50 protein-coding genes, 1 pseudogene and 1 CRISPR repeat array (2 of these 52 cut by a window edge) are annotated in these 57,671 nt (G+C 67.4%); of the genes and pseudogenes, 32 read left to right on the top strand and 19 right to left on the bottom strand.

Translation table 11 applies throughout. From position 1 onward, the window contains the following. Together AUCHE_RS12585 and AUCHE_RS12580 are read right to left on the bottom strand one after the other, a co-directional pair. Positions 1-85, bottom strand: partial view of an SDR family NAD(P)-dependent oxidoreductase gene (locus AUCHE_RS12585; protein ID WP_006503703.1) — the start only. It extends 722 nt beyond the left edge of the window; only the first 85 of its 807 coding nucleotides appear in the window; the start codon lies at positions 83-85; its stop codon lies beyond the left edge, outside the window. A 76-nt stretch (positions 86-161) separates the two neighbouring features. Further along, entirely contained in the window at positions 162-1,394 is a 1,233-nt protein-coding gene (locus tag AUCHE_RS12580; RefSeq protein ID WP_006503702.1) for an alpha-hydroxy acid oxidase, read from the bottom strand. Between the two features lie 301 nt (positions 1,395-1,695). Between AUCHE_RS12580 and AUCHE_RS12575 the strand changes: the two genes are divergently transcribed. Further along, entirely contained in the window at positions 1,696-2,487 is a 792-nt protein-coding gene (locus tag AUCHE_RS12575) for an exodeoxyribonuclease III (protein WP_006503701.1), read from the top strand. An 80-nt stretch (positions 2,488-2,567) separates the two neighbouring features. Further along, positions 2,568-4,367, top strand: a complete 1,800-nt coding sequence (locus tag AUCHE_RS12570) for a glycoside hydrolase family 15 protein (RefSeq protein ID WP_006503700.1) — start codon at positions 2,568-2,570, stop codon at positions 4,365-4,367. A gap of 20 nt (positions 4,368-4,387) precedes the next feature. Here the strand turns inward: AUCHE_RS12570 and AUCHE_RS12565 are convergent, their stop codons facing one another. Together AUCHE_RS12565 and AUCHE_RS12560 are read right to left on the bottom strand one after the other, a co-directional pair. Beyond that, complete coding sequence (locus AUCHE_RS12565; protein WP_006503699.1) at positions 4,388-5,761, bottom strand: NAD-dependent succinate-semialdehyde dehydrogenase; 1,374 nt, start codon at positions 5,759-5,761, stop codon at positions 4,388-4,390. Positions 5,762-5,993: 232 nt separating this feature from the next. Further along, entirely contained in the window at positions 5,994-6,263 is a 270-nt protein-coding gene (locus AUCHE_RS12560) for a GlsB/YeaQ/YmgE family stress response membrane protein (RefSeq protein WP_006503698.1), read from the bottom strand. A gap of 200 nt (positions 6,264-6,463) precedes the next feature. Here AUCHE_RS12560 and thiD point away from each other — a divergent pair, with 200 nt between their 5' ends. Then, on the top strand, positions 6,464-7,339 hold the full coding sequence (thiD, locus tag AUCHE_RS12555; protein ID WP_006503697.1) for a bifunctional hydroxymethylpyrimidine kinase/phosphomethylpyrimidine kinase: 876 nt from the start codon (positions 6,464-6,466) through the stop codon (positions 7,337-7,339). 38 nt (positions 7,340-7,377) lie between these two features. Next, the gene (locus AUCHE_RS12550) at positions 7,378-8,904 is read left to right on the top strand and encodes an MFS transporter (protein ID WP_006503696.1); all 1,527 of its coding nucleotides are present in this window, start codon (positions 7,378-7,380) and stop codon (positions 8,902-8,904) included. A 13-nt stretch (positions 8,905-8,917) separates the two neighbouring features. Here the strand turns inward: AUCHE_RS12550 and AUCHE_RS12545 are convergent, their stop codons facing one another. The 5 genes from AUCHE_RS12545 to AUCHE_RS12525 all read right to left on the bottom strand — a co-directional run bounded on the left by AUCHE_RS12545 (position 8,918) and on the right by AUCHE_RS12525 (position 16,547). Further along, the gene (locus tag AUCHE_RS12545) at positions 8,918-10,417 is read right to left on the bottom strand and encodes an amino acid permease (RefSeq protein WP_006503695.1); all 1,500 of its coding nucleotides are present in this window, start codon (positions 10,415-10,417) and stop codon (positions 8,918-8,920) included. Positions 10,418-10,715: 298 nt separating this feature from the next. Then, positions 10,716-13,337 carry an ATP-dependent chaperone ClpB gene (gene clpB, locus AUCHE_RS12540; RefSeq protein ID WP_052024922.1) on the bottom strand — a complete coding sequence of 874 codons (2,622 nt, stop codon included), beginning with the start codon at positions 13,335-13,337 and terminating at the stop codon, positions 10,716-10,718. Positions 13,338-13,588: 251 nt separating this feature from the next. Beyond that, positions 13,589-14,041, bottom strand: coding sequence for a hypothetical protein (locus tag AUCHE_RS12535; protein WP_006503693.1), 453 nt, complete (start codon positions 14,039-14,041; stop codon positions 13,589-13,591). 147 nt (positions 14,042-14,188) lie between these two features. After that, positions 14,189-15,610: a sodium:proton antiporter gene (locus tag AUCHE_RS12530; RefSeq protein WP_040322380.1), complete on the bottom strand. Its 1,422-nt coding sequence runs from the start codon at positions 15,608-15,610 to the stop codon at positions 14,189-14,191. A gap of 160 nt (positions 15,611-15,770) precedes the next feature. Next, positions 15,771-16,547, bottom strand: coding sequence for a L,D-transpeptidase family protein (locus AUCHE_RS12525; protein WP_006503691.1), 777 nt, complete (start codon positions 16,545-16,547; stop codon positions 15,771-15,773). Between the two features lie 179 nt (positions 16,548-16,726). Between AUCHE_RS12525 and gndA the strand changes: the two genes are divergently transcribed. From gndA to AUCHE_RS17300, 7 genes are all read left to right on the top strand, one after another. Further along, positions 16,727-18,190: an NADP-dependent phosphogluconate dehydrogenase gene (gene gndA, locus AUCHE_RS12520; protein WP_006503690.1), complete on the top strand. Its 1,464-nt coding sequence runs from the start codon at positions 16,727-16,729 to the stop codon at positions 18,188-18,190. An 84-nt stretch (positions 18,191-18,274) separates the two neighbouring features. Further along, complete coding sequence (locus tag AUCHE_RS12515; RefSeq protein WP_006503689.1) at positions 18,275-19,051, top strand: carbon-nitrogen hydrolase family protein; 777 nt, start codon at positions 18,275-18,277, stop codon at positions 19,049-19,051. Between the two features lie 58 nt (positions 19,052-19,109). Beyond that, positions 19,110-19,847 (top strand): GntR family transcriptional regulator, encoded by a 738-nt coding sequence (locus AUCHE_RS12510; RefSeq protein WP_006503688.1) that lies wholly within the window; start codon positions 19,110-19,112, stop codon positions 19,845-19,847. A gap of 206 nt (positions 19,848-20,053) precedes the next feature. Continuing rightward, positions 20,054-20,896, top strand: a complete 843-nt coding sequence (locus AUCHE_RS12505) for a CAT RNA binding domain-containing protein (protein WP_006503687.1) — start codon at positions 20,054-20,056, stop codon at positions 20,894-20,896. Positions 20,897-21,172: 276 nt separating this feature from the next. Further along, entirely contained in the window at positions 21,173-22,369 is a 1,197-nt protein-coding gene (locus AUCHE_RS12500; RefSeq protein WP_006503686.1) for a pyridoxal phosphate-dependent aminotransferase, read from the top strand. Further along, positions 22,366-23,340 (top strand): 2-hydroxyacid dehydrogenase, encoded by a 975-nt coding sequence (locus tag AUCHE_RS12495; protein WP_006503685.1) that lies wholly within the window; start codon positions 22,366-22,368, stop codon positions 23,338-23,340. Before AUCHE_RS12500 ends, AUCHE_RS12495 begins: the two co-directional genes overlap by 4 nt. A gap of 171 nt (positions 23,341-23,511) precedes the next feature. Beyond that, positions 23,512-25,167, top strand: a complete 1,656-nt coding sequence (locus tag AUCHE_RS17300) for a methyl-accepting chemotaxis protein (RefSeq protein ID WP_006503684.1) — start codon at positions 23,512-23,514, stop codon at positions 25,165-25,167. Positions 25,168-25,227: 60 nt separating this feature from the next. Here the strand turns inward: AUCHE_RS17300 and AUCHE_RS12485 are convergent, their stop codons facing one another. The 5 genes from AUCHE_RS12485 to dnaK all read right to left on the bottom strand — a co-directional run bounded on the left by AUCHE_RS12485 (position 25,228) and on the right by dnaK (position 31,127). Then, entirely contained in the window at positions 25,228-26,433 is a 1,206-nt protein-coding gene (locus AUCHE_RS12485; protein WP_006503683.1) for a branched-chain amino acid ABC transporter substrate-binding protein, read from the bottom strand. A 130-nt stretch (positions 26,434-26,563) separates the two neighbouring features. Beyond that, on the bottom strand, positions 26,564-27,082 hold the full coding sequence (locus AUCHE_RS12480; RefSeq protein WP_006503682.1) for a heat shock protein transcriptional repressor HspR: 519 nt from the start codon (positions 27,080-27,082) through the stop codon (positions 26,564-26,566). A 10-nt stretch (positions 27,083-27,092) separates the two neighbouring features. After that, positions 27,093-28,169 (bottom strand): DnaJ C-terminal domain-containing protein, encoded by a 1,077-nt coding sequence (locus AUCHE_RS12475; protein ID WP_006503681.1) that lies wholly within the window; start codon positions 28,167-28,169, stop codon positions 27,093-27,095. 66 nt (positions 28,170-28,235) lie between these two features. After that, positions 28,236-29,009 (bottom strand): nucleotide exchange factor GrpE, encoded by a 774-nt coding sequence (locus AUCHE_RS12470; RefSeq protein WP_006503680.1) that lies wholly within the window; start codon positions 29,007-29,009, stop codon positions 28,236-28,238. Between the two features lie 189 nt (positions 29,010-29,198). Next, the gene (gene dnaK / locus AUCHE_RS12465) at positions 29,199-31,127 is read right to left on the bottom strand and encodes a molecular chaperone DnaK (RefSeq protein WP_006503679.1); all 1,929 of its coding nucleotides are present in this window, start codon (positions 31,125-31,127) and stop codon (positions 29,199-29,201) included. 399 nt (positions 31,128-31,526) lie between these two features. Here dnaK and AUCHE_RS12460 point away from each other — a divergent pair, with 399 nt between their 5' ends. Beyond that, entirely contained in the window at positions 31,527-31,880 is a 354-nt protein-coding gene (locus AUCHE_RS12460) for a TnsA-like heteromeric transposase endonuclease subunit (protein WP_006503678.1), read from the top strand. Between the two features lie 244 nt (positions 31,881-32,124). Here AUCHE_RS12460 and AUCHE_RS12455 read toward each other — a convergent pair whose 3' ends face one another. Continuing rightward, the gene (locus AUCHE_RS12455) at positions 32,125-32,805 is read right to left on the bottom strand and encodes an HAD family hydrolase (protein ID WP_040322377.1); all 681 of its coding nucleotides are present in this window, start codon (positions 32,803-32,805) and stop codon (positions 32,125-32,127) included. A 423-nt stretch (positions 32,806-33,228) separates the two neighbouring features. On the opposite strand from AUCHE_RS12455, the gene AUCHE_RS16765 reads away from it, so the two are divergent. Continuing rightward, on the top strand, positions 33,229-33,465 hold the full coding sequence (locus AUCHE_RS16765; RefSeq protein WP_245706770.1) for a hypothetical protein: 237 nt from the start codon (positions 33,229-33,231) through the stop codon (positions 33,463-33,465). 89 nt (positions 33,466-33,554) lie between these two features. Next, positions 33,555-34,013 (top strand): nucleotidyltransferase domain-containing protein, encoded by a 459-nt coding sequence (locus AUCHE_RS12445; RefSeq protein ID WP_006503675.1) that lies wholly within the window; start codon positions 33,555-33,557, stop codon positions 34,011-34,013. A 94-nt stretch (positions 34,014-34,107) separates the two neighbouring features. Here AUCHE_RS12445 and AUCHE_RS12440 read toward each other — a convergent pair whose 3' ends face one another. Then, complete coding sequence (locus tag AUCHE_RS12440) at positions 34,108-34,635, bottom strand: GNAT family N-acetyltransferase (protein WP_040322462.1); 528 nt, start codon at positions 34,633-34,635, stop codon at positions 34,108-34,110. A 232-nt stretch (positions 34,636-34,867) separates the two neighbouring features. Here AUCHE_RS12440 and AUCHE_RS12435 point away from each other — a divergent pair, with 232 nt between their 5' ends. Next, positions 34,868-35,767 carry an Abi family protein gene (locus AUCHE_RS12435; RefSeq protein WP_006503673.1) on the top strand — a complete coding sequence of 300 codons (900 nt, stop codon included), beginning with the start codon at positions 34,868-34,870 and terminating at the stop codon, positions 35,765-35,767. Between the two features lie 156 nt (positions 35,768-35,923). Continuing rightward, positions 35,924-36,241 (top strand): annotated as a pseudogene (locus AUCHE_RS17920) (transposase); the annotation flags it as partial. On the opposite strand, the gene AUCHE_RS16760 reads toward AUCHE_RS17920, so the two are convergent. Next, positions 36,238-36,384, bottom strand: coding sequence for a hypothetical protein (locus AUCHE_RS16760; protein WP_155889069.1), 147 nt, complete (start codon positions 36,382-36,384; stop codon positions 36,238-36,240). The pseudogene AUCHE_RS17920 and the gene AUCHE_RS16760 overlap by 4 nt on opposite strands. 242 nt (positions 36,385-36,626) lie before the next feature. Here AUCHE_RS16760 and AUCHE_RS12425 point away from each other — a divergent pair, with 242 nt between their 5' ends. Then, entirely contained in the window at positions 36,627-37,028 is a 402-nt protein-coding gene (locus AUCHE_RS12425) for a hypothetical protein (protein ID WP_040322460.1), read from the top strand. Between the two features lie 241 nt (positions 37,029-37,269). Here the strand turns inward: AUCHE_RS12425 and AUCHE_RS12420 are convergent, their stop codons facing one another. After that, on the bottom strand, positions 37,270-38,103 hold the full coding sequence (locus AUCHE_RS12420; RefSeq protein WP_006503670.1) for a sulfite exporter TauE/SafE family protein: 834 nt from the start codon (positions 38,101-38,103) through the stop codon (positions 37,270-37,272). 143 nt (positions 38,104-38,246) lie between these two features. On the opposite strand from AUCHE_RS12420, the gene AUCHE_RS12415 reads away from it, so the two are divergent. The 14 genes from AUCHE_RS12415 to AUCHE_RS12350 all read left to right on the top strand — a co-directional run bounded on the left by AUCHE_RS12415 (position 38,247) and on the right by AUCHE_RS12350 (position 55,981). Then, entirely contained in the window at positions 38,247-39,146 is a 900-nt protein-coding gene (locus tag AUCHE_RS12415) for a LysR family transcriptional regulator (RefSeq protein ID WP_006503669.1), read from the top strand. A 423-nt stretch (positions 39,147-39,569) separates the two neighbouring features. Beyond that, positions 39,570-40,553: an ABC transporter ATP-binding protein gene (locus AUCHE_RS12410; protein WP_052024915.1), complete on the top strand. Its 984-nt coding sequence runs from the start codon at positions 39,570-39,572 to the stop codon at positions 40,551-40,553. Beyond that, positions 40,550-41,464, top strand: a complete 915-nt coding sequence (locus AUCHE_RS12405; protein ID WP_006503667.1) for an ABC transporter permease — start codon at positions 40,550-40,552, stop codon at positions 41,462-41,464. The genes AUCHE_RS12410 and AUCHE_RS12405 overlap by 4 nt, the downstream gene beginning before the upstream one ends. A gap of 2 nt (positions 41,465-41,466) precedes the next feature. Next, positions 41,467-41,697 (top strand): helix-turn-helix transcriptional regulator, encoded by a 231-nt coding sequence (locus AUCHE_RS12400; protein ID WP_006503666.1) that lies wholly within the window; start codon positions 41,467-41,469, stop codon positions 41,695-41,697. Between the two features lie 1,092 nt (positions 41,698-42,789). Continuing rightward, a CRISPR array of direct repeats spans positions 42,790-43,731; the repeat unit is 28 nt; unit sequence CCTCGACCCCCGCGTATGCGGGGAGGAC. Between the two features lie 135 nt (positions 43,732-43,866). After that, positions 43,867-46,698 (top strand): type I-G CRISPR-associated helicase/endonuclease Cas3g, encoded by a 2,832-nt coding sequence (gene cas3g / locus AUCHE_RS12395; protein WP_006503665.1) that lies wholly within the window; start codon positions 43,867-43,869, stop codon positions 46,696-46,698. Continuing rightward, complete coding sequence (locus AUCHE_RS12390; RefSeq protein WP_006503664.1) at positions 46,695-47,576, top strand: hypothetical protein; 882 nt, start codon at positions 46,695-46,697, stop codon at positions 47,574-47,576. The genes cas3g and AUCHE_RS12390 overlap by 4 nt, the downstream gene beginning before the upstream one ends. Further along, the gene (locus tag AUCHE_RS12385; RefSeq protein ID WP_006503663.1) at positions 47,573-48,175 is read left to right on the top strand and encodes a type I-E CRISPR-associated protein Cas6/Cse3/CasE; all 603 of its coding nucleotides are present in this window, start codon (positions 47,573-47,575) and stop codon (positions 48,173-48,175) included. The genes AUCHE_RS12390 and AUCHE_RS12385 overlap by 4 nt, the downstream gene beginning before the upstream one ends. A 10-nt stretch (positions 48,176-48,185) precedes the next feature. Further along, positions 48,186-49,388: a type I-G CRISPR-associated RAMP protein Csb1/Cas7g gene (gene cas7g, locus AUCHE_RS12380; protein WP_006503662.1), complete on the top strand. Its 1,203-nt coding sequence runs from the start codon at positions 48,186-48,188 to the stop codon at positions 49,386-49,388. Next, positions 49,388-50,722: a type I-G CRISPR-associated protein Csb2 gene (csb2, locus tag AUCHE_RS12375; RefSeq protein WP_006503661.1), complete on the top strand. Its 1,335-nt coding sequence runs from the start codon at positions 49,388-49,390 to the stop codon at positions 50,720-50,722. Before cas7g ends, csb2 begins: the two co-directional genes overlap by 1 nt. Positions 50,723-51,279: 557 nt before the next feature. Continuing rightward, on the top strand, positions 51,280-52,215 hold the full coding sequence (locus AUCHE_RS12370; RefSeq protein ID WP_006503660.1) for an endo-beta-N-acetylglucosaminidase H: 936 nt from the start codon (positions 51,280-51,282) through the stop codon (positions 52,213-52,215). 295 nt (positions 52,216-52,510) lie between these two features. Further along, complete coding sequence (locus AUCHE_RS12365) at positions 52,511-53,053, top strand: hypothetical protein (RefSeq protein ID WP_006503659.1); 543 nt, start codon at positions 52,511-52,513, stop codon at positions 53,051-53,053. Next, positions 53,050-54,270 carry a PrsW family intramembrane metalloprotease gene (locus AUCHE_RS12360; RefSeq protein ID WP_040322372.1) on the top strand — a complete coding sequence of 407 codons (1,221 nt, stop codon included), beginning with the start codon at positions 53,050-53,052 and terminating at the stop codon, positions 54,268-54,270. Before AUCHE_RS12365 ends, AUCHE_RS12360 begins: the two co-directional genes overlap by 4 nt. Continuing rightward, entirely contained in the window at positions 54,267-54,833 is a 567-nt protein-coding gene (locus tag AUCHE_RS12355; protein WP_006503657.1) for a hypothetical protein, read from the top strand. The genes AUCHE_RS12360 and AUCHE_RS12355 overlap by 4 nt, the downstream gene beginning before the upstream one ends. Continuing rightward, positions 54,830-55,981, top strand: coding sequence for a PrsW family intramembrane metalloprotease (locus tag AUCHE_RS12350; protein ID WP_006503656.1), 1,152 nt, complete (start codon positions 54,830-54,832; stop codon positions 55,979-55,981). Before AUCHE_RS12355 ends, AUCHE_RS12350 begins: the two co-directional genes overlap by 4 nt. 52 nt (positions 55,982-56,033) lie before the next feature. Here the strand turns inward: AUCHE_RS12350 and AUCHE_RS12345 are convergent, their stop codons facing one another. Further along, positions 56,034-56,723 carry an LURP-one-related/scramblase family protein gene (locus tag AUCHE_RS12345; protein WP_052024914.1) on the bottom strand — a complete coding sequence of 230 codons (690 nt, stop codon included), beginning with the start codon at positions 56,721-56,723 and terminating at the stop codon, positions 56,034-56,036. A gap of 208 nt (positions 56,724-56,931) precedes the next feature. Here AUCHE_RS12345 and AUCHE_RS12340 point away from each other — a divergent pair, with 208 nt between their 5' ends. Continuing rightward, positions 56,932-57,671: the 5' end (the start) of a Na+/H+ antiporter subunit A gene (locus AUCHE_RS12340; protein ID WP_006503654.1), read on the top strand. 2,155 nt of this gene lie beyond the right edge of the window; only the first 740 of its 2,895 coding nucleotides appear in the window; it begins with the start codon at positions 56,932-56,934; its stop codon lies beyond the right edge, outside the window.

Below are 57,671 nucleotides of genomic sequence, written 5' to 3'. Positions count from 1 at the left end.
CGAGGTCGTGTCCGGTGGCGGCCAGCCGGTGGGCGAAGGCGCGTCCGATGCCGGCGCTGGCCCCGGTGATCAGTGCGGTGGTCATGGTGAGAAAACTATCCCGCCGGGGCTGCGGCGGGCCGGTTCCGGACGTGGCGACCGGCCCGCCGCGTCACCGGAGGTCAGATCGCCGTGGGCACCAGCCGACGCAACTGGGTGACATGCCTGGGTTCGAGTTCGCCCAGCGAGGCCACGCCGAGGAGCTGCATGGTGCGTTCGATCTCGCTGCGCAGGATCTCGATCGTGCGGTCCACGCCTTCGCGTCCGCCGGCCATCAGACCGTAGAGATAGGCCCGCCCGATCAGGGTGAACTTGGCGCCGAGAGCGACGGAGGCGACGATGTCGGCGCCGTTCATGATGCCGGTGTCGATCATGACGGTGGCGTCCCGGCCGACCTCCCGGACGACCTGCGGGAGCAGGTGGAAGGGGATCGGTGCCCGGTCGAGCTGGCGTCCGCCGTGGTTGGAGAGCACCAGACCGTCGACGCCCAGGTCGACGAGCCGCCGGGAGTCCTCGACGTTCTGCACGCCTTTGATCACGATCTTGCCGGGCCACAGGTCGCGGATGACGGCGAGATCCTCGTAGCTGATGGTCGGGTCCATCGCGGAGTTCAGGAGTTCACCCACGGTGCCGCCGGTGGAGGACAGCGAGGCGAATTCCAGTTTCGGAGTGGTCAGGAAGTCGTACCACCACCACGGCCGCGGGATCGCGTTGGCGACGGTGCCCAGGGTGATCTGCGGGGGGATGGAGAATCCGTTGCGTTTGTCGCGCAGGCGTGCTCCGGCGACGGGGGTGTCGACGGTGAACATGAGGGTGTCGAAACCTGCGGCGGCGGCACGTTTGGCCAGCGCGTAGGAGATCTCCCGTTCGCGCATGACGTACAGCTGGAACCAGTTGCGACCGTTCGGGTTCGCGGCTTTCACCTCTTCGATGGAGGAGGTGCCCAGGGTGGACAGGGTGAAGGGGATGCCGGCGGCCCCGGCAGCGCCTGCCCCGGCGATCTCCCCCTCGGTCTGCATGAGTCGGGTGAAACCGGTCGGGGCGATCCCGAAGGGCATCGCGGAGGGTCCGCCGAGGATCTGGGTGGACAGGTCGACCCGCTCGGCGGGCTTGAGGATGTCGGGGTGGAATTCGACGTCCTCGAAGGCTTGACGGGCTCGGGCGAGGGAGAGTTCGCCCTCGGCGGCGCCGTCGGTGTAGTCGAAAGCAGCCCTGGGGGTGCGTCGCCGGGCGATGCGTTGGAGGTCGTAGATCGTCAGGGCTGCTTCGAGCCTGCGCTTCCTGCCGTTGAATTCCGGCTTCTTGAAGGTCATCAGTTCGAAGAGTTCGACAGGGTTGGGAAGTTGCCGCCTCATGGTCGGTCCCTCTCGTCGGTCTGGAGGTAGATCAACTGTCATGGCGTGCGTCGTCACCGGCGGCGTCCTTGCCTTGTCCTGACAGTTCCGACCCCGCTCAGCGGCGATGCACTGATGAGAGCGGTGGGTACGACGCCCGGCACGCTTCGGGGCTACCGGGCGGCATGACTCGCCGCCGTCCACGCCCGGCGGAAGGGTGGCATCTGCACGAATCATTCTGTACGACAGTCCTGGAAAGCAACTGACTGTCTCCTCCTGCGGTCTGCGTCCCCCGGACGGGGGCACCGTTACGCTGAGGAATGTGCGTATCGCGACGTGGAATATCAACTCGGTTCGGAGCCGGTTCGAGCGGGCGCTGGCGCTGCTGGACCGCCACGAGATCGACGTCCTCGCCCTGCAGGAGACCAAGTGCAAGGACGACCAGTTCCCGCGGCAGCCGTTCGAGGACGCCGGCTATGCGGTGGCCTGTCACGGCCTGAACCACTGGAACGGGGTCGCCTTGATCTCCCGGGCCGGGATCGACGACGTCCAGGTCGGTTTCCCGCAGATGCCGACCTGGGGTGAGCCCGATGCGGTCGCCGAGGCACGCGCCTTGGGTGCGGTCTGCGGCGGGGTGCGGGTGTGGTCCTTGTACGTCCCGAACGGCCGGGGGCTGGATCATCCGCATTACCGGTACAAGCTCGACTGGCTGGCGGCGCTGCGGCGCGCCGGGCAGGGCTGGCTCGCCGAGGACGCCGCGGCCCCGGTCGTCCTGATGGGCGACTGGAATGTGGCGCCCACCGACGAGGACGTCTGGGATCCGGAACTCTTCCGGGACACGACGCACACCAGCGTCCCGGAGAGGGAGGCCTTCGCCGGGATCGTCGAGGCCGGTTTCGTCGACGTGGTGCGGCCGTACTGTCCGGGGCCGGGGGTCTACACCTACTGGGACTACACCCAGTTGCGTTTCCCGAAGAAGCAGGGCATGCGGATCGATTTCGCCCTGGCTTCCCCGGCGGTGTCCGCGCGGGTGACCGGCGCCTTCGTCGATCGTGAGGAGCGTAAGGGCAAGGGTGCCAGCGATCACGCCCCGGTCGTGGTGGACCTGACCTGAGGGGTGTATCCCCCCGTCCCTGAGCCGCCGATGTGTCGTCCACCGGTCGGCTGTCGTACCTGCATCGTGGAGAGGACCCCATGACCACCGCCATCGAGGACTATGCCTTCATCGGGGACCGCCACACCGGCGCGTTGATCTCCCCGGAGGGTTCGCTGGACTGGTTGTGCCTGCCGAATTTCGACAGTCCGGCCTGTTTCGCGTCCCTGCTGGGCACCGAGGAGCACGGCCGGTGGCTGCTCAGCCCCCAGGCCCCGGCCCGGACCTCACGCCGCTATCTGCCGGACAGTCTCGTCCTGGAGACGGTGCACGAGACCGACACCGGCGTGGTGCGGGTGACCGATCTGATGCCCGAGGGCAGCAAGCGGGCCGATGTGCTGCGTCGTATCGAGGGTGTCCGCGGTGAGATGCGGATCCGGCACGAGTGGCGGGTGCGTCCCTGGTACGGGCGGATGATGCCGCTGGTACAGACCCGGGAACTGCACGGCGACACCGCATTGGTGGCGGTGTGCGGCCCCGATCGGTTCACTTTGCGGGGCCCGCGGCTGCCGGTCGTCGACGACGACGGGGTGTGCCGGGACGTCCTGGTCGTCCGGGCCGGGGAGGTGATGGATTTCCATCTGACCTGGCAGGCGTCGCATCGTCCGCCGGGCCGTCCGGTCGATCTGTCCCGGTCCATCGAGGATGAGGTCGCCGAGGATTCGTCCTGGGTGGACCTGTGCCAGTACCAGGGTCCTTATCGGGAGCAGGTGCGGCGCTCCTTGCTGGTGCTGCGTCATCTGACCCATGCCCGTACCGGTGGCATGGTGGCAGCGCTGACGACCTCCTTGCCCGAGGAGATCGGCGGGGAACGGAACTGGGACTACCGGTACTGCTGGTTGCGTGATTCGGCGTTGACCCTGGAGGCCTTGTTGCGGGCGGGTTTCCGGGACAAGGCCGCGCTGTGGCGGGACTGGTTGATCCGGGCCGTGGCGGGCGATCCGACCCGGATGCAGATCATGTACCGCATCGACGCCGGTTTCGACCTGCCGGAACGGGTCCTCGACCATCTCCCCGGCTATGCGGGGTCACGGCCGGTCAGGATCGGCAATGGCGCGGTCGACCAACGGCAGACCGATGTGCTCGGTGAGGTGATGATCGCCCTGGAGCAGGCGCGCCGGGCGGGGGTGCACGAGTCGGCGTTGTCGGCCTGTCTGCAGGTCGAGCTGGTCGACGACCTGGCCCGGCACTGGCGTGAGGCCGACAACGGCATCTGGGAGATCCGGGGGCCGCTGCGGCGGTTCACTCATTCGCAGGTGATGGTGTGGGTGGTGATGGATATCGCGTTGCGGGCGGTCGAGGCCGGTGATCTCCCGGCGACCGGAGACGTGGCGACCTGGCAGCGGGTCCGCGATCAGGTGCGGGCCGAGGTGGATGCGCACGGGGTCAGTCCCACCCGGGGGTGTTTCGTCCAGCACGACGCCACTGAGGAGGTCGACGCCTCGTTGTTGTTGTTGCCGGTGGTGGGTTTCTGTTCGGCGACCGATCCGCGTTTCGTCGCGACGGTGCAGGCGGTGGAAGAGGATCTGCTGCGGGACGGGATGGTGTTGCGTTATCGCACGTCCAGCGGCGTCGACGGCCTGTCCGGCGCGGAGGATCCTTTCCTGATCTGTTGTTTCTGGTTGGTGACGGCGTACGCCCGGATGGGGCGTCTGGCCGACGCGGAGGCGTTGATGGACCGGTTGGTGTCCCTGCCGGGGGACCTGGGGCTCTTCGCCGAGCAGTCGGACGCGAACGGGGTCATGCTGGGCAACTTCCCGCAGGCGTTCAGCCACCTGGGGTTGATCCTGTCGGCGTACGAGCTGGACGATGCCCGGGCGTCCGCCCGGCAGGGAGGGTGAGGCTCAGCTCAGGGTGAGGCTCAGCTCAGGGCGACGCGGACGAGTTTCCGGTTGATGAATTCGTCGATGCCGTACTGGGCGAGCTCACGGCCGAAGCCGGAGCGTTTGACACCGCCGAAGGGTAGGCCGGCCAAGCTGGTGCCGTGCTCGTTGACATAGGCCATGCCGACGTCGAGTCGGCGGGCGGTGGTTTCGGCGAGGTCGAGGTCGTCGGTCCAGACCGACCCTGACAGCCCGAAGTCCGAGGAGTTCGCGAATTCGACGGCTTCGTCGACGTCCGAGACGGGGAAGACCATCGCGACGGGTCCGAAGAGTTCTTCGGTGTAGGCGCGCATCCGGTCGGTGATGCCGGTGAGCACGGTCGGTTGCATGTAGGCGCCTTCGCTGGAGGCCTTGTCGCCGCCGGTGTGCACGGTGGCGCCTTTGTCGACGGCGTCCTGCACCTGTTCCAGCAGGGTGTCCAGGCCTTCCTGGGAGGACAGGGGCCCTACCTGGGTGTTCGGGTCGTGGGGGTCGCCGACGACCTGCGCGGCGACGGCCCGGGTGAGTTCGTCGACGAATTCGTCGTAGTGCCGGTCGAGGACGATCATCCGTTTGGGGCTGTTGCAGGCCTGCCCGGCGTTGCTGAGCCGGGCGCGCGCGGCGGTCTTGGCGGTCGCCCGGATGTCACCGCCGAGGACGATCATGGCGTCGGATCCACCGAGTTCCAGGACGCTCTTCTTCAGGTGTTTCCCGGCGGTCTCCGCCACGGCCTGTCCGGCTCGTTCGCTGCCGGTCAGGGAGACTCCGCGGACGCGGGGGTCGGCGATGATCGTGCTGATCTGGTCGCTGTCGACGAAGACGTTCTGGTAGACCCCGGCGGGGAGCCCGCATTCGGTGAAGATCTCTTCCATGAGTTGGGAGGAGTGCGCGCAGATGGAGGCGTGTTTGAGCAGGATGGTGTTCCCGGCCAGGAGGTTGGGGGCGGCGAAGCGGGCGACCTGGTAGTAGGGGAAGTTCCAGGGCATGACGCCCAGGAGCAGTCCGACTGGTTCTTTCAGCACGATCGAGCTCTGCGATCCCTGGGCGGGCAGGGGTTCTGGCGCGAGGAGTTCTGTGGCGCGTTCGGCGTAGTACCGGTAGATGGAGACCACCAGGCCGATTTCGCCGACTCCCTGGGCGTGTGGTTTGCCCATTTCCGTGGCGATGATGTCGGCGAGTTCGTCGGTGCGTTCGGCGTAGCGGTCGGCGACCCGGGCGAGGAGTGCTGCGCGTTCGGCGAGCGGGGTGTCGCTCCAGCCGCGTCGGGCGTCGTGTCCTCGTTCGACGGCCGCGTCCACGGCGGAGTCGTCGAGGGTGTCCCAGGTGCGGAGCACTTCTCCGGTGGCAGGGTTCTCGGTGCGGTAGTTCGCCATCGTGCTGGCCCTTTCGGTCGGCGGTATCGGCCTGGACGTTCGGTTCAGCTGTCTCACAACGTATTCGATCGTTCCAGGAGAAGCACGGGGGAGCGCTTCGTCTGGGTTGATGAGGCCCGGGGGCCGGTGTCGAAGATCGGGAGGACGACACAGGCACCCGCCCTGGCCGGGATGCTCTGACGGGTCCCGGTCGGGGCAGGCGCCTGCGCGAGGTCCTGCTGGCGTGCGTGGGTCAGCGGCGTCGCCCTGAGATCAGGCCGACGATCCACAGGAGCACGACGGCGCCGAAGATGGCGGTCAGCATGCTGAAGATCAGTCCTCCTCCGGCGACGTCGACCCCGAAGATTCCCAGGAGGAAACCGCCCAGGAGCCCGCCGAGAATACCCACCACGATGTTCAGGCCGATACCCATCTGGGCGTCGGTCTTCATGATCTTGCTGGCGATCCACCCGGCGATACCGCCGAGCACGATCCAACCGAGGATTCCCCAACTGATGGTCATCTACGGTCACCACCTTTCTTTGTGAAGATCAAGAACTCACTCCTGCCGAACTGTATGTCGGTTTATACGAATATTCGCTTCAAACGACCGACTTCTTCAAAAAGTGGGAAATAGGAACTTTAAACTGCGATAAACGCCTTCGCTGAGATCGATATCCCGGAAATCCCTCGCCGGGCAGGTCACCGGGTCAGAATCTCCCCATGCATCCCGCACCGACGACCCCTCCCCCGGTCGCCCTGACCATCGCCGGATCGGATCCCTCCGGCGGCGCCGGGATCCAGGCCGACCTGAAGACCTTCTCCGCCCTGGGCGCCTATGGCACCAGCGTGCTGACCGCCCTGACTGCCCAGGCCACCACCGGGGTCACCGGCGTCCACGAGATCCCGGTCGACTTCGTCCGCGCCCAACTGGACACGCTCCTGGCCGATGTCCGCATCGACACCGTCAAGATCGGGATGCTCGGTTCGGCCGCCCTGGCCCATGCCGTCGGCACCTACCTGACCGGTCCCCTCGCCGACACCGTCCGCGTGCTCGACCCGGTCATGGTCGCCACCAGCGGCAGCCGACTGCTCGCCGAAGACGCCGTCGACGCCGTACGCATGCTCCTCCCCCACGCCGACGTGATCACCCCGAACCTGCCCGAAGCCGCCGTCCTCACCGGCCACCCCCAGGCCACCGACCTCGACGGCATGCGCATCCAGGCCCGGCTCCTGCGCGACGGATACGGCGCCCGGCGGATCCTGCTCAAAGGAGGACATCTCACCGGGTCCGAAGAGGCTCTCGACCTGTGGCTCGACGGGGACCACGAGGAGGTGTACCGCGCACCCCGCGTCCACACCGGGAACACCCACGGAACCGGATGCACCCTGAGCTCCGCCTTGGCCGCCCTGTACCCCCGGCACACCGGCTGGCCCGCGACGGTCGCGGCCGCCAAGACCTGGCTCACCGGCGCTCTCCTGCGGGCCGACGAGCTCCGGGTCGGTTCCGGCTCCGGCCCCGTCCACCACTTCCACGAGGACACCCACCGGTGGCGTCCTGCCAGGACGACAGGGACGGACACCCCGACGTCCTCGTGACCGGGCGACGACCGTGCCGAACGCGTAGCCTTCGCTGAGTGACCGACCCTCGACACCCGGCCCCCGACGCGGAAGAGCATCCACCGACCAACCCGTGGCCGGCGTTATGGGCGATGGTCCTGGGATTCTTCATGATCCTGGTCGACTCGACGATCGTGTCGGTCGCGACCCCTTCCCTCATGCACGCCTTCGACGCCGAGGTCACCGCAGTGATGTGGGTGACCAGTTCCTATCTGCTCGCCTACGCCGTGCCCCTGCTGGTGACCGGCCGGTTGGGCGACCGGGTCGGACCGAAACGGGTCTACCTGGCCGGGCTGGTCGTCTTCACCGCGGCATCGCTGTGGTGCGGGCTGGTGGGCTCGTTGACGATGCTGATCGTGGCCCGCGCCGTACAGGGCCTGGGCGCCTCGATGATGACCCCGCAGACGATGACGGTCATCACCAGGACCTTCCCCGCGGAACGTCGGGGGCAGGCGATGGTGCTGTGGGGCGCGACCGCCGGGGTGGCCACCCTGCTCGGTCCGATCCTGGGTGGGCTGTTGATCGACTCACTGGGATGGGAGTGGATCTTCTTCGTGAACGTGCCGGTGGGCGTCCTGGGTTTCCTGGCGGCGGCGCGCGCGGTGCCTGCCCTGGAGACCCATGCGCACAGTTTCGACTGGGTGGGTGTGGTTCTTTCCGCGACGGGTCTGTTCTGCGGGGTCTTCGCCATCCAGGAGGGGGAGGCCTACCGGTGGGGGACGATCCGCGGTGTGCTCTCGGTGCCTTCGCTGCTGGTGGCGGCGGCGGTTCTCCTGGTGGCCTTCGTGTGGTGGCAGTCCCGGGTGGAACGGGAGCCGTTGGTTCCGCTGTCCTTGTTCACCGACCGGAATTTCTCCTTGGCGAATGTCGCCATTTCGGCGGTGGGTTTTTCGATCACCGCGATGATCTTCCCGTTCATGTTGTACGCGCAGGTGGTGCGGGGGCTGTCGCCGACCCATGCGGCGCTGTTGTTGGCCCCGCAGGCGATCATGTCGATCGTCCTGGCCCCGTTGACGGGGCGGTGGGTCGACCGGAGGCATCCGCGGTTGCTGGCCGGTTTCGGTCTGGCGTTGTGCTCGGCCAGCATGGCGACGATGGGTCTTCTCCTCCGGCCCGGGACGCCGTACTGGCAGATCCTCCTCGCCGCGGTCTTCCTGGGGGTGGCGAGCAGTTTCATGTGGGGTCCGTTGACGACCACCGCGAACCGGAATCTGCCTCCGCGGATGGCCGGTGCCGGTTCCGGGGTGTACAACACGACCCGGCAGATGGGGTCGGTGCTGGGCAGCGCGGCGATCGCCGCTTTGTTGAGCGGCCGGTTGTCGGCGCATCTTCCGGGGGCGACGGTGGGCATGCACGGCGTGCAGGGCGGGGTGATGCCTCCGCAGGTGGCTCAGGCGTTCTCCCAGGCGTTGGTCGAGGCGATGTTCCTTCCGGCCACGGTGGTCCTGATCGGCCTGGTAGCTGCCCTGTTCTTCGAACGGCCGCACCATCTGCACCCGGATGCCGGGCGGGGCCCTGTTCCGTCCGGCACCGGGCAGCGGTGAAGGTGGTCTTCCCTCAGGCCTGTTCGTTTCCGCGATCGGCGACGACGGGCTGGTCGAGGTCCTCGGTGGTGGCGTCGTCGTGCCGTACCCGGTCTTTCACCACGTACCAGGAGCCGCCGAGCAGGAGGAACCACACCGGGGTCACCAGCAGCGCGTTCATCGTGTCCGTTTCCCGGGTGAGCAGCACCAGTACGAAGGCGAAGAAGGCCAGCACCACGTAGCACATGGGCACTCCACCGGGCATCTTGTAGATCGACCGGGAGTGGGCTTCGGGGAGCCTGCGCCGGTACACGATGTAGCTCACCATGATGAGCCCCCAGACGAAGATGAACAGCACCGCGGCGATGGTGGTGACGATGGTGAAGGCTTCCATCACCGTCTCCCCGCTCATCAGCAGGAAGATGCAGCATCCGATGAGCGCGACCGAGATCAGCAGCCCGTTGCGGGGGACGGCCCGCCCGGAGAGCCGTCCGAAGGCGGCGGGGGCCATGTTCTTGTGGGCCAGTCCGTAGAGCATCCGGGAGGTGGAGAAGATCCCGGAGTTGCAGGAGGAGGACGCCGAGGTCAGGACCACGAAGTTCATCAGGGATGCCGCGCTGGCGATACCGACCAGTGAGAACAGGTTCACGAAGGGTGAGACGGCCGGGTTGACCTGGTCCCAGGGGGTCACCGTCATGATGGCCATGAGGGCGAAGACGTAGAAGACCACCACGCGGACGGGGATGGAGTTGATGGCGCGAGGCAGGGTCTTGGTGGGGTCGGCGGTCTCTGCGGCGGTGGTGCCGACGAGCTCGATTCCCACGAAGGCGAAGACGGCGATCTGGAAGCCTGCGAAGAAGCCGCTCATCCCGTGGGGGAAGAACCCGCCGGGGCGGTCCCACAGGTAGCTCAACGACGCGGGGGTGCCGTCGGGTGCGGTGAACCGGGTGGCGACCATGACGATGCCCGCGGCGATCAACGCCACGATGGCGACGACCTTGATCAGCGCGAACCAGAATTCCATCTCTCCGAAGAGTTTCACGGTGAGCAGGTTCAGCCCCAGGAGTCCGACGAGAGTGATCACGGCCAGCAGGATCGCCGTCATGGTCATCTTCTCGGGATGGTCGGAGTTCACCCAGAAGTTCCAGTAACCGGCCACCGCGATGACTTCGGCCATACCGGTGACCACCCAGCACAGCCAGTACGTCCATCCGGAGAAGAATCCGGCCCACGCACCGAGAAATTCAGCGGTGAAATCCTGGAACGACTTGAAATTGAGATCGTGCAGAAGCAATTCCCCCATCGCACGCATGACGAAGAAGAGCATCGTGCCGATGGTGAGGTAGACCAGCAGGATCGACGGTCCGGCGGCGTGGATCGTCTTCCCCGACCCCATGAACAGGCCGGTCCCGATGGCACCGCCGATGGCGATCAGCTGGACGTGACGGTTCTGCAGGCTGCGGTGGAGATGTTCGGCTCCTTCCGCGTGCGTGGCCGTACCGGGGTCGCTGTGCGGGGAACGGATATCTGACACGTGGGGTCTCCTCACCTGCGCTGAAGGCCCGGAAGCATCTCGTACGGTCGCGCTGTCGAGCCAGACGAAAACGTTGAGTCCGCCCGATGGCACGGTAATTCGACCAGCTCGGATACACCGGTAAATCGCGTGGGCATAAAAGGAGATTCATCACATGGCGTGGCGCACGGATTTTCGTCGGCGATGTGAAAAACTTTCCGGTTCGGCTGGCAGGTCGATATCCCGCGGCAGGCCCGGAGCCGCCCTGCGGCGGCTGCGGATCCGGAGCGCCGGGTGGCGGCCCCGGATCCGCCCTCCGTCAGCGCGGGTCGACGATCTCCGCGTCCACGATCTCCTCCTCCGGCGGGTTCTCGACCCGCTGGGTGGGCAGCAGCCTCAGCGCGTCCGCGTCACCGTCCTGGTCGACCACGACGTCGTCCCCGTCGCGGATCTCTCCGGCGAGCAGCGCCCGGGCGAGCCGGTCGCCGATCTGCACCTGGACGAGTCGGCGCAGCGGCCGTGCGCCGTAGGCCGGGTCGTAACCGGTCAGGGCCAGCCATTCACGGGCGGCCTCGGTGACCTCGACCGTGATCCGCCGGTCCGTGAGCCGCCTGGCCAGGGCCGCGACCTGTAGGTCGACGATGCGGCTCAGTTCCGTCGTGCTCAGGGCCTCGAAGATCACCGTCTCGTCGAGCCGGTTGAGGAATTCGGGTTTGAAGGCGGCACGCACCGTGTGCATCACCGCGTCCTGTTTCTCGGCGTCGGACAGTGCCGGGTCGATCAGGTACTGCGAGCCGAGGTTGCTGGTCATCACGAGGATGACATTGCGGAAGTCGACCGTACGGCCCTGGCCGTCGGTGAGTCGCCCGTCGTCGAGAACCTGCAAGAGGATGTCGAAGGTCTCCGGGTGGGCTTTCTCGACCTCGTCGAGAAGGACCACCGAGTAGGGGCGACGTCGGACGGCCTCGGTGAGCTGACCGCCTTCGTCGTAGCCGACGTAACCGGGAGGAGCCCCGATCAGACGCGCGACGGCGTGCCGTTCGCTGTACTCCGACATGTCGATGCGGACCATCGCCCGGTCGTCGTCGAAGAGGAAGTCGGCGAGGGACTTCGCCAGTTCGGTCTTGCCCACGCCGGTGGGTCCGAGGAAGAGGAAGGATCCGGTCGGCCGGTCGGGGTCGGCGATCCCGGCCCGGGAGCGGCGGACCGCGTCGGAGACCGCTCGGACCGCAGCGGACTGGCCGATGAGTCGGCGTCCCAGCCGGTCCTCCATGTGCAGCAGTTTGTCGGTTTCGCCTTCGAGGAGCCGCCCGGCGGGGATGCCGGTCCACGAGGAGATGACATCGGCGATGTCGTCGGCGCCGACTTCCTCCTTGACCATGGCGTCGGCGCGATGTTCGCCCTCGGCGGCGGTGGCCTCGGCGAGTTCCTTCTCCCGGTCGGGGATCTCCCCGTAGAGGAGTCGCGAGGCCCCGGCGAAGTCGCCCTCGCGTTGGAGTTTCTCGGCCTGCACGCGCAGTTCGTCGAGGGTGGCTTTGAGGTCACCGACCCGGTTGAGCCCGGCTTTCTCCATTTCCCAGCGGGCCGTCAGGTCGGCCAGTTCCTGTTCCTTCTCGGCCAGGTCGGCGCGGAGCCGGTCGAGACGGTCGCGGCTGGCGGCGTCGGTCTCCCGGGAGAGGTGGAGTTCCTCCATCTTGAACCGGTCGACGGCCCGGCGCAGGGTGTCCACCTCGACCGGGGAGGAGTCGATCTCCATGCGCAGCCGGGATGCGGCTTCGTCGATGAGGTCGATGGCCTTGTCGGGGAGCTGCCGGGAGGGGATGTACCGGTCGGACAGCGCGGCTGCGGCGACGAGCGCGGAGTCGGCGACGGCGACCTTGTGGTGGGCTTCGTAGCGTTCCTTCAGCCCGCGCAGGATCGCGATGGTGTCCTCGACGCTGGGTTCACCGACGTAGACCTGTTGGAAGCGCCGTTCGAGGGCGGCGTCCTTCTCGATGTGTTTGCGGTATTCGTCGAGGGTGGTGGCGCCGACGAGACGGAGTTCGCCGCGGGCCAGCAGGGGTTTGATCATATTTCCGGCGTCCATGGCGCCTTCGCCGCTGGCCCCGGCGCCGACGATGGTGTGGACCTCGTCGATGAAGGTGACGACTTTGCCGTCGCTGCTGCGGATCTCGTTGAGGACGGCTTTGAGTCTCTCCTCGAATTCGCCGCGATATTTCGCTCCGGCGACCATGGAGCCCAGGTCGAGGGAGATGAGTCTCTTGTCCCGTAGCGATTCGGGGACGTCACCGGCGACGATGCGTTGGGCGAGTCCTTCGACGACGGCGGTCTTGCCGACGCCGGGTTCACCGATGAGGACGGGGTTGTTCTTCGTCCGTCGGGAGAGGACCTGGACGACGCGGCGGATCTCGGTGTCGCGGCCGATGACGGGGTCGAGTTTGCCTTCCCGGGCGGCCAGGGTGAGGTCGGTGCCGTATTTCTGGAGGGCGTTGAAGGTGTCCTCGGGGTTCTCCGAGTCGACCTTGCCGCCGCCGCGCATCATCGGGATGCGTTGGTCGATGGCGTCGGCGTCGAGTCCGAACCGTCCGGTGCGGGCGAGCGCGAGCAGGAGGTGGTCGGTGGACAGGTAGGTGTCGCCCATGGTTTCCATGGCTTGGCGTGCCTGCTCGAGGACGGTGGAGAAGTCCCGGCTGGGGGTGGCTTGGGCGACGGTGGATCCGCTGATCTTGGGGAGGGTGGCCAGTTCGGTCTCGGCGGCGCGTCGGGCGGCCAGCAGTGAGCTTCCGGTGGCGTCGAGCAGGGGTCCGGTCGTGGTTTCGGGTTGTTCGGTCAGGGCGAGCAGGAGGTGGGCCGGTTCGACGTGGGGGTGCCCGGCGGTGGCTGCGGTGCGGGCGGCACCGGCGAAGGCCTCCTGAGCCTTTGTGGTGAGCTGAAGAGACATGCTGTGCTCCTTGCCTGCGCTGTCGTGTGCTCGGTGGCCGTGGTCCATCCGGCCTCGTCTGACATAACGTCACGCAAAGTTGCGTCTATTCCACTCAACTCTGTGTCCTGACGCCGGAAGCGGCGATCCCCCCGCCCGGACACGATGAAGACCCTCACCACGTCGTTGGGGAGAGGGCATTTCCCGACGCTACCCCGCGCCGGGCGTGCATGCAGGGCGAGTCACCGAAAAAAACTTGTCGATCGCCGGGATCAACTGCCGGCGCCGGCGGACCCGCCCTTCGGAGCAGCATCCCCAGCCGGCTTGCCACCGGCCGCTCCCCCGGCGCCGGCCGAGGACGGCCCAGCAGAAGAAGGCCCAGCCGACTTCCGCGGAGGAGTCGTCCCCGCCCCGCCGGCCGGAGAAGCCGGGGGGACCGAACCGGTCGGTGCAGCAGCCACGGACGGCCGCCCCACCGCCTTCGGATCGTTCTCGACCGGACGCGCCCGACGCTGCATCGCCACTCCGCGCTGCAACTGCCAGATCCCGAAACCCAACAGGGCTGCGGTCAGCATCCCGAAGACGTACAGGACCGCAGGCGTCAGCCCCAAGGTCACCGGCCCCAGGTTGTAGGTCAACGACTGGGGCTGGGCGCTGACCATCCACAAGGTGCTGAACCCGATCACTGCGGCGACGGCCGTCACCACACCTCCGGACTTGACCATGGTTTCCTCCCGTCCTCACGGACGAACAGAGCGGGCGTCGTCTCACCGGAGCCGACACAGCCCTCCGATGACAGGGACACCGAAACCCGCTGCACGGCATACCCCTAGGACCATGATCCCCTATAGCACCCGGCAGGGGGCGCCACCTCAGTCGGCCGCTTTGGCCACCGACTCCAGGTGCTTCACCGGTTCGGCCCGGTGGATCACCAGCAGGGCCCGCCCCACGATCAACACGGCCAGCGCGATCCCGGCGATCCGCGGCCACAGGCCCGGAGCCACGAAGACCAACATCATGGCGACCAGGATCGGAGCCAGGTAGCGCATCGACCAGACGACATAACCGCCGAAGCTGGGCATCTTCACCCCGGCCGACTCCGCCACCGACTTGACCATGAAGTTCGGGCCGTTCCCGATGTACGTCATCGCACCGCACATCACCGCACCCAGGCTGATCGCGACCAGGTAGACCTCCGGCACCCCGGCGATCCTGGGCTCACCCGGCAAGGTCGCCGCCATCTCGAAGAAGGTGGCATAGGTGGGCGCATTGTCGAGCACCGAGGAGAGCACACCGGTGAAGGCGAAGAAACTGACCTGGTTCAACGGCAGCGACGGAGCGATCGCCGCCAGGTAGTGCAGGGCCGGGATCATCGTCAGGAAGATCCCGATGAAGAGCACCCCGACCTCCACGATCGGCCCCCAGGTGAACGCATTGTGCACGAAACGTGCCTCACGGTCGCTCCACAGGAAGGACGCACCCGCGACACCCAGCATGACCAGCTCACGCCAGGGCACGAAGGAGGTCAGCTGCGCGTGCCCCTCCTCGATGGCGTGCAGGTCGACCGAGGGCATCAGGGCCACGGAGAGCACGATCACGGCGAGGAAGACGATGTTGATGTGCCCGTGCAGACCCAGCGGCTTCACATTGGTGTCATCCCGGTAGATGTCCTCGGGGGCCTCCTCGCCGTACAGGCGGCGGTCGAGGGCGTAGTAGGTGAGCAGCAGCAGGCCGTTGGTGAACAGCCACTCCGGGAAGAGCCCGAAGGTCCAGGTGAAGGGGACCCCACGCAGCATGCCCAGGAAGAGCGGCGGGTCACCCAACGGGGTGAGCAGACCACCGCAGTTCGCCACGACGAAGATCGCGAAGACCACCGTGTGCACCCGCAGTTTGCGTTCGGCGTTGGTGTTCAGCAGCGGACGGATCAACAGCATCGCTGCGCCCGTCGTCCCGATCACCGAGGCGATGGCACCACCGAGCGCCAGGAAGATGGTGTTGTTCCGGGGGTTGGCGTGGATGTCACCGGAGAGGTAGATCCCGCCGGACACGGTGTACAGGCTGAACAGCAGGGCGATGAACTGGAAATATTCCAGACCCGCGTGTCCCACGGATTCGGCCTCGCCGGAGGCGACCAGCCATGCGGCCACCGGCACGCCCAGTCCCAGGGCGATGGCCAGCTGAAATCGCCAATCCTCCCAGCGATGCGCGGTGGCCGGTAGGAGCGGACACACGGCAATGGCTGCGAGCATCAGAGCGAACGGGATAAGAGTCCACCAGGCAGTCACGGACGCCATTCTCCCCGTGTCCACGAGGCGTCACACCCCGCCCCCCGCTTAACTGGACCGTGACTGCGGCCCAACTGAATCCACGCTGAAACAGCAGCTCAGAGCCTCAGGACCAAAGTCTCTGTGCCCCTCGACACCGCCCGGTTAACAGGCCGCTCCCGCCCCCCGGTCACAAGGTGACGACGATCTGCGGATGAGCGGACGGCGACAGCCAACGCAGGATCTGCACCAGGGCCGGCGCGTCGATCGCCACACATCCCAACGTGGGACGTCCGTCGGTCACATGCAGGAAGAAGCCGCTCCCGCCGTAAGGCCTCCGGTCCGGGTTGACCCCCATCACCACCGCGTAGTCGTAGACCGCGCCGGCGCCGCCCAGGCTCTCCCCCGCCGGACGCCACGGACTACGGACGTGCAGGTTGTAGGTCGGCGACCCCGAGTCGTCATCCCAGTAGTCGTACGGCCCGGCCACGAAATAGGGCATCCGGGTCCCCGGATCGGGCTGTCTGCCGAAGGCCTCGGTCAGGGCGTAGGTGCCCAGCGGAGTCGTCCGGGAGTTCTCGTAGGCGGCACCCACCCCGCGCTCGCCGACCTTCGCCCGCACCGGCGGGGTCACCGGCATCCCCCGCCCGGGAGCGATCACCTCCCAGGCCTGAAGGGTCGCCGAGGTGCAGGTACGACAGTCCGCACGGACGACGACCAGCTGCCGGGCCCGACCGGTGTCACGCACCGGGAGCGGACTGCCCAAGCCGTCCAGCGTCCGCGGCTGCTCCGAGGAGTAGGCCGTCGAAGGGTCGGGACGATCGCCGCCACCGACCCGGGCCTGGACCGGCAGGCAACCCACGAACAGGACGAACACGGACACCAGGCCCGCGAGGAGGACCGTCGGGAAGGAACGGACGGCACCGCCGGGTCGGACACGCCGACCGGGCCTGCGAGACAGGGTCATACGGTCCGTATCGGCCGGGTCGGCGTCGGGATGAGCTCACCGGGACAGGACCCGACCGCTCCGACCTCGGATGTCCCGGCGTGATCCTGCCGGCATCCCTGCACACTTCCTCCTCGCGTTCACGATCAGCCGCTCCCGGGGGGAGGATGGACGTGTTGTCCCCACGCGAAGGAGTTCGAATGACCATGGAGATCCCCACCCCCGGCAGCGCCCAGGTCGGCGTGATCGGCATGGCGGTCATGGGCAGCAGCCTGGCCCGCAACATGGCCCGGAAGGGATACCGGGTCGCCGTCTACAACCGCACCACGGCGAAGACCCAGCAGGTGATCGACACCTACGGCACCGAGGGCACCTTCCTGGCCTCCGAGCGACTCGCCGACTTCGTGGCCAGCCTGGAACGCCCCCGCCGGATGGTGATCATGGTCCAGGCCGGGCGGGGCACCGACGCCGTCATCGACGAGCTCATCCCGCTGCTGGAACAGGGCGACATCGTCGTCGACGGCGGCAATGCCCACTACGAGGACACCCGACGCCGGGAGGCCAAACTGCGCGCCCTCGGCCTGCACTTCGTCGGCGCCGGGATCTCCGGCGGCGAGGTGGGCGCCCTCGAAGGGCCCTCGATCATGCCCGGCGGATCCCCCGAGTCCTACCAGGCCCTCGGCCCGATCCTGGAGAGCATCTCCGCCCATGTCGGCGACGACCCCTGCTGCACGTACATCGGCACCGACGGGGCCGGCCATTTCGTGAAGATGATCCACAACGGCATCGAGTACGCCGACATGCAGTTCATCGGCGAGGCGTACACCCTGCTCAAAGCGGCCGGTCTGTCCCACGAGGAGATGGCCGACACCTTCGCCACCTGGAACACCGGCGACCTGGACTCCTATCTCATCGAGATCACCTCGGACGTGCTGCGCCAGCGGGACGCCCTGACCGGGCAGCCCCTGGTCGAGGTCATCGTCGACCAGGCGGGGATGAAGGGCACCGGCACCTGGACCGTGCAGTCGGCGCTCGCCCTCGGGGTGCCCGTGAACGCCATCTCCGAGGCCGTCTTCGCCCGGGCCATCTCCAGCCACCCCGAGCTGCGTGCGGCCGCCCAGCAGGCCCTGGAGGGCCCTGAAGGGGTCATGGCGGACCTCGAGGACCGTCAGGCCTTCGTCGAGGACATCCGGGACGCCCTGTGGGCCAGCAAGGTCGTCGCCTACGCCCAGGGGCTGGACGAGATCCGCACCGCCGGCCAGCAGTACGGCTGGGACATCGACGTCGCCGAGGTCGCGAAGATCTGGCGGGCCGGATGCATCATCCGCGCCGAACTCCTCGAACGCATCCGCAGCGAGTACGCCGCCGGCAACCTGGTCACCCTCCTCGAGGCACCGTCGATCCGGAGCGAACTGGCCCGCTGCCAGCAGGCCTGGCGCCGGGTCGTCTCCCGGGCCGTGCTCGCCGGAGTGCCCGTCCCCGGGTTCTCCGCCGCCCTGTCCTACTACGACCAGGCCCGATCCCCCCGGTTGAACGCCGCACTCACCCAGGGGCTGAGGGACTACTTCGGCGCGCACACCTACCGTCGCGTCGACACCGAGGGCGACTTCCACATCCTGTGGTCCGGTGACCGCAGCGAGGTCGCCGGCGAGTCCACCCACTGAGCACGCCCCCTCCGGCCCGGCCGCGGCGAATCCCACCGGGTTCCCTGCAGCCGGGCCGGACCCGTACCCCCAGGAGGAAGACCGATGACCCCATCCACGGTGACCGTCGCCGCCGCACAGATCCACGCCGGCGACGACCCCACCGAGAACCTGTCGACCGTCACCGAACAGGCAGGACGAGCCGCCGACGCCGGAGCCCGGATCGTGGTCTTCCCCGAAGCCACCATGGCGGCCTTCGGCAACGACCTGTCCGCCGTCGCCGAACCACTCGACGGGCCGTTCGCCGACGGAGTGCGCCGGGCAGCAGAGCGTCACCGGATCACCGTCGTCGTCGGCATGTTCACCCCGGCCACCGACGGACGGGTGCACAACACCCTCCTGCTGACCGGCCCGGACGGGGAATGCTCCTACGACAAGATCCACCTGTACGACGCCTTCGGCAGCCGCGAATCGGACACGGTCGCTCCCGGCGACCACCTGGTCACCACCCAGGTCGCCGGGATCACCGTAGGCCTGGCCACCTGCTTCGACCTCCGTTTCGCCACCCAGTTCATCGAGCTGGGACGGGCCGGGAGCGAACTGGTCGTCGTCCCCGCCTGCTGGGGTGACGGCCCCGGCAAGGCCGAACAGTGGGACCTGCTCGTCCGCGCCCGCGCCATGGACGCCCAGAGCTACCTGTTGGCCTGCGACATGGCCTGGCAGCCGCCGTCCGGACGCGCTCCCCGGGGCATCGGACGGTCCGCGCTCAGCGACCCCCTCGGCGTGGTCCGCGCGCGCCTCTCCCACACCCCGTCGCTCCTGCTTGCAGAAGTGGCTCCACACACCGTCCACGACACCCGCAAGCAACTGAAAACACTGTAACTGTCCAGGTCGGAAGACCTGTCCGATAAAAATGCCAGAAGACGCCTACGATGACGTCATGCAACAGGCCAGTACGCACGCCGGAAACCGGACCCCGGTCGTACGTCGCGCCCTCCAGGACGAGGTCTACGACGCCGTCCTCCACATGCTGCTCAGCGGCGAAGTCACACCAGGTTCTCCCTTGGGGATCGACGCCTTGGCCACGCGCCTCGGTGTCTCGCCAACCCCTGTCCGGGAGGCCCTGGTGCGATTGGAAGCGACCTCCTTGGTCGAAAGGTCAGCGATGCGTGGATATCGGGTGGCACCACCCGTAGACGCCACGCAGGTGAAAGAGCTCTTCGATGTCCGCCTGGTCATCGAGCTCGCCGCCGCCACTCGCGCCTACGACAAGAGGGAGATCGTCGCCTGCGCGCTCGCGGAAAACCGCCCCGAGCACGTACGGCTGGTGGATGAACTGGAAGGCACATCGGACGAGCAGTCCGCTTCGGCATACGCCGCAAGTCTGCACCGCTTCTACGAGTCTGATTGGAGTTTCCACCACTCGATCGCAAACCATTGCGAGAACCGATATCTCAAGGAGATCTTCGCCCGACTACGGACGAGCTTCCTCCGCTTGCAACAGATCATCACCGTCGACGCGGTGTCCGCTGCTGCAGCGTTGGAAGAGCACGACGCGATCCAGAAAGCATTCCTCGAAGGCACCCTGGCCGACGTGGAACGGACGGTCGGCGACCACGTGACCCAGTCACGTGACCGTGTGCTGACCTTCGCGTGCAAGCTCCCCAACCCGCAATAACCCCTCGTTCAACCTGTCCTTTGTCAACCCTTTGGCCGCTGTCCGATTCGCCATCAGGACAGCGGCTATTTATCTGCCCACACACAGGTTGTCCTCATCTGCCCGCGCAGAGGCACCTTCTGTGGGATCCTCCCTGAGGTCGAGGCGGCTCCGACGAAAGCTGTTCCTGCGCCGAGGCCGTCGGTCCCCGAGGTGGAGGTCGGACTGTGCTCATCGCCGTCAAGGCCCTGAATCACAACGCCGTGGTCTGTGTGGATGCCGCCGGGCAGGAACGCATCGCCCTGGGAAAGGGCATCGGCTTCCGGGTGAAAGCCGAGGACCCGGTCGACCCCACCCGGGTACAACGCACCTTCATCCCCAGCCGTGAAGACCCCGCCGACCGGCTCTCGGCGCTTCTCCCCCATCTCGCCCGGGCCGATGTCGCCGTGGCCGTCGCCGCTCTGGAGAAGGTCACCGCCGACTACGGCGCCTCGGTCGCCCGACGGATCGCCGTGCCCTTCACCGACCACGTGGCCTCCGCGTTACGGCGGGCACGACAAGGGATGACGGTGAACCGGTCGCTCGCCGCCGACGTCGACCTGATGCACCCCCGTGACATGGCCTTCGCCCGGGTTCTGGTCGGTTCGATCAGCACCCGCACCGAAGTCCACCTGGGCGACGACGAGGCCGCCCCGGTGGCCCTCTACCTGGTGAACGCCCGGCAGGGCGGAGGGAACCTGTCCCACACCCTGGCCCGGGCCGAGATGGTGAGCTCTTGCCTCGACCGGGTGCGGGCGCAGTCCTTGCACCGCGGCGAGGAACGCACCGAATGGCGGCGTTTCGCCGCACACGTGCGTTTCCTGCTGGATCATGGGGCGCATTCTCCCGAGGATGTCCCCCGGTCACCGGTCGAGACGGTCGAGACGATCCTCCGAGCGTCCTACCCCCGGTCGTACCGGGTGGCGAAGGAAGTCGCCGGGCTCGTCGCCGGCCATCGGGGAACTCCCTTGGCCGGAGAGGAAATCGCCTATCTGACGATGCAGTGCACCCGGCTGCTCCCCGAACGGTGACCCCTGCCGTCCAGGACATATCCCCGGGCGGGGGCTGCGGATTTCACCCCTTGAGATATGTTGCGAGTACGGGTCTCTCAACCCCTTCTCGACATTCGCCTGCGGGCGGGTCGGGAGCGGGCGTAGCGTGCGGCTCAGGCGACCCATCGGGTACGGCAGTCCGTTGCCGGTGGGATCCCTGCGACCGTTCGACGAGTCGGACTCCTGATTTTTCGGAGCGACCCTCCGTGAACCTTGGACGAAATTAACCTTGTTGTGATGAAAGGAGCCCCGACCATGGCGCTTGCACAGCGGTTGCAGGACCTCGGCACCGAAACAGCCTTCGCAGTCTCTGCGACGGCGGCGGACTGGGCCGCACGCGGAAACACCGTCTACCCCTTCCACCTCGGTGACATCGACCTGGCAACCCCGGCGAACATCGTCGAAGCCATGAACAAGGCCATCGCCGACGGCAAGACCGGCTACTGCCCGGGAGCGGGTATCCCCCAGCTGCGCGAAGCACTCGCCGCTGACATCAACTCCCTGCGCGGCACCGACTACTCCACCGACAACGTCATCGTGCAGCCCGGTGGCAAGCCGGTCATCACCAAGTTCCTCCAGGTCGTCATGAACCCCGGCGACGAGGTGCTCTTCCCCAACCCCGGCTTCCCGATCTACGAATCCCAGATCGAATACCTCGGCGGCAAGGGCCTGCCCTACGGCTACATCCCCACCGAGTCCGGGTTCAAACTCGACTTCGACCGCATCCGCTCCCTGGTGACGCCGAAGACGAAGGCGATCATCTACAACGACCTGCAGAACCCGATCAGCGCCGAATCCACCGACGCCGAACGTGAAGAGGTCGCCCGCTTCGCCCAGGAACACGACCTGTGGGTGCTCTCCGACGAGGCCTACTTCGAGACCCGTTACTCGGGGAAGAGCAAGTCCATCACCAGCCTCGACGGCATGAAGGACCGCACGGTCATCCTCTACACCTTCTCCAAGAAGTTCGCGATGACCGGATGGCGGCTCGGCGCGGCGATCGTGCCCGACGCCCTCTCCGCACACTTCAGCACCCTCAACACCAACAACGAATCCTGCACCACCCACTTCGTGCAGTACGCAGGGCTCGCCGGACTCACCGGCGACCAGGGCGAGGTCCAGTCCATCCTGAAGACCCTCGAAGGCCGTCGCGACGCCGCCTTCGACGCCTTGACCGCCATCCCCGGCCTGAAACTGGCCAAGCCCGAGTCCACCTTCTACCTCTTCCCGGATGTCACCGAGACGATGCAACGGGTCGGCATCGAAGACCTGGGCGAATTCGCCGAAGCGGCACTGCACAACACCGGATGCTCCTTCTGCACCCGTAACCACTTCGGACGCCCCCTGCCCGGCGAGGACCGCAAGTTCATCCGCATCGCCTACTCCGGCATCTCCGCGGAACGCATCACCGAAGGACTCGGCAAGCTGAAGGAATGGGTGGAATCCAAGTGAGCAAGATCTTCATCGCCAACCGCATCCCCGACTCCGCCGTCGAGGCCTTGCGCGCCCAGCACGACGTCGACTACCACGACGCCGAAGAGACCATCGGTCGGGAAGAACTGCTGCGCCGCGTCGCCGGAGCCGACGCCGTCGTCACCCTGCTCACCGAGAAGGTCGACGAAGAACTCCTCGCCGCGGCCGGCGACCAGCTGAAGATCGTCGCCAATGTCGCCGTCGGGTACAACAACATCGACGTCCCCGCCTGCGACGGCCACGGCGTCATCGCCACGAACACCCCCAAGGTGCTCACCGAGACCACCGCCGACACCGCATTCGGTCTCATGCTGATGGCCACCCGCCGCTTCGGTGAGGGCGAACGGGTCATCCGATCGGGCACCCCCTGGCAGTGGGGCATGTTCTACATGCTCGGCATGGGCCTGCAGGGCAAGATCCTCGGCATCGTCGGCATGGGCCAGATCGGACAGGCCATGGCCCGTCGCGCGAAGGCCTTCGGCATGGACGTCGTCTACGCCGACGCCTTCGAACTGGACGAGGCGACCTCGGCCGAACTGGGCGCGCGCAGGGTCGACCTGGACGAGCTGCTCGCCGTCTCCGACGTGGTCAGTCTGCACTGCCCGCTGATGGACTCCACGAAGCACCTCATCAACGCCGAATCACTGAAGAAGATGAAGAAGACGGCGTACGTGGTGAACTCCGCCCGCGGGCCGGTCGTCGACGAGGCCGCGCTGGTGGAAGCCCTGAAGTCCGGGGAGATCGCCGGGGCCGGCCTGGACGTCTTCGAGGACGAGCCGACCGTGCACCCGGGCCTGCTGGAGTGCGAGAACGCGGTGCTGCTCCCCCACCTGGGCTCGGCCACCGTCGAGACCCGTACCGCGATGGCCGACCTGGCCGCGCAGAACGTCCTCCAGGTGCTCGCCGGTGACGCCGCGGTCACCCCGGTGACCGAGAAGAAGCGTCTCTGACCCCTCAGGGCCGGATCCCTCACGGCGGTGGGGCGGGAACCACAGGTTCCCGCCCCACCGCCGTTTTCATGACCGAAGCGGCGAATCGACTACGGTCCGACAGGACCTGACCGATGGGGAGAGCAAATTCGGCCGTTCACGACGTCCACCTCGTGCCCTGGAGGAATCAGGATGAGTCCCCGCCTGCCCGTTCCCAATGCCGCAACCGCCCGCCACCGGAACCCTCGGCGGGTCACCTTGCGCACGAAACTGGCCGGGATCGGAGCGATCGGCTTGTTGAGTGCCCTCGTCCTCAGCGGCGTCGCCTGGACGGGCATCTCCTCCGTCGAGGAGCAGAGTTCCGCCGCCGGTGAATCCCGCCGGGCCGCTGAAGCCGCCCGGAACCTGGACCACACGTTGACCGCCGCGAAGGACGCCCAGATCGGGTACGTCTCCGATGTCTTCACCTACGGGGGCAAGCTCGGCGCCGACGATCAACAGTTGCGCCGCTCCAGCTTCCTGCGCGCCGCCGAGGGCGCCAAGGAGATCATCGACACCTTCCCCACCGACGCCCTCGACGGGGGATCCCGACGTCGTTTCGACAGCGTCAAACAGAACTGGCAGACCTTCATCAACGCCGATGCCACGGCGGCCACCGCCTTCCGTCAGGGCACCCCGGAGTCGGTCAACACCGGTTCCGAAGCCTTCCGGCAGTCCTCCCAGACCTATGACGCCATCCACGACCATCTGACTGCGCTGCGCACCGCCGCGGAGCAGAACGCCCGCTCCTTGGACGACCAGGCACAGAGCACGACCCGCACGGTGCGGGCCACCAGCGCGATCGCCCTGCTCCTGGCCACCGCGGCGATCCTGGTGACGGTCACCCTGGTCACCCGGCGCATCCTGGGCTCCTTGGGCGTGGTCCGCAGATGCATGGATGCCATGCGCCAAGGAGATCTGACCGTCCCGGCCCGCTCCGGCAGCGGCGACGAGATCGGCGACCTGGCCGCGGCTTGTGAGGAGACCCGCCTGGCCATCTCCACCGTCATCGGGGAGGTCGCCCAGGCCTCCGGCACCGTCCAGGCCACGTCGAACCGTATCCGTGACCTGTCCGGCCAGCAGGCCACGTCGGCGGCGACGACCTCCACCGAGCTGACCTCGGTGTCCTCCGGAACCGAGGACGTCTCCCGAGGTATCAACACGGTGGCCTCGGGCACCGAGGAGATGTCGGCCTCCATCCGCGAGATCGCCAAGAACGCCCAGGACGCGGCCGGGGTCGCGGCCACGGCCGTCCAGGCCGCCGAGGACACCACGTCGACCGTCACGAAACTCGGCGAATCCAGCCTGGAGATCGGGAATGTCGTCAAGGTGATCACCTCGATCGCGGAGCAGACCAACCTGTTGGCGTTGAATGCCACCATCGAGGCAGCCCGGGCCGGTGAGGCCGGGAAAGGTTTCGCCGTGGTCGCCAGCGAGGTGAAGGAACTGGCCCAGGAGACCGCGAAAGCCACCGAGGACATCTCCCAACGGGTGGGGCAGATCCAGATCGACACCGAGGCCGCGGTCACCGCGATCTCCCAGATCAGTCGGATCATCTCCCAGATCAACGACACCCAGTCCACGATCGCCTCCGCGGTGGAGGAACAGACCGCCACCACCCAGGAGATGTCCCGCAATGTGCAGGACGCGGCGGACGGGGCCAGCGGGATCGCCCATTCGGTGGAACTCGCCGTCGGTGCCGCCGCCACCTACTCCCATGTCGCGGAGAACATGAACCAGGTGTCCGAAGAACTGTCCGTCCAGGCCGACGAACTGGAATCCCTGGTGGGACGTTTCCAGCGGGCCTGATCAGGACGACCGTAGCGGCGGGGCCGGGGCGATCGAAGCCCCGGCCCCGCCGCTGTCTGCTCAGAAGGTGTACGTCTTCACGCTCTTCCAGGCCCCGCCCTGCACGCTCATCACCGTGACCACCCGCGGGGTGATGTCGCCGAAACCGTCGAAGGCCACCGGCCCGCCCGTGCCGGGGAAACGCACCCCGGACAGCGCCTTAACCGTTGCCGCCCGGGCATCCTTGGCCGTGGCCGCTGCGGGCAGGCTCTCCTTGAGCGCCAGGATCGCGGCCCGGGCCGCGTCATATCCCAGCGCGCTGAACCCGTTGACCGGCTCGGCGAATTCCGCGTTCGAATAATCCTTCAGGAAGGTCTTGCCCTCCTCGACCTGTTCGATCGGATGTCCGGCCTTGGTGCTCAGGTCGCCGGCGGACACCGGACCGGCCATCGGGATGTATTCGTTGGTCGCCAACGAGTCGCCGCCGACGACGGGGATCACGATGCCGGCTTTCTTCAACTGCAGGGACAGCGGCCCTGCTTCCGGGGAATTCCCACCGAAGAGGACGGCCTGGGCGCCGCTGGAGCGGATCCGTTCGACCAGCCCGGAGTAGTTGTGGTCACTGGTCGACACCTGGCCGATGTCGACGGCCCGGCCGGGGAATCCCGCGGTGAACGCGGCCACCAGTCCGATGCCGTAGAGGTCACCGTCGTGAGCGGTCGCCACCGTGTTCGCGCCTTTCTCCGCCAGGTACTTGGCCAGCGCCGGGCCGTGGGCGTCGTCCGGGGCGATCACCCGGAAGAAGTTCGCGAAGGGCCGCGCAGGCGAAGAGGCGTAGGCGTCGCCTTTGGTCAGTGCAGGGTTCGTGGGGCTGGGTCCGACGGTGGGCATGCCCGCCGCGGCCAGGTCGGGCAGGATCGCTTTGGTCACCCCGGAGAAGACCGAACCGATCACGGCCGCTGCGTCGCCGTCGGTGGCGGCCCGTTTGGCGTTCTCCGCGCCGACCGCCTTGTCCGCTTTGTCGTCGAGGACCTCGACCTGGAGTTTCCAGCCGGGGATCTCGCGGCGGTCGTTGGCCTGGTTCACCGCCAGGGTGACCCCGTTGCGAACGCCCAGGCCGAGGTGGGAATTGGATCCGGTCTGCGGCGCGATGACGTACAGCTTGGCCGTCTTCACGGAGTTGCCGGCGGCTTCGCTACCGCCGCCTCCGCCGGAGGAACAGCTCGCCGTCGCTGCGCCGAGGACCAGGACCATGGCGGCCAGGCGGACACGGTCGGTGGGTGCCATCGGGTCTCCCCTGCAGATGGGACAAACGGGTGCTTCTCTTCGAGTCGGCTCTCCGCCAGGAGAACTGAGCCGAAAGGAGGATCCGTCTGCCGGGGATATCAGGGCGGGCGCAGCTCCGTGAGGCGCTCGGTCACCTCACCGGGGGCCGCCAGACCACCAGGGCCCGCGAGTCGGAGGCGCGAGGACGCTGGCCGGGTCTGACCGCCACCACGTCGCCATGACGTCCGGCGGCGAACACCCGCGGACCGTTGGTCGTCCGTCGGGCCTGTTCGAGTTGCCCGGTGAGTTCCTCGACGTGACGGCGTAGCCGGTCGATCTCGTCGGCCATCGCCATGATGTGGCGTACGCCGGCCAAGCTCACCCCTTCTTCCTGGGAGAGCCGTTGCACTTCGCGGAGTTTGGCGATGTCGTACTGGCTGTAGCGGCGTCCGCCGCCTCGGGTGCGTCGGGGGATGACGATGCCCAGTCGGTCGTACTGCCGCAGGGTTTGGGCGTGCATCCCGGCCAGTTGGGCCGCCACGGAGATGACGAAGACCGGGGAGTGTTCGTCGGGTTGGTAGCGGGGCAGGGCAGCTCCGACGGCCGACGGGCCGCCGGGTGCGGCTCCTTCGGTGAGACCGGAAGGACCGGGGCGACGCCGACCGTTCATGTCTGTCGCCTCAGTCCGCCCGGGACTTGCGGGTCAGTTCTTCCCGCGGGTCGTATCCGGCGTCGATCCGTTGGAGGGTCTCGACCGCTTCGCGGGCCTCGTCGCTGAGCCGTTGCGGGACGATGACCTGGATCTTCGCCAGGAGGTCACCGGATGTCCCGTCCTTGCGGTGGACTCCTCGGCCCTTGACCCGCAGCACCCGGCCGGAGGGCGTCCCCGGGGTGATGCGGACCTTCACCGTTCCGCTGTCGAGGGTCGGCACCGGGACGGTGGCTCCCAGTGCGGCCTCGGCGAAGGTCACCGGGAGGTCGACGAGCAGGTTGTCGCCGTCCCTGGTGAAGACGTCGTGTTCCTTCACGGTGATCTTCAGCAGCAGGTCGCCGGGTTCGACGGAGACCCCCATCGGCGGTTCGCCCTTGCCTCGCAGCCGGATGGTCGCTCCGTCGTGGACCCCGGCCGGGATCCGCGCGGTGATCGAACGTCCGCCGACGCCGTTGACGATCACGGTGTCGCCGGCGACGGCCTGCCGGAAGGTCAAGGTGGCCGTGGCGTGCACGTCCCGCCCCTTTCGGGCGTTACGGCGGGTGCCTGCGCCGGCGAAACCACCGGCACCGCCGGGACTGCCGCCGGGGAAGCCGTGTCCACCGGCTGCGCCGAACATCGAGAGCAGGTCCTCCAGGTCGGGGGCGTCGTGCGAGGTCGTGCCGCCGAAGCCCCCGGGCCCGCGGGTGAATCTGCCCTGTTGGCCTTGTTGCCCACCGCCGCCGAAGAACTGGCTGAAGACGTCTTCGAAACCGCCGGTGCCATTTCCTGGTCCGCCGGTCGATCCTGCGGTGAACCGGGCGCCGCCGCGGCTCATCGCCCGGACCGCGTCGTACTGTTTGCGCTGCTCGGCGTCGGAGAGCACGGCGTAGGCCTCGCCGATCTCCTTGAAGCGCTGCTCGGCGGTGGTGTCCCCCGGGTTGGCGTCCGGGTGCAGATCACGGGCGAGTTTGCGGTAACGCTTCTTGATCTCGGCGGCGTCGGCATCGGCGGAGACCCCGAGGATCGAGTAGAAGTCTTTCTCGAACCAGTCCTGGCTGGCCATATCGCCTCCTTCGCTGAACTCAGGGTCGACGGGTGGACGGGCGGGTGGGGGTGCAGGCCCCGACGATCACATGGGGTCGGCGACGGCGACCAGCGCCGGCCGGACCACCCGGTCGCCGATCCGGTATCCGGGCTGCATGACCTGGACGACGGTGGTGTCGAGAGTTCCTTCGGGCAGTTCTGCCTGCATGTGCATGACGGCTTCGTGCACATTCGGGTCGAAGCGGTCGTACATCTCCCCGTAGCGGGACACCCCGTAGCGGGCGAGGATGCCTTCGAGTTTCTCGGCGATCTTCGCGAACGGTCCGACCTCGAGTTCGCCGTGCTGGCGGGCCAGGTGGATCTCGTCGAGGACGGGGAGCAGGGATTCGACCATCCCGGCGACAGCCCGTTCGGACTCCAGGGCCCGGTCTCGGTCGACCCGCCGTTTGTAGTTCACGTATTCGGCTTGGAGGCGCTGCAGGTCGTTGAGGCGTTCGGCGGCGAGCTGCGCGTCCGGTGACATCGCCTCGGGTGCGCTGATCCCTGCCGGTTCGTCGAGCTGGGGCTCGTCCTCGGAGGGGGCGCCCTCGTCCGGGTTCTCCCCGTCGACGGCCTCGATCTCGTCCTCGACCGGCAGCGGTTCGTCGGCGTCCACGACCGGTTCGGCGTCGACCGTCGTCCTGGAGTCGCCCCCGGTGCTGGCCTGCATGTCTTCGTACATTCCTCGCGCAGCGGCCTGTTGGGCCGCACTCGGTCCCTGGCCTGGCCAGCTGTCGCCGACCCGCCCCTGTGTCGGATCCCCGCCGGCGCTCTCGAAGGCATCGCTGCCGTCGGTGGGCCTGGTGTCCTTGTCGGTCATGGTGTCTCCTCGCCGTATGCCTCAAGTGTGCCCGGTGGGGCCGTCCTCGGCCTGACGACCCCACCGGGGAAGAACAAAGCTCAGCCGGGTTCCTGCAGGGACGGTGAGGGCAGTCACGCCGTCCCTGTCGTGCTCACCTGTGGACGTCCGGCCGTCCCTGTCGGGTGGGGACGGCCGGACGTCGCGGGGTCACTTCTTGGTGTCGCCCTCGTCGACGACCTCGGCGTCGATGACGTCGTCCTTACCGGCAGATCCGGCGGCGAAACCGGCGGCGGCACCGGCGGCTCCGGCCGCGCCTGCCGCACCGGCGGCACCCGGTCCGGCGGGCTTCTGCTCACCTTCGGCCTGGGCAGCGGCGTAGATCGCCGAGCCCATCTTCTGGGAGACCTCGTTCAGTTTGGTCACCTTGGCGTTGAGTTCCTCGCTGCTGACGGCTTCGTCGCCCGTCTTGGCCAGGGCGGCCTTGAGGTCGGCGAGGGCTTCCTCGACCGGCTTCTTCGTGTCGGCCGGGACCTTGTCGCCGGAGTCGGCGAGGAATTTGTCCGTGGAGTAGACGAGCTGTTCCGCGGTGTTGCGGGCTTCGGCCTGTTCGCGGCGCTTCTTGTCCTCCTCGGCGTGCTGCTCGGCTTCCTTGACCATGCGCTCGATCTCCTCCTTGGGCAGTGCGGAACCGCCGGAGATGGTCATGGACTGTTCCTTGCCGGTGCCGCGGTCCTTCGCCGAGACGTGCACGATGCCGTTCGGGTCGATGTCGAAGGTGACCTCGATCTGCGGGATGCCGCGCGGGGCGGGGGCGATCCCTGTGAGTTCGAAGGTGCCCAGCGCCTTGTTCGCGGAGGCCAGTTCACGCTCGCCCTGGAAGACCTGGATGAGCACGGAGGGCTGGTTGTCCTCGGCGGTGGTGAAGACCTCGGAACGCTTGGTGGGGATGGCGGTGTTGCGTTCGATGAGCTTGGTCATCAGGCCGCCCTTGGTCTCGATGCCCAGGGAGAGCGGGGTGACGTCGATGAGCAGGACGTCCTTGCGCTCGCCCTTGAGGACGCCGGCCTGGAGGGAGGCGCCGACGGCGACGACCTCGTCGGGGTTGACGCCCTTGTTGGGCTCCTTGCCGCCGGTGAGCTTCTTGACCACTTCGGTGACGGCCGGCATGCGGGTGGAACCGCCGACGAGGACGACGTGGTCGATCTCGCCCACGGAGACGCCTGCGTCCTTGATGACCTGCTCGAAGGGGGTCTTGCAGCGGTCGAGGAGGTCGGAGGTCATCTGCTCGAACTGGACCCGGGAGAGGTTCTCGTCCAGGTGGATCGGGCCGTTCTCCGACATGGAGAGGTACTGCAGGGAGATGTTGGTGGACGTCGAGGAGGACAGTTCTTTCTTGGCCTGCTCGGCGGCGTCGCGCAGTCGCTGCATGGCGATCTTGTCGTTGGCCAGGTCGACGCCGGTCTGGTTCTTCACCGTGGTCAGCAGGTGCTGGACGATGCGCTCGTCCCAGTCGTCGCCGCCGAGTTTGTTGTCGCCGTGGGTGGCGCGGACCTGGATGGTGGAGAAGCCGTCCTCGGGGTCCTTGCCGACTTCGAGGAGGGAGACGTCGAAGGTGCCGCCGCCGAGGTCGAAGACGAGGATGAGTTCGTCTTCCTTGCCCTTGTCGAGGCCGTAGGCCAGGGCGGCCGCGGTGGGCTCGTTGACGATGCGCAGGACATTGAGGCCGGCGATCTCTCCGGCTTCCTTGGTGGCCTGGCGTTCGGCGTCGTCGAAGTAGGCGGGGACGGTGATGACGGCGTCGGTGACGGGCTCGCCAAGGTAGGACTCGGCGTCGCGCTTGAGCTTCATCAGGGTGCGGGCGCTGATCTCCTGCGCCGTGTACTTCTTGCCGTCGATCTCCTGGTTCCAGTCGGTGCCCATGTGGCGCTTGACCGAGCGGATGGTGCGGTCGACGTTGGTGACGGCCTGGCGCTTGGCGATCTCGCCGACGAGCACCTCGCCGTTCTTGCTGAACGCGACGACGGACGGCGTGGTGCGGCCGCCTTCGGCGTTGGCGATGATGGTCGGCTCGTTGCCCTCGAGGACGGAGACGGCCGAGTTGGTGGTTCCGAGGTCGATGCCTACTGCACGGGCCATGGTGGGTTCCCTTTCTCCTTGGTCTAGAGGTCGGGCCGCTGGGCGGGACGCCACTCGCGCGGGGCTCTTCTCCACCGGTCTCGCCGGGGAGTCGTACCCGAACGGGAGGCATCACGCCCGGCTGGGCCGGACTTGATACGTCATGACTCAATCTCCGCGCCGGACGGGGAGCTGTCAACCCGAGGCTCATCGAAGTTGAGTTCATATGGCTCAACTTGTAGGGGAGTCGACCTGTTCCGGCGGGTGACGTGATCTAGGTCACTCACGACGTTGCAGGTGTCGGATCTCATTGGAGATGTCGCAGTCTCACTGGACATGTCGCAGGGCCAAGCTTCGAGCATGGTTGGAACAGCCGTAGCGGAGACGCGCGTCGCGTTCGTGAGGAGTTCCGGCGAGCACGTGGAGGGTCCGATCAACGAGGTCGATCTGGGAGGCGTGGAGCGGGCACTCCCAGTCCGCAAGATCTCGTCCTACCCAGGGCAACGCAACCGGCCCGGCCTGTTCTGGTCAGCGACCACTCGGGGTCACGTCCCGTACGAGAGTTGGCTCGAGCTCGATCGGTTGCTGCTGGCGGATGCTGGCCCCGAGGTGACCTGGATCGCCGCCCAGCCGATGGCATTGACCGGTCTGGACGGCGACACCCGCCGCAGGCACGTACCTGACCTGCTGCTCTCTCGCAGCGGGCGGCGGCCCCTGGTGGTGGACGTGAAGGACGCGCGGCGTCTGGATCAGCGTTGGCTGGCAACGAGGTGACGGTGGGGATGTACGAGTCGGTAGCCAGGTCCTCCAGCATGGCGACGTCGCCGTCCCGCAGCGCACGAAGACGGATCTCTCCATAGCGGGGGCTCGGATCGGGCATAGTCAGGGGAAGGTCCATGGCGCCAATGATGATGCGGCCACAGCGCCGCCGCACCGGAGTTTCCCGCCGAGGTTGCGCTTCACAACGTCCTCGCATCGACATGTCCGGTGCTCGCGGCAATCCCGGATGTCCGTGCTGTCAGGGGAGACGGTGTACGAGCTGGTTGAGGGAGGTGATGGCGCCCTCCTCGCGATGCTGACCGGTTCGGTCGAGGTGGATGGCCTGCCATCCTGCTGCGCGGGCTGCGAGGACGTCCAGGTCATAGTCGTCGCCGACGTAGAGACACTGCGCCGGCGGGATAGTCAACGCCGCGGCGGCCCGCTCATAGGCTGCCGGACGTGGCTTGGCAACCCCGAGGGACTCGGCGGTGAGCACGTCGGGAAAAGCATCGGCCACCCCGATGACGGATAGCTTCTTCCGTTGCTGCGCGTCGTTGCCGTTGCTGAGGACGGCCAGCCGGAAGCTTTTGCCCTGCAGCGAGGCCAGCGACCGGGCCACGTCGGGGTAGGGCTGCCAGGCCGCCTCGTATGCCTGCAGGTAGCCCTCGAAAGCCTCGTCGAGGTCGTTGTCGGTCTCCACCGGCTCGCCGAGCAAGGGCAGGATGTCACGCAGTCTGCGGCGCCGCTGCTCGGCGAATGTGATTCGCCCATCGCGCCAGTCGGTGAAGTGGCGCCGCTCGGCCGCGGTCCAGGCCTGGGCGATGTCGTGGTTCATCGTGTGGCCCAGGCTTGTCACCCACCGCTGGAGGCCGGCACGGGCGGACTCCGCGTGGTCCATGAGGGTGCCGTCGATGTCGAAGACCACGATTCGGGGCGTCATCACGTGAGCAGGGTACGGGGCCCAGATTGTCCGGCATCGTCCACGGCCGCAGGGCGGCGACGGTCTGCGCTCCTGCGCCAATGCGGGGCCGTCAACGGTCCAGGCCGGTCACCCAGGGCGACGGACAGCGAGCAGCCTCGTCGTGATGACGTCCGCAACTCGACATGTCCGGACGCTCACGACACTCGACCTGCTCGACGTCGACGCGGCCCCGGCCCGGCCCCATCGGAGGTGGAAGACACATGGCGGGACATAGTCGCCCCGCGGGCCGTCTTGGCTGAGCTCCACAACGCCGTCCAGCAATATGGTGCCGACCCACGGCGTTTGGCCGCCCTCTTGCACGTGCCACACGAGGTTTGGACAGACGCGTACGTGTTTACCGAACCTCTCCGTGACTTGCGCACCGCAATCGGAGAAGCATCAATGCTCCACGCCGAGCTGTTGCGTGAGATCGGCCCGGGTCACGCCCTCGACGGCGTCGAGCTTCGTGTGATCGCTCGCGCAACCCCTCAGGATGACGTGATTGTCCAGACAGCTGACGGTCGAGTCGCGCTGGTGCACATGACGTGGAGCGGTCACCCTGAGAAGCCCCCCTGGCCGACGACCGAGCCGGTGACCTCGCCGGAGAACTTAGCGGGCTTGATCGAGCTTCGTTACTGAGAGGCCACAGCCAAACGGGCGACGCTGGGGCTTCGCTAAGACAACGCCTGATCCTAGGGTGGGTTGGCCGGAACATTCAGGGGGTACGCATGTCTGCACGCTTCAGGGCGCGACGCCAGCTCGTCAACCGAATCGTGGCGAAATTCGCCGCATGGGCTGAGCAACAGCCCGACGTTCAGGCCGCCATCGTGGTCGGCTCCTACGCCTACGGACGGCCGCGGATGGGCAGCGACGTCGACCTCGTTGTTCTCACCGACGAGACCCAAGCGCACCTGCGATCGCTCGACTTCATCGCCGCGGCCTGCCCCGACGGGCGCCTCGTTCGCAGCGAGCAGTGGGTACCCATGAACGAACGCCGGGTCCGGCTGCCCAGCGGGCTCTACGTCGAGTTCGGGATCACCGCGTCCACGTGGGCCTCCCTGCCCCTCGATGAAGGCACAGCGCGCGTCCTCAGCGACGGCTGCAAGGTGTTGGTCGATCGCGGGCTGATCGCTCCCGCATTGGCGTCGATCGGCCGAGCGACGCCCAGCTGGAACGCCACCGTCTGAACGCTCAGGCACGCCGGACGCCTCGAGGTGGCCTGTCCGCTTTCCGCTTTCGTGTCCGCGGAGCACGTCGACGCGGACAGCCTGTTGCGGGTGGTCACTCGCGCCAGTCGCGGTTGATCAGTTGGAAGAGGGTGTTGGTCTGCCATCGACCATCGATCCGCAAGTACTCCGGCGCGGTCCCGTAATGCTCGAAGCCGCAGCGGTGCAGGACTCGTTGCGAGGCGTGATTGTCGATCAAGGTCTCCGCTTGCAGACGGTGCAGACCAATCTCATGGAACGCCACGTCGATCATGTGCCTCAAGGCATGGGTGGCGATGCCACGACCAGTGTGGGCCTCGTCGACGACATACCCGACGCTGGCTGACTGGAAAGCGCCGCGGATGACTGAGTTCAGATTGGCGCGCCCGACCATGACGCCGTCCTGCTCGATGACGAACATGAATCCAGTGCCAGCATCCCGTGCCGCTTGAGCATCGGTGATGACCTTCGTCTGGTGGTCGATCGTGTAGAACTCGTCCGGACGGAGAGGCTCGCCGGTGCGGAAGTAATCACGGTTCTTTATGAGAATGCTGCTGAGTCCCTGGGCGTCGGCAATCGTTGGCGGGCGCAAGAGCAACGTCATGTTCCAACTGTGCAGGCTCTCGGTCGCACCGACCATGTCGCGCTGCGGTCGCGAGGCGACCTGCGACCAGCCGGTGAAGGATCGCGGGCGTGATGGTGTCGGCCCCTGTAGATCGGTCAGGAGAACGATGTGCTTGACGTCGCCTTATGGGCTACATTGGAACCAATCGACCCCCTCCCAAGCCTCTCAGCGATGCTCAAATGGGAGGGGCCTTTTCGTTCTGGGGTAGTTCATGAAGCCGAGCCTGTCCTGGGAGCAGCAGGTCACCCTGCTGCTCGATCGTGGACTCAGCGTGTCCGACAAGGACGCCTGCACCGACTTCCTCGCCGCAAACAACTACTACCGCTTCTCCGGCTACGCCCGGTACTTCCAGGTCGCCCCGCACCGCGGAGATGACACCTTCCGGCCCGGCACCACCTTCGACGAGATCAGAGAGATCTACGAGGCCGACCAGGCTCTGCGGGCCATGCTTGCCAGGCCTCTGACGTGCGCGGAATTGCTGCTGCGGACGCATACGGCCTACGTCATCGGCCGGACCTACGGACCCTGCGGTCGATACCTCGAGGACGACTTCTACACCGATGTCGGCGACGCCGAGCCGACGGTCAAGGCATGCTTCCGCGACCTGAAACGGAGCAAGGAGCGCCACATCCTTCGCTATCGAGCCGACGGCATCAGCTCCCCATGCTTCGCACAGCTGCCGATCTGGTCGGCTGTCGAGGCCTGGTCGTTCGGCACCCTGTCGAAGTGCATCGAACGTGGCGCACAGGGTGAGCTGGCAGACGCGGTCGCCAACAGCATCGGTGTGGCCAAGGGAGGCTTCCCGTACCGGGTACGGGCGCTGGTCTATCTCCGCAACCGATGTGCTCACCACAGTCGGCTCTGGCACCACTCGGTCATCGACGCCGGTCCCACGCCGAACAACGTCCGGGTAAAGGCGAAGAAAGTGGCCGGCCAGTTCGGCCCCAGGTCCATCCTCGATGTCATCGCATCTCTCGATGACATTCTTGTGCGCAGTAAAACTACAGATCCAGTCCTGTCGGTGCTGGTCAAACAGCATAACCGCGACTCATCCTTCTGGAAGGGACTGGGCGACCCGCAGATCCCGGTCGATCGAGGTACTAGAACGTGATCGACCTGCTCGGCGGCGTCGAAGCAATGGGGCTCTTCGCAGTTGAGTGTGAGGTGGGCGCGACGCGCCGAGGGGTGGATTGCCCTGGGAAGGGTGGCGGGCTTGATCTCCCCGAGAGGATGAAGTCATGCCTGCACCGAAGAGTATCCCGATGAGCTACGTGAGCGCGTGGTCCGGTTAGTTCGTGACCGGGTCGCTGCTGAGCCCGGCCTGGCAGTGTCGCGGGCCTGTCGGCTGACTGGTGAGCAGTTGGGTATCAACGGCGACACGCTGCGGAACTGGGTTAAGCGTGAACACATCGATGAGAGCGAGCTGCCCGGGACCGCCAACAGCGAGGCTGCACGCATCGCGGAGTTGGAGAAAGAGAATCGCGAATTGCGTCGCACCAGTACGATTCTTCGTCAGGCGAGTGCGTATTTCGCGCAGGCGGAGCTCCACAGCCCGTGCGGCATAACCTGGTACCGATTCGCCTAGAACGGCGGGGCGCTGCCGAGCCCCTCGATTAGTGTCTTGGCGAGCTCGGTGGACTCGTCCGAGACGGCGGTTCCGACACCGGTCCCGATGGGGGCGAGCAGGCCGGTGATCACCGTCGCCAGCTCCTCGGAGCCCTTGCCCACCGCGACGTCCTCCCTGGTCGGCTACTGCGCTCAAGAATCTCACGCCGTATCGACAGCCCCTGGGTTCCGCACTGATGGGGCCAGTGTCTGGCCGGGGCTAAGCCGAGGGAAAAAAGCCAAGCGTCGAGGATCAGCTACACCACATCCCGCAGAGGACGTCCCGGGACATGTCACTGGAACATGGAAGTCTTGCAGACCCCGCGACTGAGGATCTAGACAAGATAGTGAGAAGGCGCGGCTCCGTGCTTCTTGTCGCGCTGCTGTCCCGGCTAGTCGGCGATCGCCTCGTCGCCGTGACATTCGTGCTGGACAGCTACCTGCAGCTGCAGTTCGACGAGGCGAACATGAACGTCGAGATGTGGCCAGAAATCAGCTTTGGCGAACGAACCTGGCACGTCTCCAACATCGGCTACGCCGACATCCTGCGCCGCCTGTGTGGTGGGACCGTCGTAGCCACCTCGGAGAACTCCGGAGACGGCCTTCGCATCACGTTGAACACCGGCGAGATCCACATCAACCCGGCCCTGGACGAGGTCCACGCTGAGATCGCGCTGCTTCAGATGCGGGGTGCCCCCGACCTGGGCGAGCCAGGCGAGTGGATGTGCTGGCGCCCGGGCGACGAGTCGTTCGAGCAACTGCGCTGATACCGCTCGAACGACTCGTCCTCACGGGGCTGCAGCAGGCAAACCTGGCCATAGACACCGCCTACGGGTTTGAACTTGGCTATGACGTCGAGGCCCACGAGTTCAACGGCGCCAAGGGCGACCTTCAAGCAGGTACAGCGGCTGATGATCGGCTCTGTCGCGCCTGCGTGTCGCAGCGCCTCGCCCGTCTGATCGCTGAGAATCACAGCTTTGCGTCCAGCGTCGCGCATGTGGCGGGAGGTCAGCGCACGAGCATGAAGAGGCTGGTGCCGACGCCGACGATGACGACGAACCCTCGCAGGAAGGCAGGCGACAGCCGCTTGGCGAACCGACCGCCGATGCCACCGCCGAAGGCCGCGCCCACCGCGATGCAGGCCACCAGGGGCCAGTCGATGAGCGAGGGCGAGACCACGACGAACACCGCGGCGGCGATCACGTTGACGCCCAGCACCGTGAGGTTCTTGATGGCGTTGAGGTCCTGCATCTCCAGGCGCGAAATGATGCCCAGGAATCCGATCAGGAGGATTCCCTGGGCGGCACTGAAGTAGCCGCCGTAGATGCCCAGGACGAAAGCGCCCACGATGCCGGCGGCCGTCGTCGCGCAGCCCGAGAACGCTGGAGCCGGGCCGTCGAATGGTGTCGTCGAGCTCTGCCGGGTCGGGGCGGCTCCGGAGGTCATGTCGCGGGCGGCTACGGCTCGCCGGATGGACGGGCCCAGGAGTACCAGGAGCGTGCCCAGTCCCACGAGCCAGGGAACCACCGCCGTGAAGACACTGGACGGGAACCCGAGAAGGAGCAGCGCACCGACGACGCCTCCTGCCGACGAGGCGGGCAGCAGCAGGGCCACCGTGGCGCGCCGTGTACGGAGCTCGTTTCGGTAGACGACGACGCCGGAGGCGCTGCCCGGCACGATGCCGACGGTGTTCGCGATGGTCGCGGTCAACGGTGGGAAACCGGCCACCAGGAGCAGTGGGAAGGACACCAAAGTGCCGGCGCCGACGACCACGTTGATCCCGCCGGCGCAGAAGCCGGCAAGGAACCCTACCGCCGGCCACAAGGTGTGCAGGTCGACCATGTGATTTCTGCGCCTTTCGGATGCGTTGAAGCCGTGCTGTTCGAGTGCTCAAGGTCTCGTGCCCACCATGCCGTCCACGGACGCACGCACCCTTCCGCTGATGTGGCAGCTGGCTTCGGCCGGGCCGAAGGCACAATGGCGGTATGCCTGATCTACGTGACTTTGCGCTCTTCGTGGCGGTCGCAGAGCGCGGCTCGATCACCTCCGGCGCCGACGCGGTCGGCATCTCGCTCGCCACCGCAAGCGCCCGGGTCGCAGGCTTGGAGCGTCACTACGGCGTGGCATTGCTGCAGCGGGGTCGGCGGGGCGTCACGCCGACGCCTGACGGCGAGGCCCTTCTCGTGAGCGCGCGGCGGCTGCTGGACGCCGAGCACGACCTGGAACGCGACATGTTGGCCCGTCAGCGCGGACTGAGCCACGTCGTACGGCTGGAGGTGAACAGCTCAGGGCTCGATGCCCTGACCGAGGTTCTTGCCGCCGTGCTGGCAGCCTCCCCCGACACGGAGGTCGTCCTCACCGAGTCCCGCAGCATCCACGCGCTCGAACACGTCACCGCCGGGTCCGCGGACCTCGCTGTCGTTTCGGATGCCAGCGAGCACATGGGCCTGTCCGCCAAGGACCTGTGGGACGACCCGCTCGTCGTGGTGGGCGGCCCGCGAGCGACTTCCGAGGAGGAGGAACAGCCCGGGTCCATGACCCTGAACGAGGTCCTGGCACAGCCGATGGTCGGTCTGCCCGAGGGGAACCCGCTGCAGACTTTGGTGGAGGAGGAGGCATTCCGGATCGGTACTGCACCCACCTACCGCGTCAGGCTCCCCTCCCTGTCCGCCGTATGTGCGGTCGCCAGCACCGGGGCAGGCCTAGCGATCGTGCCCGCTGCCACCGCTCGGCGTCTCGACCTGTCTGCTGCGGCGGTCACGCCCCTGGCCGAGTCCTGGGCGCAACGCCGCGCGCTGCTGGTCGCCAGGGACTTCGAAGTTCTTCCTGCGCCGGTGCTCACCCTCACCACCACGCTGCTGCGTTACCGCCACGAAACGACGTGATCGGCGCACTTCCAGCCCCGGCGTCCTGTCGGCCGACGGGAGGAGTCGCTCGGCCAGCTCTGCGACGACGAGCATCACCACCACGCTTATGCGTGACGGAGAGCCTGAGGGGAAAGTTGGACGAGAACGTGTATTGCCCGATGAGCAGCGTCGGCACCATCCCGATGATCACCGGGAGGGACGACCCATGAACTGGTCCAACGCCTGATGATGGAGGCCACCGGAGCCACCACCCTAGAGGAGGCCATGCGTCTCGCCGTACCCCAGGCAGAGCAGGCGAAACCGCGCCGCAACGGCCGGCTGGCGTAAGGACCGGACAGCGCCCACTCGGGCTAGCGCCCGGCCTCGACGGCGGACTGACACCCCGGAGTCCGTAGTACAACACCGTCGATATTGTGTAGTAGGACTGCTACATTCTCTCCTATGGGTAAGACAGCTGATGACACTGCTGCTGTAGGTCGCGTCGACGCCGTGGTCGATGTCCGGGAGCTGCGGATGTCGTACGGCGCGCTGGAGGTGTTGCGCGGCACCGACCTCCAGCTCCGGCGGGGTGAGGTGGTGGCGCTGCTCGGCCCCAATGGCGCTGGGAAGACCACCACCATCGAGATCCTCGAGGGCTTCCGGGTCCCGTCCGGCGGTCATGTCCGGGTGCTCGGCCAGGAGCCGGCACACGCCGATGACGCCTGGCGGGCACGGATCGGCATGGTGTTGCAGTCCTGGCGTGATCACCCGAGGTGGCGGGTACGTGAACTCGTGGCCCATCTCGGTGAACACTTCCGGCCCTACTCCACGACTGGATGTCCCCGGCCGTGGGATGTCGACGACCTGCTGTCCCGGGTGGGCTTGGCCGACAAAGCGCTCCACAAGGTGCAGAACCTCTCCGGTGGGCAGCGACGCCGCCTCGATGTCGCGGTGGGCCTGGTCGGCCGGCCCGAGGTCCTGTTCCTGGACGAGCCGACCGCCGGATTCGACCCCCAGGCACGGCGCGACTTCCACGACCTGATCCACGAACTCTCCGACACGGACGTGACGGTCCTGCTCACCACCCATGATCTGGACGAGGCCGAGAAACTTGCCGATCGCATCCTGGTGCTCCTCGGCGGCCGGATCGTGGCCGAGGGCAGCCCCGATGCGTTGCGTCGGCAGGCCTCGGAGATGGCCGAGGTGCGCTGGTCCCGGGACGGGGAGACCACCGTACATTCCTGCGCGTACCTCTCCCAGGTGCTGGCGGAGGGGCCGGTGACCGATCTGGAAGTACGCCGCGCCACGCTGGAAGACGCCTACCTCAGCCTCGTCGCCGAATACGGCAGGAAGGAAGAGGTCGAGGACGTGACAGGCAGACTCGGGCCACGCCTCGCACCCGCGTTCGGAACCAAGGACGTCACGATCGAGAAGGCTGCCCGATGAATACCGTGAACAGCGCCACTCCCGGTGGATACGCCCCTACCCCGTCGATGCAGGTGCCTGGCGGTACGGTCCGCGGCGCGATCGTACGGGGTGCTTTCCGGCACGCAGGCGTCGAGCTGCGCATTCAGTTCTGCTCCCGGCAGGTCATGACCTGGCTGTACATCCCCATCACCGGCTTGCTGGTGCTGTGGTTCCTGCGCGACATCGAGGTGAGGGGCAGCGCCGTCAGCGTGACCCAGATGGGGATTTCTGGTCTGCTGGCCATGAGCATGATCTTCGGTGCGCTGGTGACACCCGCCTGCGTCTTGATGAATGAGCAGGAGGACGGCACCCTGCTGCGGGCCAAGGCGGTCCCCGGCGGAATGCCCAGTCACCTGTTGGGCACCTTGTTGATCACCATCGGCACCACATTGGTGCCGATGATGTTGACCCTGGTCCTCGCTTCGCTGCTCGTCCCCTCGATCGCTCCCACGTCTGCCGGAGCATGGTGGACGATCACCTGGGTGAGCCTGTTGGCTCTGAGCTCGTGCGTGTCCTGGGGCGCTGTCCTGGGCGCCTGGATCAAAGACGTGTCCCTACTAGGGATCGCCCTCATGGCGGTCTACGCCAACTTGGTGATCAGCGGCATCTTCTATCCCATCGCTGCACTGCCCACGTGGCTGCAATACCTCGGGCAAGTGCTGCCGACGTACTGGATCGGGCTCGGCTACCGCTCGGCGATGCTTCCCCCGGAGGCCGTAGCTCTCGAAGTGGGCGGCTCGTGGAACCTGGGGCTGACAGTTCTGGTCCTGGCGAGCTGGACCGTGATCGGGTTCATATTGGCCCCGATGGCGCTGCGGCGATTGACCCGTCGGCAGTCCGGGTCACGCGTGGCAGCTGCTCGTGACCGCGTCATGTCGCAGGGGTACTGATCGTGGCCGAGGAACGGGTTCACAACCGGATAGCGATGCTGCGGGCCGAGCGCAGAGTGTCCCGACGGGATCTTGCCACCGCGTTGGGCGTGCACTATCAGACCGTTGGCTATCTGGAGCGCGGAGAGTATTCCCCGTCGCTGCACCTTGCTCTACGGATCGCCGCCTATTTCGAGGTGCCGGTCGAGGTGGTCTTCTCGACCACGCCCTTCCCCCGGCTGGGCTCTGACTAAGCCTGACACCACGTCACCTCCCCGCCCTGCCGACGGCGCTCCGCGAGGCACGTCGCCGTCTCGGCCGGGGACGTACCCACTCACCTCGCCGGTTTGGTGGCGCGGATGAAGGCGCTGGCGAAGGCCCCGTCGAGCGCCTCGATGGCGTCGGCGACGGTCATACCTGTCGGCAGCTGGTCGACGGCCAGGGAATCGACCATCTGCTCGAGTTCGGCGCGATCGTACGAGCGGGTGACCTCGATACCGGCCTCGGCGAAACGTCCTCACGGACGCAGCATTACTGGATCCCTGGTGAGGTGCGCGATCTTGTCGCTGCACTGCTTGCTGCAGGTCAGGAGGTGTAGCGAGTCGGGTCTGGGGCGTCGGTGTGGGTTTCCGGTTCGCGTGTGTCCGGCTTTTCCACGATGTTCCAGGTCAGCCCGCCGACGAGAACGCCCAAACGTCCTGACGTTTCACTGCCACTCCCTACTGGAGGTATGTCGTGACTGATGGCTCGTCCGGCGTGCAGCACTCTTCAGGAAGAGCTTTGAATGACGTTCAGCTCCTTCCTTTGCATCCTCCGCCCTACCTGCGGGCAAGGACAAGGGCAGAACGAGGAATTCACGGCCCCTGGCGCGGCTTGTCTGCTGTTGGTGAACGGCGGGCTGTCACAGATCGCTTCCTCTCTAGTTCGTTGGTTTTCTTTGTTGCGATGGTGCTTCGGGCAGCCCAGGCGCTGATGGGCGCTGCGGTCACGGTGACGATGCTGGCGATGAGCGACGAACTGGCCTCGGCTGCTTGTTCAGCTGCGGGACGCCGGCAACGGCAGGTGACGTGCACCGGCTGGGACGGTTCATCGGAAGCCACCAGGTCGGGAGTGTGGTCGGTGGCGGCTTCGCTCCTGGGACAGGATCGCCGGTGTGCCCGAGCGGCCCTGTCCCAGGAAATTGCAGACCGTCAGGTCCCCTGGAGCGCGGTCGCACCCGAAGAGCGAGATGCTGTAATGCCTTCCCCGCAGCGGGTTCTCGTGGTCGATGCTGGTGCATCACCAGCAACCCCCGCGTCGTATGCGGGGAGGACGACCTGGGTCCGAGCTGCGAACTCGGATTCGACCCTCGACCCCCGCGTATGCGGGGAGGACACCGGATCCTGCGCCCACCCTGAGTTGGCGTTCCCTCGACCCCCGCGTATGCGGGGAGGACCCCGAAGGTCGTTCGGGTCGTTGTAAGCAGAGGCCTCGACCCCCGCGTATGCGGGGAGGACGGCTCCTAGGCGATTTTATCGATCGGGATGACCCCTCGACCCCCGCGTATGCGGGGAGGACGTGGCCGTGGTCAGTGCCATCGTCGCGATGGCACCTCGACCCCCGCGTATGCGGGGAGGACGCCTGCGCCTCGAGGACCGCGTCGATCTCGGTCCTCGACCCCCGCGTATGCGGGGAGGACCTCGCGGTCAGGTGACCGGCACCGGCTTGGGGGCCTCGACCCCCGCGTATGCGGGGAGGACGACAAGCGAAGCGAGCGCGAATTATCTTGATCTCCTCGACCCCCGCGTATGCGGGGAGGACAACCCGTGACCGCCGTTAGGGAGCGTCGTCGGGCCTCGACCCCCGCGTATGCGGGGAGGACCAGGTCGAGCATCGCTTTGGATGACGGGGCCAACCTCGACCCCCGCGTATGCGGGGAGGACGCCGACCACTCAATCCAGGAGGCGCGCTTCAGGCCTCGACCCCCGCGTATGCGGGGAGGACGTAGACCCGCCGCCGCCGCTGCCCGGGTCGCCCCCTCGACCCCCGCGTATGCGGGGAGGACGGCGCCGTACCGCCTGAAGTCGTCGCCGAAGACCCTCGACCCCCGCGTATGCGGGGAGGACTCGGGGATTCGGGATGAGCAGGGCGTACCAGGGCCTCGACCCCCGCGTATGCGGGGAGGACCGATGACGCGGCCGCCGCGACTGCTGCCCTGGACCTCGACCCCCGCGTATGCGGGGAGGACTCGAGCCACGGTCGGACTCCACCGGGGCCCGATCCTCGACCCCCGCGTATGCGGGGAGGACTCTTCCCGACCTGCAGTGATACAGCGACGGTGAAGTGTTTCAGCATGAGCTTACCAGGGGGCGTTGTCTCGGGCGCGCATTGTGTTGTCGGTGGGCGCGATTACGGTCGGGGTCGTGACAACAAGGTCGGATGATGTGCCTGGCGGTTTGCCCTCGTTCGCAGTGTTCTTCAAGGCGGTGACAGGGCACGTTCCCTATGTGTGGCAGGAGGCTGCGGCTGCCGAGTTGGTAGCTGGGGAGCCGTTAGAGCAGGTGGTGGTGCCCACCGGGTACGGCAAGACGTCGCTGATGGTGGCGTGGCTGTGGGCATTGGCGGTAGATCTCGAACGGGTGACGCGGGAGCCGGGCACAGTCCGGAAGGTGCCGATGCGGTACGTGGTGGTGGTCGACCGGCGAGCCGTGGTCGACCACACGTACACGACGGCGCAGCGGATCAAGGACACCCTCGAAGCGACCACGGCAGAGGGATCGGTGCCGTCCGGGCCAGGCTCGGAGGCGATCGCGGCCGTGAGCGACGTCCTGGCAGGCCTGTCGGGGAGCGGGTCGGCCGTCGAGGTCCGGCAGTTGCGGGGCGGGATGCCCGAGCGGCCGGAGAACATTCGGGTCCCTGCTGGCCCGGCGATCATTCTCGGCACGATCGACCTGGTGATGTCGCGGTTGTTGTGGCGCGGGTACGGGGTGGCACCAAACCGGCGCGCGATCGAAGCGGCCCTGGTCGGCACAGACTGCCTCTTCATCCTGGATGAGGCACACATCGCGGCGCAGGCCTTGACGACATTGCGAGTTCTGGACCGGCAGGCGCTCGAGGAGACGTGGTTCGCCGGCACGGTCCCGCCACGGCAGGTAGTGGAAATGACCGCGACCCCGCGCGGCGGCAGTGCACCATTCGACTTCGACGCCGAGTTCGCGGCACGGCCCGAGCTGCGAGACAAACAGGAGCAGCGCCGCGCAACGACTGTGCAGGTGGTCTGCGGGGAAGGCAAGACCTCGGACGCGGCGCTGGCGAAATACGCGGGATCGGTGCCCGTCCGGGCAGGCCGGTTGACGTTGGTGTACGCCAACACCGCGGCCACGGTGAAGAGCCTCGCGACCGCACTGGGCCGGTCCACAGCAGTGAAGCAGGCCGGCGCGCAAGTCATCGCAGTGATCGGCGGGATGCCGGAATACGCCCGGGCGGACTGGCTGGGCGCGTTGGCCCGCTACCGCACAGGCCACCCGGACCGGGCAAGCGCCCCCGCAGTGGTGTTGGTGACGAACCAAGCACTCGAGGTCGGCGCCGACCTCGACGCCGATGACGTCGTCAGTGCGGTGTGCAGTCGGGAAGCATTGATCCAACGGTTGGGGCGAGGGAATCGAGTCGGGGACCGGAAGGACTGCACGGTCACGCTGGTCGTCGGCGCGAACGGCCCGGAGCCGGTGTACGGCTCCGCGGGGGCTGCCTTGGCGGCCGCGCTGGTCGAGCACGCTCCAAGCACGATGGGTGAATTGAGCGACCTGCTCATCTCACCCCCGGCCGGGGAAGGCGAAGCCGGGTGGGACCCGCCGGTCCCCGAGGTCGCAGTGTTGACCCGGCACGACTTCGAGTCGTATGTCGCGACAGCCGGATCCCCCCACGAAGTGGCAGTAGGCCGCTGGCTGCGGGCCCCGCAGGAGCAGGCCGCCGAAGTCCAGGTCGCATTCCGGGACGCCTTGATCGACCTGGTCGACGACACCGCGGTCGCGAAGCACCTTGCGTCGTGCCCCCCGCTTCCAGGGGAGATCTGGACCGTTCCCCTCCCCGCGGCAGCCGACCTACTGGTGAAGGCGAGTAAGGCGAAACGGCGAATGGTGCTGCTCGACCCGGCCGGGATCGAACCGGTCAATCTGGCCCCGACCCGAGAGGATCTGCGCCCAGGCTGGCTGCTGGTCAGCGCCCCCATCGAGAACGCGTTCGGGCTGACCGAAGCCGGCGCCGACCTGATCTCCATCCGACCAGCGACGACGCGACCGTTCGGATTGACGCCCCGTCCCGGCCACGAGACGGCCTTCCTCGAGGACGGCCAGGCCCTGCCGGAAAGTGGCCTCTCCCCCGCCGACCTGAGCACGTTGAAGGGGCTGGCCCGCAGCGGCGATGTCGACGCGGCGGCGGGATATATCACCGGAGGCGGCGCACCGGAGGAGCTGGCGCCGACGTTCACCGCCGAAGAGCTCGTGGATGCGGACGGGATGGGAGTCGGGTGGGTGCAGCTGCGCCGGGTCCGCGCCCAAGTCGAAACAGTCCCCGACCGGTCGGTGTTCCTCACAGAGCATCAGCAGGCGGTCGGTGAGCAGGCCCGCGCCTGGGCGCAAGCCATCGGGTTGGCCCCGCGTGTGATCGAGGACATCGCGGCCGCGGGCAGACATCACGACGACGGAAAGGCCGAGGGCATCGTCCAAGCCGAACTGCGGACCTTCATCGATGACACGGGGATGCTGAAGTCGGTGGCGGACCCGAACCTCGACGGATCGGCGAAGTCGATGACGGACCCGTCGCGCCCCTCGGTGTTGGCGAAATCTCGGCTGCCGCGGCGTTGGTGGCCTCGGGTGCGGGCGATGATCGGGATCCCGGCGCAGTACCGCCACGAAGCAGCCTCCGCGGATCTGTTCGATGCCGCAGTGAGCGCCGGCGAGGTCGCCGTTCACGACCCGGCGCTGGTGCGGCACCTGGTACTGACCCATCACGGGTTCTTCCGGGGGCCGGGTCCGGTGATCGAACACGCCGAAGTGCCCATCCCGAGATATCAGGACCCGAACTGTGCGCAGTGGCAGACCCGGACAGAGGAGTTCGCCGAGTTGAACCAGCGATACGGGCCATACACGCTCGCCCTGGCCGAGACGATCGTACGGCTGGCGGACTGGCAGGTCTCCCGCGATGAGGCCCTCCCCAAGCCCGTCCCGGACGACCCAGCCGGACCGGCATCGGCGCATGTGATGGAGGTGTCCCGGTGAGCGCCTACCAGTTGGCGGCATTGGACGCCTCGAACCCGGCGCACTACCTGGCCGCGGTGGGTCTACTGCGGGTCGCGCCCGGCCCGGCGGAGCTCTCCTTCACCGACACCACGCCGGTGCTGCACTGCGAAGACGCTCCCGCGGACTTGGCGGTGGTGGTGGCGAAGTCCACCGCCGAAGCGACGAAACCGGAGGGATTCCCGATCCCGGCACACGTCCAGACCACGGTCCCGGCCTGGTCGGTGGTCCGCGAACTGGCGGACCGCTCCTGGGAAGACCCGGAACTCGATGCGGCATTGCGGGTCTTCGACTACGGGCGGATCAACGGCAAGGTCAGCGAAGACCCGCAGGTCTCCCCCGCGTCGACGGTACTGGTCACTGGCCGCAGCTACGCCCGGAAATCGCTGGCCGACCTGTGGCCCACCCCCACCGGGCGCAAAGCCGACACGATCGAACAGATCCGCCTCGACCAGACCGAGGACCTCGCCCGCGACCTGGAAGTCCTGCTCACCGGGGGCTACCCGAGGCCACGCAAGAGCGGCATCGCGTTGCGGTTCACCACCGCCGAGACGACACCACGGCTGCGGTACGGCACCGAGGATGTGATCACCGTCCCGACAGTGGAACTCCTGGCCTACCTCGGGGTGACCACCTTCCTGGCCGGGCAGCTCGGCATCGACCGAGACGGGCGCCGCGGACCAGGCCTGACCTGGGCCCTGAACCCGGTCCCGTTGGGATTGGCCTCCCTCGTCGCAGTGCACGAACAGCAGAGCGCACCACCGTCCTGGGCGCGATACACCACCGTGAAGACCTCTGTCGGCGGCGGGGCGAAGATCTCGCACTTCGCCGACACCCGACCCTTGGAGCCGCGCCGATGACGACCCCGCTACAGGACCACGTGATCGACCTGCCGCTGACCCGCGACTGGTTGTCGCTGGTCGCCGACCCCGAGCGCACGCACCGGTGCATGGCGACCTACCTGCCCGACCTCGGCGGGCGTTCTCGGGCGATCCGTGCCGACACCGGCACCCAGTACCGCCTCGACCTGCCCCAGGACCCCCTGGGCAGCCCCCGCCTGATCCGGCTGCGGCTGCGCAGCGACGTCCTTCTGCCAGGCATCGGCACCCCGCACGAGGTGCCACCCTTGGTCGACGGCACCCGCGTGGTCGCGGTCCTGGCCGCCGAATACCGCACTACGAAGCCTGACGGCACGATGCGGGTGCGAGCTGTCCCCGACGCGGAAGCATCCGCGTGGGCTACCGACCTGCTCGCCCGACACGGCCTGGCCGCCCACGATGTCGCCCTGTCCCCGCAGCGGAGCTACGGCAACGGTCGCGACGTCGTCCACTTCACGGTGCGTGACCTCGCAGCCACCGTCACCCTCACCGACCCCGACCTGGCCGCCCGCGCCCTGGCCCTCGGCGTCGGCCACGGCCGCGCGTACGGCCTCGGCATGCTCGTCCCCACCACCCGATAGGAGCCCCTCCATGACCACTTCGAGCTCGCGCGCCGTGATCGAGCAGCTGACCGCCTGGGCAGCCGACCCGAACGCCGCCGGTATCCAGATCCGCACCACGTTCAACTCCCCGCTGCCGACAGTGACCCCGCCGGCCGGGACGCTACGCGCCGACCGCAAGGACATCGCCGGGGAGTTCCCCCTGCCCGACGGCACGCTGGGAGTCACGATCGACTCGTGGGCCTCCCAGGCCTCCCGGATGGAGGCCGCCGCGGAAACCCTGGCCGAAGAGATCGGGTTCCCCCTCGTACGGTTCGTCACCGAGGACGGCAAGCTGCTGACGACCTCGGCGCGGCTGTCGCACCGGCACGCGGACGCGACCTGGCGCGCGGCCCAGGCCCAGATCAAGGCAGCCGAGATCCCGTTCCAGGAGATCCAGAACGCGACCGTGAACAACGCTGGGATGCTGCTGCGCTGGCAACCGTTGGCGGTGCTGTTCGGGTGGTGGCATTCCCACATCGCAGCCGACGCGAAGAGTAAGAAGGCGGCCCCCAAGGGTGCGCCCGCGGCTGGCGGTGACAAAGAGGTCCGCGCCGCGCTCGCCGGGTACGCCCGAGTCTCCCCCGACGCCCGCTCCGCGCGGGTGGTCACCTCCGAAGTGCTGGCCACCGGCGTCGCACGCCGGCTGCGGATGACCGCCCGCGTGGACAGCCTGTTCGGGCCGTTGCAACCCGCCGGGCGCACCAGCAAGCTCGTCGGCGAGAAACCGTCCACCGTCGGGTTGGGATCGCTGCCGCCGGTCGAGGCCGGGAAGGCCCCCGTGGACGTGACCTTTGAGAAGATCGAAGGCCGGTGGTGGTTCTCCCTGGCCGGGCTGCGCCGCTTCGACTTCGGGCCGGACGTCGACGCCGACACCGCCCGCGCCCTGCTCGTCGCGCTGGCGCTGCTGCTGCGCGACGAAGCCATCGCCGAGACCCGGCTGCGGGCCGGGACCGAGCTGATCGCCGCGCCCGAGGGCACCACCGGGCAGGTGCTGCGCCACAACGCTCCCGCCGACGCCCTCCCGGTGCTCAGTCGGGCGCAGCTGATCGACATCGTGCGCGACCTCGGGGCACAGCTCGGGTGGGGCGGGCCGGTGGACGTGCCGATCCTGCCCGGGTCCGTCCTGGCCCGTCTCCTCGAGACCGCCAAGACCGAGCAGGCCGAAGACCCTGTCGAGGGCAAGGAGGGCTGATGCGGCATCTGAGCCTGGTCCTGACCTTCCCCGCGGGTTTCCACGCCCACGACACCCGCGGGAACCCTGAATGGCCCCCGCATCCCTCCAGGATCGCCGCGGCGATCCTGTCCGCCGCGTACACCGGAAGGCCGGGCCCCGGCACGCCGGAACGGGTCCGGGTCGCCCGGGCCCTGTTCGAGCTGGCGCCCCCGACCCTGCTCGTCCCCGCAGCCACCCCGAGGGACACCCCGTTCTCGCGGTGGGTGCCTGTGGACTCCCCCGTGGAGGTCGTCGGCACGAAGATCAACACCGACCGGTGCGGGATCTTCGGGAAGCTCGGCAAACCCCCTGAGCGGGGCACCTACCTCGACGCCGGTGCCGCCGTCGTCGTCGACTGGCCCACGTCGCTGCCCGAGGCGGACCTGCCCGTCCTCGACGAAGTCCTCGCCGACGTGACCTACCTCGGGCGGCCCACCAGCCCCGTCGTCATCGACCGCCACCCCAGCGCGCCCGCTGACGCGAATCCCGAGGCCAGCCTCGACGCCCTCGGACAGCAGTACGCCGCCGTGGCCCGGTGGGAACCAGACCCCCACGGTCGCGAACTGCTCGGGATCGCGACCCCCGCGTACCTGAACGCCCTCGACGCCCGCGAACGCGAACGCGACCTCTTCGGCGTGACCGGCTACCACCCGCAGCTGAGCAACCGGCCCACCACCGCGTACCGGTGCACCCCCCTCGCCGCGCCCGGCAACCTGACCTGCCAGCTCGCCACGACCGCGCAGTTCGAGGCCGCCACAGCGACCCTGATGTTCTGGCGCACCCCGCACGCCGCCCCCGGCGACATCGGCAACGTCCTGGACGCACTCGACATCGGCCCCGGCACCGCGACGGACCGGGGCGCCCTGGCGATCCCGGTCTACGGGGCCACCACCACGCGGGGCTTGGAAACCGCCCGACTGTTCGGGGTCCTCACCCGGGCCGTGCCCGCCACGCCGCGGGAATTCCTGCTCGGGCGGGACATGATCGACCTGCTCGACGTCCGTCCCGGTGCGCCGTCCGTCGGAGCCAAGCGCGCGGTCCAGCGTGCTTGGGCGACCGCGTCAGCGTGGACCACCACCGCGCCCGTCACCGGCACCCGCGACGAACTCCTCGAAGAGCTCGACCGACTCGCCGAGAGCGCTGGTGCGCAGATCATCGACGCCCAGACCCACGACATCAGCCGTGACCCCCACGGCCCGGACGTCTCCACCCACCCCGGCCGGAGCCACCTCAGCATCCTGTTCGAGACCCCCGTCCCCGGCCCCCTCGCCCTGCACGGGGTCGCCCTCCACCCCATCCCTCCCGGCCAGTGACCTTCATCAGCCGCCAGAAACGGCGAAGACGTGGACTCTCCCAGTTGCACGGTCGATCACGATGAACTCGTGAACCTCCTATGCCGCCGGTCACACCGCCGTGGACCTGCTCATCGAATCCGATCTGTTGAAGTTCATGTCAGGATCGTCACCGAGCTGACTGAACCCGCAGCTGAGTGAGCTGCAAGGGCCCCGCTCGGATCCTCAAGCGGCGCTGATCCGAGCGGGGCTCGTGCTCAGCCCGGATCCACCGGTGTTTATTGCTGATCGTTGTGTGCTGGTCGGTTGTGGTTGATGAGGTGCGGGGCGCGCGGAAGAACCTCCTTGAGACAAGGAAGGCACACCCCACCTCCGGCAGGGTTTTTCGCCCCGAACATCCCTTCGGTGGCGCCTCTCGCCGCAGTGGTTCTCACTAAGATTCCGCAACAGCGTCGGCAAGACCGGGAAACCCCTGCGCACAGCACACACCGGGGTGTTGACTGATCCCTGGCCTGACTGTGCCGAGTCTTTCACCGCTGCAACAGATTTCCGATGCCACCACTCAATGAGGAGTAGCCATGGCAGCACACCATCCCACACCCACCCCGAGCCTTGCCCGCACCGCGCCACCCACCCGGATGCTGACCGCCCTCGTCGCAGCGCTCCTCGTCATGGTCGGCACGATGTTCGCCCCGCCCCCGGCCCAAGCGTCCAGCGACCGCAAACACAAGAGCGTCGTCTACGTCGAGGTGAACTCCAACGAACTGGCCAACGCCGGGAAATACCAGCTCGCCAACGGCGGCAAAGCCTTCGACGTCGCCATCATCTTCGCCGCGAACATCAACTCCGGCACCGACGGCAACGCCGTCCTGCACCTCAACGAACGGGTCAAGTGGACCCTCGAGAACGCCGAGACCCAGATCCGACCGCTGCAGGCCAAAGGCACCAAGGTGACCCTCTCCCTCCTGGGCAACCACCAGAAGGCCGGCTTCGCGAACTTCCCCAACCAGCAGGCCGCCGCACAGTTCGCCACCCAGGTCGCCCAGGTCGTCAAACAGTACGGACTCGACGGGGTCGACATCGACGACGAATGGGTCTCCTACGGACGCAACGGCGTGCCCGCAGCGAACGACAAATCGGCCGTCTGGCTCGTCGAATCACTCCGCGAACAGCTCCCCCAGGACAGCATCGTCTCCCTGTACTACATCGGCGCCGCCGCCGCACAGCTGCGCAATGCCCCGAACCACGTAGCCGATAAGATCAGCTACGTCTGCAACCCCCACTACGGCACCTACTCGGCCCCGCCCTTCCCCCGCGACATGTCCCGGGTCGGCGCCGCCGCCATCGACTTCTCCCGACAGAGCGCCTCGACGATCAGCGAATTCGCCCAACGCACCGCCAACGACGGATACGGCTACTTCGTGACCTACAACCTCACCGCCGGTGACCACAGCGCCGCCGTCTCCGCCTTCACCCAGAAGCTCTACGGACAACGCGCCGTCTACCAGGGCTGACCCCCGACCCACCAGGGGAGCGCTGCGGTCCACCACCGGACCGGAGCGCTCCCCTCATCATGTCCCCGACGAAGACAGCTGTCGCCCAAAAACACTCAATTTGCGCACCGACCCAGATCGCCACCACCTGCCCAACGGACCTCCTGAAGCCGCAGGTATGGTGGAACGCGCCCTTCTCCTCGCCACCACCCGCAGGAAAACTCGCGCGCCCCCTCACTCGGACCCACCTCGTCCCCGCGCCCGACGAACTCCTGCCGCACCACCCGTCAAGACCATCCACCGAGGAGAACACCCGATGAAGGGCCTCACCGACAAGAAACCGGCCGCGGCGCTCCTCGTGCTCATGGTCGCCACCGGCGTCATACCGAACATGGCGAAAGCCACCGTCGACGCGCCCACCACCACCGTCGGCCGAGGACACCACGAAAGCATCGAGCTCGACCGGGAAACCCGCCTCGAATTCACCGCCCCGGACGGATGGCAGCGCGTCGACCGCGCCTCGAAGGACGACGTCGCCTACCTGCGCGACGGAGGAATCGTGCGCGTCAGCGCCACGAAATCCATCGACCACCTACCGACCGCGATCACCCGCAAAGTACAGTCCGCCGCCCTCGACGGAGAACACCTGCACCTCGAGGAGCAGACCCGCACCACAGCCCACGGTTTCACCGGCAAATACGGCGTCACCGCCAACCGGAACAACAGCCGGCAAGGCCGATGTGCCCTGGTCGGACAGGACCAGTTCATGATCGTCGTCACCTCCACCGCCGACCACGGCACCCCGGCCCACGACATCACCCCCCTCGTCGACTCCCTCACCGTCAAGGCAACGAAGTGAACCCCCCGCAGGCCGCCGCACCGCCGGAACACCCCCCGACGGATCACCCGGTACAGAACCCCCAGCAGCCCACGCCCGCCCCCGTCCGCGGCCACGAGATCTTCCGTCCCGACTCCGCCCTCTGGTGGGTCTACCTGGGGATGTGCGTCGCCTGCGGAATCGCCCAGGCGACCGAGATGGGACCGGCCCTGGCCTCGACCGGATCCCACCTGCCGATCCTCACCACCGTCATCGTCGCCACCACCGCCGTCCTCATCGCCGTGATGATGAGATGCGACCCCTACCGGACCCGACGGACCTGGGTCATGATCGCCGCCTTCGGCGGCGGAGCCACCATCTCCTCCTACCTGTCGATGCAGGTGAACGACGCCGCATCAGCTCCCCTGCTGCACCTCTTCGGAGAACGGGTCACCCAGGACTGGAGCCCGGCGATCATGGGCCCCACCAGCGAAGAATGGACGAAGACCCTGGTCATCGTGACCGTCATGCTGCTGGCCAAGGACACGACGACCCGGCTCTCGCACGGCGTCATGGTCGGCGCCTTCACCGGGCTCGGCTTCCAGGTCGCCGAGAACATCTCCTACACCCTCAACACCACGGTCACCACCAGTCGGAACGACCTCGTCGAACCGTTGATCGTCAACCTGATGCGCTTCCTCGGCGGCTTCGCCGGACACAACTTCATGAGCATCTTCGCCGGCGTAGGCGTGGCCGTCCTCCTCGGACGCACCCTCCACCCGCCGCGCACACCCGCACGACGCATCGCGATCTTCGCCGGCTTCTACACCATCTCCTGGACCATCCACTTCCTGTGGAACTCCCCCCTGCCGGACGGCCTCGGCTTCCCGATGCTCTTCGGCAAGGTCGCCGCCGGTATCGCGATGGCCCTCCTCCTGCTCCGCTGGATCTGGCAGGAAGAACGGGTCTTCCTCCACGACGCCGCCACCTCGCTCCACCGCGCCCGGCCCGACGACACCCCGGCCGACGACGTCCCCTCCCTGACCGAACAGCAAAGAGCAGCGATCGGTGACCGTCGGACCCGCAAGGCCTATTTCGCGCAGGTCAGATCCGAACACGGCCGGCACGGAGTGAAGACCGCCGCAACCGAGATGAAGGACTACCTGGATCTTCTCCAGGCACGGGGCCGACGCGGCACCGGCATCGACGAAGGCGTCTTCGCTTCCCGTGGACACCTGCGGACAGGAGGAAACCAGTGAAAGGCCTCACCGACGTCCGCGCCGCAGCACTCCTCATCGGCATGCTCGGGCTGACCTACGCCCTCCCCTACGGGCTCATCATCGCGCTCGGGGTCTCCACCAGCACGGTGCCGCCGGGCCACCGGGAGACCTTCCGCCTCGAAGAGAGCAATGCCCCCGACGGGAAGCGCAAACAGCTCGAACTGACCGCGCCCACCGGATGGCAACGCCAGGACCGCGTCAAACCCTCCGATGTCACCTACACCCAAGGGAACAGGTCCGTCAGGATCTCCGTGACCGAGAAGATCGGCGACCCCCAGACCGCCATGAACCGACACATCCGCCAGGCCGGGCTGAGCGGCGAACTCCTCCACCTCGGCGGCCCGGAGATCTCCACCGGCAGCGGATTCCGTGGACAACGCTGCGCCTACACCACCGCCGACAGCTCACGGCACGGACAGTGCGCCATGATCACCCGCGACAGCACCATGGTCGTGCTCATCTCGAGCGACGAGACCGGCAAGGACCCCCTGGACCTCCACGAGATCGTCGCCTCGATCGACGTCAAGGACACCACCCGATGAACAACGGCGACCAGCTGATGCCCGCAACCCACGGACACGAACTCTTCCGGCCGCGATCCGCGCTGTGGTGGACCTACCTGATCCTGGGCGTGGCCCTCGCCACCGCCTTCATCAGCACCTCCAGCCCGATCATCGCCGAGGTCAAGACCTCCATCCTGACCTTCCTCCCCTTCTACGCGATCACCGGCGGGATCTTCGCCAAGGTGATGCTGACCGCGGACCCCTACCGGGCCCGCCGCCCCTGGGTGATCTTCGCAGCGCTCGGCGCCGGGGCCTCACTCACGCTCTACCCGGCGATGATGGCCAACAGCATCTACCCGTACATCCTTCCCCACGTCCTCGGAGAACAGGCCGCCCTCGACTGGATGCCCGCGCTGGCCGGTCCCACCAGCGAGGAATGGACGAAGATGATCGCCATCGTGCTGGTCATGCTGCTGGCCAGGCAGACCACCACCCGGCCGATGCACGGGCTCATGGTCGGCGGTTTCGTCGGACTCGGTTTCCAACTCGTCGAGAATGTCTCCTACGGGCTCGCCGGTGCCCTGCAGAGCCCCGTCGACGACTTCACCCAGGCCACGACCACCAATGTCATGCGCTTCGTCATCGGCTTCACCTCGCACAACGTGTACAGCGCCATCGTCGGGGTCGGTGTGGCGATCCTCCTGAGGCGCACCGTCGACACACACCGGACCGCCGCTCAACGTGTCCTCGGTTTCGTCGGCTTCTACACCCTGGGATGGTTCGCCCACTTCCTGTGGAACTCGCCACCGCTCGGCGACACCGGCCCCCTGGTCCTCGCGTCATTGCTCGGCAAGGCGCTCACCATCCTCGGGATCTTCTTCCTCGTTCTGCGCTGGGTATGGCGCCAGGAACGCCGCTATCTGGAGCAGGCCGCGCTCGCCACTCAAAGTTCGTCCCCCGACGGTCCGTTCCCCCTCACCGACCTGCAGAAAGCTGCCATCGGCCCCCGCAAGACCCGCCGTACCTACCTCAAAGAAGTCCGCGCCGCCGGTCGACGCCCCGCCGTCAAGAAGGCACGAGCCGAGATGCGCACCTACCTGGACCACCTCCAGGCCTGGGATCGACGCGGCACCGGCATCGACGAACACCCCCGGACCCCGTCGACCCCGGCGCCGTCAACCCGGTGACCTGCCGGAGGCGTCGACAGCGACGCCTCCGGCACGAACTACCGAGGGCAGGTCAGCGGCCCTGGAAGGCGTCGAGGGCCACACCCAGCGTGGCTGCAGCTCGCCAGTCCAACCGGCTGCCGTCTTCCAGCTTGGGCAGGGTGATGAGGTAGTTGTCGAAGATCTTGAACTGCCGTTCGTCGGACATCACCAGTTGTTCGGAGCTGTCGTAGAAGTCGAAGTGGAACTGCCACGGGATGGCCTCGAGCAATTCGCCGACCACCGGGACCAGTCCACTGAAGCGGCGGGTCATTGCCATGGCTTTGCTGCGTTCGCAGCCGGTGGCCCGCAGCCCGGGCGTCTCCAGGTGCCAGGTGGAGTTCAGCAGGGAGGCGACGCCGTCCTTGCGGTAGATCGCCACTGTTTCCCCGTCGGCGTTGTAGACGTCGGTGGTGGCGGCCAGGTCGACGACATGGCGCGACTTGGTCCTCAGGACGAGAGCGGACTTCGACTCGTCGGAGAAGAAGTCGATCTTCTCCTTGAGCGCGATGATCTTCTGGTCCGCGAAGAGCAACAGGTCGCCGGGTTTGCCCTCCTCGTCGGCGATGTGGACCCAGTACTTGTTCATCACCGGGCTGATCTTCTGTTTGATGTAGAGGCGCTCGACCTCCTGCGGACCGGGCAGTCCGTGCCTGGTCGTGGCTTCCCTCTCCCACACGGTGTCTTCTTTGCCCATGGTCAGCTGTTCGTTCCCCGTAGTCATGACGCACATCATGAAACATGCTTACTGGGAATATCCTGTGGGACCTGCTGGAATGCCGCCCCCGCGCCTCGACCGGAGCGCGCCCCGACGAATTCCACCGGCTCCTGCCAACTCTCAGAACTGTTTTCCCAGGCTCGACCGGCCCCCGACACCTAGACTGGAACGACCCAGCACGCCCCGAAGGATCGACCACCCGAAGGAATCTCGAGTGATCACCCTCCTCCTGGCCCACCTCGGTCTGGCGCTCCTCGCACCCCTCCTGGTGTCCAGAATCGGCGCGCGCGCCTTCTGGATCCTCGCCCTGCCGCCAGCAGTCACCTTCGGGTGGGCCGTACTCGCCCAGCCCGGCGTCCACTCGTCCTCCCCGCCCTCGGAGAGTTACACCTGGGTCCCCGAGATCGGCCTCGAACTGGCTTTCCGGCTCGACCCTCTCGCCTGGCTGATGACCCTCGTCGTCGCCGGGATCGGGGTGCTCGTCCTGATCTACTGCGCGGCCTACTTCGACGACGAAGAGCCCGGGCTCGGCCGGTTCGCCGCCTGTCTGCTCGCCTTCGCCGGAGCCATGCTCGGCCTGGTCACCACCGACAACCTCATCGTGCTGTACATCTTCTGGGAGGCCACGACCGTCCTGTCGTACCTGTTGATCGGCCATGTGACCCACAGCAGGGCCAGCCGGTCAGCGGCGATGGAAGCCCTCGTCGTCACCACCTTCGGTGGGCTGGCGATGCTCATCGGGATCGTCCTGCTCGGCGAACAGGCCGGCACCTATCGTCTCTCCGAGATGGCCGTGCCCTCCGCGCCCGCCACCGCGACCAGCGTCGCCGTCGTCCTGCTCCTGGTGGGCGCCGTCACCAAGTCGGCGCTCCTGCCCTTCCACTTCTGGCTGCCCGGGGCGATGGCCGCGCCCACCCCGGTCAGCGCGTATCTGCACGCCGCCGCGATGGTCAA

Source organism: Austwickia chelonae NBRC 105200, assembly GCF_000298175.1.
GTDB classification, from domain to species: domain Bacteria; phylum Actinomycetota; class Actinomycetes; order Actinomycetales; family Dermatophilaceae; genus Austwickia; species Austwickia chelonae.
The sequence above is the reverse complement of the archived record's forward strand: the minus strand, read 5'-3'. Positions and strand labels throughout refer to the sequence as shown.

What these genes read in the sequence shown, in the direction of transcription:
- AUCHE_RS12580 (WP_006503702.1), bottom strand. Translation starts at nt 1,394, where the DNA reads ATGAGGCGGCAACTTCCCAACCCTGTCGAACTCTTCGAACTGATGACC.
- AUCHE_RS12570 (WP_006503700.1), top strand. Translation starts at nt 2,568, where the DNA reads ATGACCACCGCCATCGAGGACTATGCCTTCATCGGGGACCGCCACACC.
- AUCHE_RS12565 (WP_006503699.1), bottom strand. Translation starts at nt 5,761, where the DNA reads ATGGCGAACTACCGCACCGAGAACCCTGCCACCGGAGAAGTGCTCCGC.
- AUCHE_RS12560 (WP_006503698.1), bottom strand. Translation starts at nt 6,263, where the DNA reads ATGACCATCAGTTGGGGAATCCTCGGTTGGATCGTGCTCGGCGGTATC.
- thiD (WP_006503697.1), top strand. Translation starts at nt 6,464, where the DNA reads ATGCATCCCGCACCGACGACCCCTCCCCCGGTCGCCCTGACCATCGCC.
- clpB (WP_052024922.1), bottom strand. Translation starts at nt 13,337, where the DNA reads ATGTCTCTTCAGCTCACCACAAAGGCTCAGGAGGCCTTCGCCGGTGCC.
- AUCHE_RS12535 (WP_006503693.1), bottom strand. Translation starts at nt 14,041, where the DNA reads ATGGTCAAGTCCGGAGGTGTGGTGACGGCCGTCGCCGCAGTGATCGGG.
- AUCHE_RS12530 (WP_040322380.1), bottom strand. Translation starts at nt 15,610, where the DNA reads ATGGCGTCCGTGACTGCCTGGTGGACTCTTATCCCGTTCGCTCTGATG.
- AUCHE_RS12525 (WP_006503691.1), bottom strand. Translation starts at nt 16,547, where the DNA reads ATGACCCTGTCTCGCAGGCCCGGTCGGCGTGTCCGACCCGGCGGTGCC.
- gndA (WP_006503690.1), top strand. Translation starts at nt 16,727, where the DNA reads ATGACCATGGAGATCCCCACCCCCGGCAGCGCCCAGGTCGGCGTGATC.
- AUCHE_RS12515 (WP_006503689.1), top strand. Translation starts at nt 18,275, where the DNA reads ATGACCCCATCCACGGTGACCGTCGCCGCCGCACAGATCCACGCCGGC.
- AUCHE_RS12510 (WP_006503688.1), top strand. Translation starts at nt 19,110, where the DNA reads ATGCAACAGGCCAGTACGCACGCCGGAAACCGGACCCCGGTCGTACGT.
- AUCHE_RS12500 (WP_006503686.1), top strand. Translation starts at nt 21,173, where the DNA reads ATGGCGCTTGCACAGCGGTTGCAGGACCTCGGCACCGAAACAGCCTTC.
- AUCHE_RS17300 (WP_006503684.1), top strand. Translation starts at nt 23,512, where the DNA reads ATGAGTCCCCGCCTGCCCGTTCCCAATGCCGCAACCGCCCGCCACCGG.
- AUCHE_RS12485 (WP_006503683.1), bottom strand. Translation starts at nt 26,433, where the DNA reads ATGGCACCCACCGACCGTGTCCGCCTGGCCGCCATGGTCCTGGTCCTC.
- AUCHE_RS12480 (WP_006503682.1), bottom strand. Translation starts at nt 27,082, where the DNA reads ATGAACGGTCGGCGTCGCCCCGGTCCTTCCGGTCTCACCGAAGGAGCC.
- AUCHE_RS12475 (WP_006503681.1), bottom strand. Translation starts at nt 28,169, where the DNA reads ATGGCCAGCCAGGACTGGTTCGAGAAAGACTTCTACTCGATCCTCGGG.
- AUCHE_RS12470 (WP_006503680.1), bottom strand. Translation starts at nt 29,009, where the DNA reads ATGACCGACAAGGACACCAGGCCCACCGACGGCAGCGATGCCTTCGAG.
- dnaK (WP_006503679.1), bottom strand. Translation starts at nt 31,127, where the DNA reads ATGGCCCGTGCAGTAGGCATCGACCTCGGAACCACCAACTCGGCCGTC.
- AUCHE_RS12455 (WP_040322377.1), bottom strand. Translation starts at nt 32,805, where the DNA reads ATGACGCCCCGAATCGTGGTCTTCGACATCGACGGCACCCTCATGGAC.
- AUCHE_RS16765 (WP_245706770.1), top strand. Translation starts at nt 33,229, where the DNA reads ATGCTCCACGCCGAGCTGTTGCGTGAGATCGGCCCGGGTCACGCCCTC.
- AUCHE_RS12445 (WP_006503675.1), top strand. Translation starts at nt 33,555, where the DNA reads ATGTCTGCACGCTTCAGGGCGCGACGCCAGCTCGTCAACCGAATCGTG.
- AUCHE_RS12440 (WP_040322462.1), bottom strand. Translation starts at nt 34,635, where the DNA reads ATGACGTTGCTCTTGCGCCCGCCAACGATTGCCGACGCCCAGGGACTC.
- AUCHE_RS12435 (WP_006503673.1), top strand. Translation starts at nt 34,868, where the DNA reads ATGAAGCCGAGCCTGTCCTGGGAGCAGCAGGTCACCCTGCTGCTCGAT.
- AUCHE_RS12420 (WP_006503670.1), bottom strand. Translation starts at nt 38,103, where the DNA reads ATGGTCGACCTGCACACCTTGTGGCCGGCGGTAGGGTTCCTTGCCGGC.
- AUCHE_RS12415 (WP_006503669.1), top strand. Translation starts at nt 38,247, where the DNA reads ATGCCTGATCTACGTGACTTTGCGCTCTTCGTGGCGGTCGCAGAGCGC.
- AUCHE_RS12410 (WP_052024915.1), top strand. Translation starts at nt 39,570, where the DNA reads ATGGGTAAGACAGCTGATGACACTGCTGCTGTAGGTCGCGTCGACGCC.
- AUCHE_RS12405 (WP_006503667.1), top strand. Translation starts at nt 40,550, where the DNA reads ATGAATACCGTGAACAGCGCCACTCCCGGTGGATACGCCCCTACCCCG.
- AUCHE_RS12385 (WP_006503663.1), top strand. Translation starts at nt 47,573, where the DNA reads ATGACGACCCCGCTACAGGACCACGTGATCGACCTGCCGCTGACCCGC.
- cas7g (WP_006503662.1), top strand. Translation starts at nt 48,186, where the DNA reads ATGACCACTTCGAGCTCGCGCGCCGTGATCGAGCAGCTGACCGCCTGG.
- csb2 (WP_006503661.1), top strand. Translation starts at nt 49,388, where the DNA reads ATGCGGCATCTGAGCCTGGTCCTGACCTTCCCCGCGGGTTTCCACGCC.
- AUCHE_RS12370 (WP_006503660.1), top strand. Translation starts at nt 51,280, where the DNA reads ATGGCAGCACACCATCCCACACCCACCCCGAGCCTTGCCCGCACCGCG.
- AUCHE_RS12365 (WP_006503659.1), top strand. Translation starts at nt 52,511, where the DNA reads ATGAAGGGCCTCACCGACAAGAAACCGGCCGCGGCGCTCCTCGTGCTC.
- AUCHE_RS12350 (WP_006503656.1), top strand. Translation starts at nt 54,830, where the DNA reads ATGAACAACGGCGACCAGCTGATGCCCGCAACCCACGGACACGAACTC.
- AUCHE_RS12345 (WP_052024914.1), bottom strand. Translation starts at nt 56,723, where the DNA reads ATGACTACGGGGAACGAACAGCTGACCATGGGCAAAGAAGACACCGTG.